This window comes from Marinoscillum sp. (genome assembly GCF_040222955.1).
Classification (GTDB): Bacteria; Bacteroidota; Bacteroidia; order Cytophagales; family Cyclobacteriaceae; genus Marinoscillum.
Genome location: NZ_JAVKCA010000008.1, coordinates 286767 through 344437, shown reverse-complemented (window position 1 = coordinate 344437; position 57671 = coordinate 286767). Strand labels below are relative to the sequence as shown.

General features: G+C 46.9%; 53 protein-coding genes and 1 riboswitch (2 of these 54 cut by a window edge). Of the genes, 21 read left to right on the top strand and 32 right to left on the bottom strand.

The window, feature by feature from the left end:
* The 5 genes from RIH33_RS07400 to RIH33_RS07380 all read right to left on the bottom strand — a co-directional run.
* Nucleotides 1-15, bottom strand: partial view of a hypothetical protein gene (locus RIH33_RS07400; RefSeq protein ID WP_406654502.1) — the start only. Its footprint begins 573 nt before the window's first position; only the first 15 of its 588 coding nucleotides appear in the window; it begins with the start codon at nt 13-15; its stop codon lies beyond the left edge, outside the window.
* A gap of 148 nt (nt 16-163) precedes the next feature.
* Complete coding sequence (locus RIH33_RS07395) at nt 164-784, bottom strand: hypothetical protein (protein WP_406654500.1); 621 nt, start codon at nt 782-784, stop codon at nt 164-166.
* Nucleotides 785-823: 39 nt separating this feature from the next.
* Entirely contained in the window at nt 824-1276 is a 453-nt protein-coding gene (locus RIH33_RS07390) for an N-acetyltransferase family protein (protein WP_406654498.1), read from the bottom strand.
* A gap of 117 nt (nt 1277-1393) precedes the next feature.
* On the bottom strand, nt 1394-3838 hold the full coding sequence (locus RIH33_RS07385; protein ID WP_406654497.1) for a PspC domain-containing protein: 2445 nt from the start codon (nt 3836-3838) through the stop codon (nt 1394-1396).
* 5 nt (nt 3839-3843) lie between these two features.
* A complete protein-coding gene (locus RIH33_RS07380) occupies nt 3844-4185 on the bottom strand; it encodes a PadR family transcriptional regulator (protein ID WP_406654496.1) in 342 nt (113 codons plus the stop codon).
* 240 nt (nt 4186-4425) lie between these two features.
* Here RIH33_RS07380 and RIH33_RS07375 point away from each other — a divergent pair, with 240 nt between their 5' ends.
* Both RIH33_RS07375 and RIH33_RS07370 read left to right on the top strand, forming a co-directional pair.
* Complete coding sequence (locus RIH33_RS07375) at nt 4426-5505, top strand: PorV/PorQ family protein (RefSeq protein ID WP_406654494.1); 1080 nt, start codon at nt 4426-4428, stop codon at nt 5503-5505.
* On the top strand, nt 5492-10489 hold the full coding sequence (locus RIH33_RS07370; RefSeq protein WP_406654492.1) for a C25 family cysteine peptidase: 4998 nt from the start codon (nt 5492-5494) through the stop codon (nt 10487-10489). Before RIH33_RS07375 ends, RIH33_RS07370 begins: the two co-directional genes overlap by 14 nt.
* Nucleotides 10490-10509: 20 nt before the next feature.
* Here the strand turns inward: RIH33_RS07370 and RIH33_RS07365 are convergent, their stop codons facing one another.
* The 3 genes from RIH33_RS07365 to RIH33_RS07355 all read right to left on the bottom strand — a co-directional run bounded on the left by RIH33_RS07365 (nt 10510) and on the right by RIH33_RS07355 (nt 13273).
* Nucleotides 10510-10806 (bottom strand): SCP2 sterol-binding domain-containing protein, encoded by a 297-nt coding sequence (locus tag RIH33_RS07365; RefSeq protein WP_406654491.1) that lies wholly within the window; start codon nt 10804-10806, stop codon nt 10510-10512.
* Between the two features lie 15 nt (nt 10807-10821).
* Nucleotides 10822-11889 (bottom strand): glutaminyl-peptide cyclotransferase, encoded by a 1068-nt coding sequence (locus RIH33_RS07360; protein WP_406654489.1) that lies wholly within the window; start codon nt 11887-11889, stop codon nt 10822-10824.
* Nucleotides 11890-12001: 112 nt separating this feature from the next.
* Entirely contained in the window at nt 12002-13273 is a 1272-nt protein-coding gene (locus RIH33_RS07355) for a cation:proton antiporter (RefSeq protein WP_406654487.1), read from the bottom strand.
* Nucleotides 13274-13519: 246 nt separating this feature from the next.
* Between RIH33_RS07355 and RIH33_RS07350 the strand changes: the two genes are divergently transcribed.
* The 5 genes from RIH33_RS07350 to RIH33_RS07330 all read left to right on the top strand — a co-directional run bounded on the left by RIH33_RS07350 (nt 13520) and on the right by RIH33_RS07330 (nt 16893).
* The gene (locus RIH33_RS07350) at nt 13520-14050 is read left to right on the top strand and encodes a DinB family protein (RefSeq protein WP_406654485.1); all 531 of its coding nucleotides are present in this window, start codon (nt 13520-13522) and stop codon (nt 14048-14050) included.
* 150 nt (nt 14051-14200) lie between these two features.
* Entirely contained in the window at nt 14201-14827 is a 627-nt protein-coding gene (locus tag RIH33_RS07345; RefSeq protein ID WP_406654483.1) for an ABC transporter ATP-binding protein, read from the top strand.
* On the top strand, nt 14824-16059 hold the full coding sequence (locus RIH33_RS07340; RefSeq protein WP_406654482.1) for an ABC transporter permease: 1236 nt from the start codon (nt 14824-14826) through the stop codon (nt 16057-16059). The genes RIH33_RS07345 and RIH33_RS07340 overlap by 4 nt, the downstream gene beginning before the upstream one ends.
* A gap of 2 nt (nt 16060-16061) precedes the next feature.
* Nucleotides 16062-16496: a hypothetical protein gene (locus RIH33_RS07335; protein ID WP_406654480.1), complete on the top strand. Its 435-nt coding sequence runs from the start codon at nt 16062-16064 to the stop codon at nt 16494-16496.
* A gap of 4 nt (nt 16497-16500) precedes the next feature.
* A complete protein-coding gene (locus RIH33_RS07330; RefSeq protein ID WP_406654479.1) occupies nt 16501-16893 on the top strand; it encodes a hypothetical protein in 393 nt (130 codons plus the stop codon).
* On the opposite strand, the gene RIH33_RS07325 is transcribed toward RIH33_RS07330, so the two are convergent.
* From RIH33_RS07325 to RIH33_RS07315, 3 genes are read right to left on the bottom strand one after another with little or no spacing between them, the layout of a single operon-like run.
* The gene (locus tag RIH33_RS07325; RefSeq protein WP_406654477.1) at nt 16890-17360 is read right to left on the bottom strand and encodes a c-type cytochrome; all 471 of its coding nucleotides are present in this window, start codon (nt 17358-17360) and stop codon (nt 16890-16892) included. The genes RIH33_RS07330 and RIH33_RS07325 overlap by 4 nt on opposite strands.
* Nucleotides 17347-18000 (bottom strand): SCO family protein, encoded by a 654-nt coding sequence (locus RIH33_RS07320; protein WP_406654476.1) that lies wholly within the window; start codon nt 17998-18000, stop codon nt 17347-17349. The genes RIH33_RS07325 and RIH33_RS07320 overlap by 14 nt, the downstream gene beginning before the upstream one ends.
* Nucleotides 17997-18536 (bottom strand): CopD family protein, encoded by a 540-nt coding sequence (locus tag RIH33_RS07315; RefSeq protein ID WP_406654474.1) that lies wholly within the window; start codon nt 18534-18536, stop codon nt 17997-17999. Before RIH33_RS07315 ends, RIH33_RS07320 begins: the two co-directional genes overlap by 4 nt.
* A gap of 122 nt (nt 18537-18658) precedes the next feature.
* Here RIH33_RS07315 and RIH33_RS07310 point away from each other — a divergent pair, with 122 nt between their 5' ends.
* On the top strand, nt 18659-19339 hold the full coding sequence (locus tag RIH33_RS07310) for a Crp/Fnr family transcriptional regulator (protein WP_406654472.1): 681 nt from the start codon (nt 18659-18661) through the stop codon (nt 19337-19339).
* A gap of 24 nt (nt 19340-19363) precedes the next feature.
* On the opposite strand, the gene RIH33_RS07305 is transcribed toward RIH33_RS07310, so the two are convergent.
* From RIH33_RS07305 to RIH33_RS07280, 6 genes are read right to left on the bottom strand one after another with little or no spacing between them, the layout of a single operon-like run.
* Complete coding sequence (locus tag RIH33_RS07305; protein ID WP_406654470.1) at nt 19364-20236, bottom strand: hypothetical protein; 873 nt, start codon at nt 20234-20236, stop codon at nt 19364-19366.
* Nucleotides 20220-20855, bottom strand: coding sequence for a TIGR04282 family arsenosugar biosynthesis glycosyltransferase (locus tag RIH33_RS07300; RefSeq protein ID WP_406654468.1), 636 nt, complete (start codon nt 20853-20855; stop codon nt 20220-20222). Before RIH33_RS07300 ends, RIH33_RS07305 begins: the two co-directional genes overlap by 17 nt.
* Entirely contained in the window at nt 20848-21351 is a 504-nt protein-coding gene (locus tag RIH33_RS07295; RefSeq protein WP_406654466.1) for a rhodanese-like domain-containing protein, read from the bottom strand. The genes RIH33_RS07300 and RIH33_RS07295 overlap by 8 nt, the downstream gene beginning before the upstream one ends.
* On the bottom strand, nt 21335-22636 hold the full coding sequence (locus RIH33_RS07290; RefSeq protein ID WP_406654464.1) for a glycosyltransferase 87 family protein: 1302 nt from the start codon (nt 22634-22636) through the stop codon (nt 21335-21337). The genes RIH33_RS07295 and RIH33_RS07290 overlap by 17 nt, the downstream gene beginning before the upstream one ends.
* Complete coding sequence (locus RIH33_RS07285) at nt 22617-24074, bottom strand: cellulose synthase family protein (RefSeq protein ID WP_406654462.1); 1458 nt, start codon at nt 24072-24074, stop codon at nt 22617-22619. The genes RIH33_RS07290 and RIH33_RS07285 overlap by 20 nt, the downstream gene beginning before the upstream one ends.
* Nucleotides 24075-24089: 15 nt before the next feature.
* Entirely contained in the window at nt 24090-24779 is a 690-nt protein-coding gene (locus tag RIH33_RS07280; RefSeq protein ID WP_406654460.1) for a glycosyltransferase family 2 protein, read from the bottom strand.
* A gap of 164 nt (nt 24780-24943) precedes the next feature.
* Between RIH33_RS07280 and RIH33_RS07275 the strand changes: the two genes are divergently transcribed.
* The 3 genes from RIH33_RS07275 to RIH33_RS07265 all read left to right on the top strand — a co-directional run bounded on the left by RIH33_RS07275 (nt 24944) and on the right by RIH33_RS07265 (nt 28018).
* Nucleotides 24944-26032, top strand: a complete 1089-nt coding sequence (locus RIH33_RS07275) for a PQQ-dependent sugar dehydrogenase (protein WP_406654458.1) — start codon at nt 24944-24946, stop codon at nt 26030-26032.
* A gap of 11 nt (nt 26033-26043) precedes the next feature.
* On the top strand, nt 26044-26394 hold the full coding sequence (locus tag RIH33_RS07270; RefSeq protein WP_406654457.1) for an arsenate reductase family protein: 351 nt from the start codon (nt 26044-26046) through the stop codon (nt 26392-26394).
* A gap of 109 nt (nt 26395-26503) precedes the next feature.
* The gene (locus RIH33_RS07265; protein WP_406654455.1) at nt 26504-28018 is read left to right on the top strand and encodes an FMN-binding glutamate synthase family protein; all 1515 of its coding nucleotides are present in this window, start codon (nt 26504-26506) and stop codon (nt 28016-28018) included.
* Nucleotides 28019-28046: 28 nt separating this feature from the next.
* Here the strand turns inward: RIH33_RS07265 and RIH33_RS07260 are convergent, their stop codons facing one another.
* Complete coding sequence (locus RIH33_RS07260; protein WP_406654453.1) at nt 28047-28754, bottom strand: VOC family protein; 708 nt, start codon at nt 28752-28754, stop codon at nt 28047-28049.
* Entirely contained in the window at nt 28751-29260 is a 510-nt protein-coding gene (locus RIH33_RS07255; RefSeq protein ID WP_406654452.1) for an SRPBCC domain-containing protein, read from the bottom strand. The genes RIH33_RS07260 and RIH33_RS07255 overlap by 4 nt, the downstream gene beginning before the upstream one ends.
* A 93-nt stretch (nt 29261-29353) precedes the next feature.
* On the opposite strand from RIH33_RS07255, the gene mltB reads away from it, so the two are divergent.
* The gene (gene mltB, locus RIH33_RS07250) at nt 29354-30361 is read left to right on the top strand and encodes a lytic murein transglycosylase B (RefSeq protein ID WP_406654451.1); all 1008 of its coding nucleotides are present in this window, start codon (nt 29354-29356) and stop codon (nt 30359-30361) included.
* A 23-nt stretch (nt 30362-30384) separates the two neighbouring features.
* On the opposite strand, the gene RIH33_RS07245 is transcribed toward mltB, so the two are convergent.
* On the bottom strand, nt 30385-30774 hold the full coding sequence (locus RIH33_RS07245) for a hypothetical protein (RefSeq protein WP_406654450.1): 390 nt from the start codon (nt 30772-30774) through the stop codon (nt 30385-30387).
* A gap of 84 nt (nt 30775-30858) precedes the next feature.
* Between RIH33_RS07245 and RIH33_RS07240 the strand changes: the two genes are divergently transcribed.
* The 3 genes from RIH33_RS07240 (at nt 30859) to RIH33_RS07230 (ending at nt 35807) form a co-directional block, all read left to right on the top strand.
* A complete protein-coding gene (locus tag RIH33_RS07240) occupies nt 30859-31371 on the top strand; it encodes a D-glycero-alpha-D-manno-heptose-1,7-bisphosphate 7-phosphatase (RefSeq protein WP_406654448.1) in 513 nt (170 codons plus the stop codon).
* A gap of 174 nt (nt 31372-31545) precedes the next feature.
* Complete coding sequence (locus RIH33_RS07235) at nt 31546-34497, top strand: SusC/RagA family TonB-linked outer membrane protein (RefSeq protein WP_406654447.1); 2952 nt, start codon at nt 31546-31548, stop codon at nt 34495-34497.
* Nucleotides 34498-34502: 5 nt separating this feature from the next.
* Nucleotides 34503-35807, top strand: coding sequence for a RagB/SusD family nutrient uptake outer membrane protein (locus RIH33_RS07230; protein ID WP_406654445.1), 1305 nt, complete (start codon nt 34503-34505; stop codon nt 35805-35807).
* Between the two features lie 49 nt (nt 35808-35856).
* Here RIH33_RS07230 and RIH33_RS07225 read toward each other — a convergent pair whose 3' ends face one another.
* From RIH33_RS07225 to RIH33_RS07205, 5 genes are read right to left on the bottom strand one after another with little or no spacing between them, the layout of a single operon-like run.
* The gene (locus tag RIH33_RS07225; RefSeq protein WP_406654443.1) at nt 35857-36345 is read right to left on the bottom strand and encodes a tetratricopeptide repeat protein; all 489 of its coding nucleotides are present in this window, start codon (nt 36343-36345) and stop codon (nt 35857-35859) included.
* Between the two features lie 49 nt (nt 36346-36394).
* The gene (locus RIH33_RS07220; protein ID WP_406654441.1) at nt 36395-36718 is read right to left on the bottom strand and encodes a TfoX/Sxy family protein; all 324 of its coding nucleotides are present in this window, start codon (nt 36716-36718) and stop codon (nt 36395-36397) included.
* An 8-nt stretch (nt 36719-36726) separates the two neighbouring features.
* Nucleotides 36727-37164, bottom strand: a complete 438-nt coding sequence (locus tag RIH33_RS07215) for a GNAT family N-acetyltransferase (RefSeq protein WP_406654440.1) — start codon at nt 37162-37164, stop codon at nt 36727-36729.
* Between the two features lie 19 nt (nt 37165-37183).
* Nucleotides 37184-38737 (bottom strand): 4Fe-4S binding protein, encoded by a 1554-nt coding sequence (locus tag RIH33_RS07210; protein ID WP_406654439.1) that lies wholly within the window; start codon nt 38735-38737, stop codon nt 37184-37186.
* Between the two features lies 1 nt (nt 38738).
* A complete protein-coding gene (locus RIH33_RS07205) occupies nt 38739-40070 on the bottom strand; it encodes an NAD(P)/FAD-dependent oxidoreductase (protein ID WP_406654437.1) in 1332 nt (443 codons plus the stop codon).
* Nucleotides 40071-40215: 145 nt separating this feature from the next.
* On the opposite strand from RIH33_RS07205, the gene RIH33_RS07200 reads away from it, so the two are divergent.
* Entirely contained in the window at nt 40216-40917 is a 702-nt protein-coding gene (locus RIH33_RS07200) for a DUF547 domain-containing protein (protein WP_406654435.1), read from the top strand.
* Between the two features lie 118 nt (nt 40918-41035).
* Here the strand turns inward: RIH33_RS07200 and RIH33_RS07195 are convergent, their stop codons facing one another.
* The 5 genes from RIH33_RS07195 to RIH33_RS07175 all read right to left on the bottom strand — a co-directional run bounded on the left by RIH33_RS07195 (nt 41036) and on the right by RIH33_RS07175 (nt 46371).
* Nucleotides 41036-42316 carry a carboxypeptidase-like regulatory domain-containing protein gene (locus tag RIH33_RS07195; RefSeq protein WP_406654434.1) on the bottom strand — a complete coding sequence of 427 codons (1281 nt, stop codon included), beginning with the start codon at nt 42314-42316 and terminating at the stop codon, nt 41036-41038.
* 80 nt (nt 42317-42396) lie between these two features.
* The gene (locus tag RIH33_RS07190; protein WP_406654432.1) at nt 42397-43119 is read right to left on the bottom strand and encodes a DUF547 domain-containing protein; all 723 of its coding nucleotides are present in this window, start codon (nt 43117-43119) and stop codon (nt 42397-42399) included.
* A 116-nt stretch (nt 43120-43235) separates the two neighbouring features.
* Entirely contained in the window at nt 43236-44243 is a 1008-nt protein-coding gene (locus RIH33_RS07185) for an ABC transporter ATP-binding protein (protein ID WP_406654430.1), read from the bottom strand.
* Entirely contained in the window at nt 44240-45304 is a 1065-nt protein-coding gene (locus RIH33_RS07180; RefSeq protein WP_406654428.1) for an iron chelate uptake ABC transporter family permease subunit, read from the bottom strand. Before RIH33_RS07180 ends, RIH33_RS07185 begins: the two co-directional genes overlap by 4 nt.
* On the bottom strand, nt 45301-46371 hold the full coding sequence (locus tag RIH33_RS07175) for an ABC transporter substrate-binding protein (RefSeq protein ID WP_406654427.1): 1071 nt from the start codon (nt 46369-46371) through the stop codon (nt 45301-45303). Before RIH33_RS07175 ends, RIH33_RS07180 begins: the two co-directional genes overlap by 4 nt.
* A gap of 55 nt (nt 46372-46426) precedes the next feature.
* A riboswitch (cobalamin riboswitch) is annotated at nt 46427-46624 on the top strand.
* Between the two features lie 100 nt (nt 46625-46724).
* On the opposite strand from RIH33_RS07175, the gene RIH33_RS07170 reads away from it, so the two are divergent.
* Nucleotides 46725-48584 (top strand): TonB-dependent receptor, encoded by a 1860-nt coding sequence (locus tag RIH33_RS07170; protein WP_406654426.1) that lies wholly within the window; start codon nt 46725-46727, stop codon nt 48582-48584.
* Nucleotides 48585-48592: 8 nt separating this feature from the next.
* Entirely contained in the window at nt 48593-49630 is a 1038-nt protein-coding gene (locus RIH33_RS07165; protein WP_406654424.1) for a DUF5074 domain-containing protein, read from the top strand.
* Here the strand turns inward: RIH33_RS07165 and meaB are convergent.
* Complete coding sequence (meaB, locus tag RIH33_RS07160) at nt 49623-50606, bottom strand: methylmalonyl Co-A mutase-associated GTPase MeaB (RefSeq protein WP_406654422.1); 984 nt, start codon at nt 50604-50606, stop codon at nt 49623-49625. The two genes, RIH33_RS07165 and meaB, sit on opposite strands and share 8 nt — an antisense overlap.
* 143 nt (nt 50607-50749) lie before the next feature.
* Here meaB and RIH33_RS07155 point away from each other — a divergent pair, with 143 nt between their 5' ends.
* Nucleotides 50750-51997 carry a CHASE2 domain-containing protein gene (locus RIH33_RS07155; protein WP_406654421.1) on the top strand — a complete coding sequence of 416 codons (1248 nt, stop codon included), beginning with the start codon at nt 50750-50752 and terminating at the stop codon, nt 51995-51997.
* Between the two features lie 35 nt (nt 51998-52032).
* Complete coding sequence (locus RIH33_RS07150; RefSeq protein WP_406654420.1) at nt 52033-52959, top strand: hypothetical protein; 927 nt, start codon at nt 52033-52035, stop codon at nt 52957-52959.
* Between the two features lie 76 nt (nt 52960-53035).
* On the opposite strand, the gene scpA is transcribed toward RIH33_RS07150, so the two are convergent.
* Complete coding sequence (scpA, locus tag RIH33_RS07145; RefSeq protein ID WP_406654592.1) at nt 53036-55654, bottom strand: methylmalonyl-CoA mutase; 2619 nt, start codon at nt 55652-55654, stop codon at nt 53036-53038.
* Between the two features lie 679 nt (nt 55655-56333).
* Between scpA and dnaA the strand changes: the two genes are divergently transcribed.
* On the top strand, nt 56334-57671 hold the 5' portion of the coding sequence (gene dnaA, locus RIH33_RS07140; protein ID WP_406654418.1) for a chromosomal replication initiator protein DnaA. The gene runs 69 nt beyond the window's last position; only the first 1338 of its 1407 coding nucleotides appear in the window; its start codon is at nt 56334-56336; its stop codon lies off the right edge, out of view.

Genomic DNA, 57671 nt, shown 5'->3' with positions numbered 1-57671 from the left:
TAGTAAGCTCTTCATTTTATTAGGTGGTTGGACCGCAAATAAAGGCAATAAGAATATGCCGCTGGCTATTCCCCGGGATCAACTTGCGTTTAATTTGAAGAGTGGGAATAATGTAGCGGTGGATAGGAAATCCTTTTTATGGCAACCGGGTCGTTTGCTGGGGTTAAATATTCGCTTCAGCCTGGTCCAGCAGGTATTTATAAGCTGAGAGTTCTTCCACCAGTTGGATTTCAGCCTGAGCCGAATCCTTAAAAATCAGGTACCTGATGAGCACTTCTTCCTGGTCCCATTTCATTTGGAAACGGTTGAGGTGTTCGTTGATTCGTGCTCTGCCATTTGTTTTTAATACAATTTTCTCCGATTTCGAAATGTTCCTTGTGGAATCATTCAGTGCCTTAAATTTGAAGCTTCCATATGACTTCATGAGTTCCTGACTGATGTCACTTTCCAGGTCATATTTCTTCTTGCAGAGCATGCCGTCTATGAAGTAAAGGGTAAGCCGGTTGACCTGAGCGTTCGAGACATAGAGCTCGGGGTTTTCTACGATATAAAACTCGGCCCGGTCACCGAAAAATTTTCCATATAGGTGTTCTTCGGCCACATTGACCTGGTTTTTTGGCGTACCGATCTCCACGGTAATGAGGCTATAGGTAACGGCCTTATCATGATTGGCTTTTTTCCCGAGCTCTGTAAGGCCTTGACGGTGGGGTTCCCTGACGCCTTCTGGCCTGGAACATGAGACAATGAGAATGATGACTGTGATGAGCGTGATGGTGAGTTTCATAGATAAGTGACAGGTGATATTTAAATATACCGTGTTTAACTAAAAGTGTAATTTGAAACCCTCATGGCTGGCTACAAATCCATGACGCTCATAAAATCTGATGGCATCAGGGCGTTTTTTGTCCGAAGTGAGTTGAAGCATTTTAACTCCCCGGATTTTCGATCGACTGATCGCCCATTGGATGATTTTTTCGCCAATTTTTAGTCCTCGTTTGTTCTTTTTCACCCGGACAGACTCTATCATGGATCTGCTACTGCCCAGGTAGTTGAGGTATTGGATAAATGTCATTTGGAAAGTGCCGATGATTTCTCCTGCTTCTTCAACGACCATGAGTTCCTGATTAGTATCCTGATCTATGACCTCAAACGCCTGATAGTAGGCTGGTGGTAGTGGGTCTGCGGGTTGTTCTCTGAGCTGACCCAGCGGGTCATCGGCCAGCAATTGAATGATCGCGGGTAAATCTGTGCGGGTGGCTTGTCTGAAGGAAATCATGGGCTCGGTTTTACTATTGTATGAAAATAGTGATTTAAAAAAATAAAAGCCCCACAGCTAGACATCTGTGGGGCCAAAACAAACCGAAAGACTGTAATTATTCTATTTGTTTTTATTCTAATCTCTGTCTACAGAGCTAATGCCGTCTTCGTCAATTTTCACATTTCGGGTGCCTCTGTACTTTACTTTACTCACTCCGGCGGCATCTATTTCGATTTCCTCACTTCCATTCACTTCAGCTTTGGAGGCGCCAATGGCGCTTACTTCCACCCGCCGTGCTAAGAAATCGAAGGCTTCAAGCCGGGAAGCCCCAACTAAATCAGCATTGAGTTCTTCTGCCTCACCTCTCAGCTCCATGGTGGATGCTCCGGTGAGGGTGAGTTCGAGTCTTCTGGGGTTTACGTTTACATACAAATCGCATGCTCCGGTGAGCTCCATGGTGATTTCATCCTCATCAAAGCCCTTCACTTCACCATCGGTGTCTCCTATTACTTCCAGGTACTGAAGTTTAGGCATGGTGATGAAAATGCCCACTTTATCAGATCGTTTGTCTTTCCACCACTCCCAACTGTCTTCCTTAAACTTCACTTCCAGGCGATCCCCCACTTGGTTGAGGTATACTTCATCCAGATCGTCATCGTCTCCTCGTACGGTCACCTGCCACTCGTCTCCCTGTCTGATATCCACATCGAAGAACGAGGCTATTTTCACTTCATCAAAATCTTCGAAGGGATAGTCTATTTTCTCAGAGCCGGAGTATGAACTGCTTTTTTCGCTTCTGTTCATCTCTTTGTCAAAGCTTTTGGACGATCGGTCAGGGCAGGTAAGGCATTTGATGCCATCCTGCTCAAATACCCAGTCGTTACCTTCCATCTGGTAGGGTCGGTATCCGTTGATGTGAAGTGTATTGATCAGGATTTCCTCCAGGTCTTCTTCCATCCTAAAAGTCTTTCCAAAAGGAATGTAGAAGTAGGCCTTCACATTTTGAAACCTGTAGTTTGCCTCTTCGGGGAAGGTGATTTTGGAATCGAAGTAAAAATCATCTCCTTTTTGTTCCACTTTGTATTCTATAGTCTGCGCGTTCGCCTGGGCATCGCGTTTGTTTTTGCCACGGCTTTCGATATTCAACAATAGCTGGTAGGTGCTGTCCTCATGCCCTCTCAGCCGCAGGTCTACCGCATCAAATGTGTCAAGGCCCAGATCGTTCAGTCGCAAGGTAGGAGTGGCGGCAGTCACAGGATAGGTTTTGTCCACCCTGAGGTCATCTTCAGTAGCAAATTCCTGAGCAAATCTTGGAACGGTAACGGCTGCAAAAATGAGTGCTACTATCCACAGGGTAAACAATGACCAGCCCACATAGGCGTTGGCCACTCTTCTTTTCAAAATAATAACCAGCCCCAGTAAACTCACGGCAAGTGCCGGAATGAACATCACAATGAAGACTGAAGCGATGGACCATCCATCCAGTGATCTTTGAATAAGTTCGATTGGGAAGTCCGATAGATGGACGTAGTTTTCCCAGCCGCCGATACCCAGAATCCCAAATATGGCCACGATGAAACCGATCATTGTAGAAACCCCGATGATGAGCAGGAGTACCCCAAAGGCAATGCGAATGAGTTCCGCGAGAAAGCGAAGTACCGGCCCCAGTACCCGACCGATGCCAGTGATAATCAGAGCGATCAGCCGGAAGGGAAACAACAGGATTTTCACCAATGCATTTTCTTCACCCTCTTTTACATTTAGTCCTTTTTTTACATTTTCTTCAATATTGGAGAGGGTGACAGGTTCTCCCTGCATCTGCATTTTCTCCGTGATGGTTTTGGCTTCAGGTGAAATGATCCACAAGATGATGTAGGCCACTATACCTGCTCCACCAAGAAAGATGGAGAGCACAAATAGAAGCCTGATCACTGTAGTGTCTGTGCCAAAATAGGAAGCGATACCACTGGCAACACCACCCAGTACCCGTTCATCCGAGTTTCTGAAGAGCTTTTTCACTTTCTGATCTTCCTCCAGGGTGTCGTTTGGAGGCAATACGATCCATAAAATGATGTAGGCCAACAAGGTGGCTCCACTGAGTCCGCCAAGGAATACATTGATGAATAGTAGTACGATCAGTAACCTGATCCACAAAGGATCGATACTGAAGTAATGCGCAATCCCGGCAGCCACACCGCCGAGAATTTTTCTTTTGGTATCCCGGTAGAGTCTCTTAGTGGCAGAAGGGGCGGGCTCTTCCGCTTGGGGTTCCTGCTGAGCTGAGGAGGCTTTTGGTTCCTCAGGCTCTGCTTCTATGGTTGCCTCAAAGTCACGGGTTGTTCCCATGGTAGCTATCAGCTCTTCTACATCCTCCAGGTTGACCGTCTGGCGGCCATCCGCAAGTTTGGAAAGAAAGATCTCTGCGATCCGGCTTTCTATGTCGGCAATGATCTCACCACTGTCCTCAAAAGTGGAGAAGTACCTATTGACAGAATCAAGATAATTTTTCAGTTTATCATAGCCATCTTCCTCTATGTGAAAGATGATGCTACCGATGTTTATGCTTACAGTCTTCTTCATGATTTTTATTTTGAGTTCTTGTTCACAGAGATGATTCGTCCTGTGGATGTTACCAGTTCTTCCCAGGTCTGATCCAGGCCGCTTAGAAAAGAGGTGCCTTCTTCAGTGAGGGTATAGTATTTTCGGGGTGGCCCGGAGTTGGACTCCACCCATTTATAATCTACCAGGCCGGCCTTTCTAAGCCGGGTAAGTAGCGGATAGAGGGTGCCTTCCACCACCATGATCTTTGCTGAGGTAAGCTCTTCGAGCATATCAGAGGCGTACACCTCGCCCCTGGCGATGATATGGAGAATGCAAAACTCCAGAATTCCCTTTCGCATCTGTACTTGTGTGTTTTCAATGTTCATTTTCCATGAGTTTATGAGTTTCCCGCGTCACGACTGATAGTGTATACGGAAAGGTACTATGCATGGCCGAGTACCTAGTAAAAAATATTACCTGTTTACGCGATATTCTTTAAAAAAATACATTCCAACTTGAAAAAGTTATATTTCATCGAAATTATCGGTGTTTAACTCTGAGTATTGTCACCTTTGTTTTCAAGAACCTCAAGTCTTCATCTAAATTAGGGGAACAAATAACGGTCAATGGGAAAAGGCGTTTTCGTATTCATTTTTGCTATGCTCTGCGGCATCATTTTACCTGCTCAGGACAACACGCCAAAATACAGCAATGAGTTTATGAACATAGGGGTGGACGCGCGGGCTTTTGGTCTCGGGTTGAGCATGGTGTCGCACACTGCAGATGCCTCATCCGGCTACTGGAATCCGGCCGGACTCTCCAAAATGGCTCCGGACCACCAGTTGGTACTGATGCACTCCGCATACTTTGCCGGCATTTCCAATTACGATTACGGCGCTTTCGCCACCCACCTGGATGACAGCTCTGCGTTGAGTGTATCGGTGATTCGGTTTGCGGTGGACGACATTGCTGATACACGACTTCTTTTTGATGCAAACGGATCGGTAAATTATGATAACATCCGCTTTTTTTCGGCGGCTGATTATGCTTTTTTGATCTCTTACAGCCGACGACTCAGGGTCCTGGGTGGTCTCGATGTAGGAGGTAGTGTTAAAGTCATTCGGCGGATTGTGGGTGATTTTGCCGGATCCTGGGGTTTCGGAATGGATGTGGGCGTACAGAAAACCTGGAAATCATGGAATTTCGGTCTGATGGGGCGTGATCTTTTTGGCACTTTCAACAGCTGGTCCATAGCGGATGAAGAATTGGCTGAAGTGTATGCCCAGACCGGAAACGAACTTTATAGTCGATCGCTGGAGGTAACATTACCCAGGATGATATTGGGTGCCTCCCGAACGCTTAGTTTTCTCGATCAATTTTCATTGATGACCTCTTTGGACCTGGTAACTACCACGGACGGCAAGAGAAATACATTGATCAGGACAGAGTCCTTTTCCGTAGATCCGTCGCTGGGTGTGGAACTGGGCTATAAGCGGCTGGCGTTTCTGAGGGGTGGGATAGGCCAGTTTCAGCACATTAAAGATTTTGATGGCAGTCAGTCCTGGACTTTTCAGCCGAATGTCGGTATCGGGCTTAAAATTCAAGAAGTAGCTATAGACTATGCTTTTACAGATATAGGTGATCAGGCAGCTGGACTTTATTCACATGTTTTTTCAATCAAAGTGGACTTCAATGTGGTGGACTAGACTTCTTTTGTTTGTAGGGTGCCTCTTGTCCGGCCTGGCGGTTAGTGCCCAGACTTTTGGCAACGAATGGATCAATTACGAGCAGAGCTACTACAAAATTAAAATAGCTAAGGACGGAGTGTATAAGGTTACAGCAGATGAGCTGGCCATAGCGGGTGTACCTGTGGGCAATATCGCCGTGAACAGGTATCAGCTCTTTCGCCGTGGGCAAGAGGTGGCCATCTCTACTCAGGATACCAACAATGATGGAAGATTAGATTCCTTTGAGTTTTACGGAAAGAAGAGCGATGGAACAGCGGACACAGAGCTTTATGTATCTCCGGAGGCGCAGCCCCATACCTATTATAATTTATTTTCTGACACGGCTACTTACTTCCTCACCTGGCACCTCACCAATACCAGTGGTAAACGAATGGAGTTTTCCAGTATAAAAGATGCCACGGGCCTCACTGCCGCACCTTACCATTGGGATAATCAGCTTAAACTTCAGGTGGGTACTTATGCCACAGGCCTTCGCTATGGCTCTACCAATGATATACTCTCTGCCAGGTATGATTATGGAGAAGGCTGGACGGGCAGCAATATTTCCAAGAATGCATCCAATAACTTCAATTACACCCTGAGTAATGTGGAGGCGACGGGTGCCAAGCCAGTGCTGCAACTGGTGCTTACCGGGGTGAGTAGTTTTGAGCATGTGGTGGATATTCGTGTGGGTAGAAATACCAATAATTTAAGAACCCTTGCCACTGTGACTTTTGATGCCAGGTATCACAAATACTACAGTGGAGCTCTTGAGTGGAGCGATGTAGGCTCTTCGGGAGAGTTAATGGTGCAGATCACGCCAAAGGGAATCTCAGGTCAGACAGATGTAATAGGGGTGTCGTATGTGAAAGTAGACTATGCCCAGAAATTTAATCATACCGGAGGTGCCAGGACTTTCAGAATCGGGTCAACGGGAGCTCAAAGAGGATATGTGAAGGTACCCACCAGTGCAGCTGCCTCTCTTCGTGTGTTCGATATTACCAATCCTACGGCGCCAAAGTCCCTGGCTACCACCGCATTTTCAGACAGGCTGGAGTTTGTTTTTCCTGACCTTACCATTGATCGGGTACTGCATGTGTTTGAAACCCCAACCTCAGTACCTTCTATATCCAGGGCTACACTGTCACCTCTGCCTGTATCCAGTGCCAACTATCTGATGGTCACTCACCCTAAGCTGGATCAGCTGGTAGATGGTGTGAATCCGGTGACCGCCTATGTAAACTATCGGGAGAGTGCATCCGGAGGAGGTTACGATGTACTGAGGGTAGAGATTATGGAGCTTTTTGATCAGTTTAACTATGGGGATCCTTCCCCATTGGCCATCAGGAATTTTGTGGGGTACGCCCTCAATGTCGGAGCTCCACATCATCTTTTTCTGATAGGAAAGGGAACCACTGTTAACCACAAGTACTATCGCAATAACCCACAAACGACTACTCTGACTCACTATGTGCCTACTTTTGGTTATCCGGGTTCTGATCTCCTCTTCAGTGTGGATACGCAGGCAGGAAACCTGGCCCCCCAGGTGGCTACGGGGCGTTTGAATGCCCTGAATAGTGCGGATGTGAAAGCCTACCTGGATAAGATTATGGAAATGGAAGCTGTACCCTATGACCAGTTGTGGAGGAAGAACCTCATTCACCTGAGCGGGGGGCAGACCGCTGGCGAACTGAGATCTTTTGAAAACTACATCCTCAATTTCAAGTCCATAGCCGAGCGGGATTTTTTGGGCGGAAAAGCATCCAATATTAACAAAAACAGCACCGATGCCGTCAAGGTCATCAATGTGGCTCAGGAAGTCAATCAGGGGGTGAGTCTGATTACTTTCTTCGGGCACTCCAGTAGTATCGTTACGGACATAGAGATAGGCAGGGCCTCCAACCCTGCTGATGGGTATAACAACAAAGGAAAATACCCGGTGATCCTGGTGAATGGCTGCAATGCCGGAGAGATTTTTACAACGAGCCTCACCTTTGGTGAAGATTGGATCAGCACACCGAATGCCGGAGCTCTGGCCGTGATGGCCAATTCAGATTTTGCGCTTTCCTCCAGTCTCAAGCGGTGGTCTGATCTTTTCTATCAATTGGCTTTTGCCACTGACGAGACCTTTGGGCGGTCGCTCGGAGAACTTACAAAGCTGGTTTCTGAAAGGTTTTTGGAAATTTACGGCACGGGAGGCACCGAGCAGTCCCAGGTGTACCAAACGGTGCTCCAGGGAGATCCTGCGGTGAAAGTGTTTGGTGCACAGTCACCGGACTACGAAATCCAGACATTGGAGACTTATGCATCCGCATTTGGCCGGGAGCGGGTACTCTCCAATGCGGATAGTTTTCAGATCAATATCCCGGTGAGAAATTATGGACGCTCTGTTACTGATTCCCTGAAGATTACTATTCAGAGGACTTTCCCCAACGGTACTCAGGAGACTGTGAGTCGTCACTTCGAAAGGGTGCTGAGACAGGATACCCTCAGTTTTACCCTCTACAACGAGCTGGAAAGCGCTAATGAAGGCACGAATACTTTTCTTATTCAGCTGGATCCGGACAATGATGTGACCGAACTCAATGAAGGGAATAACACCTCCAATTTTGAGCTGTTTATTCCGAAGGGAAATACGATTCCGCTTTACCCCATCGACTATTCGATTGTGTCTGAGCCTGTTACCCGATTGCTTTGGCAGTCGGCCAATCAGCTGGAGCAAAATCGGGTGTACACCCTGATGGTGGATACCACTGCTACCTATAATAGTGCTTTTTTGAAAAGTGAGTCTTTGGAAGGAGGATTGCTGATGAGCTATCCGCTGGATCTGACTTCAGCACCTGACAGTACCACCGTTTACTGGCGAACGAGGTTTGCAGAAGCACGCGATAATGAAGATACCTCATGGGTGGAGGCATCTTTTACGCTGGTACAGGGCGCTGCAGAGGGGTGGTCCCAGGTGGGTGCTTACCAGTTTGAGAAAGATCCACTTCATGGAGTTAGTTATGATGTAAAAAGCAAAAAACTAAGTTTTCAGGAGACAAAAACGGATATCCAAATCAATACGCACGGGGTAGATAGTCCCAATGAATATGTCGATTATCAGGTGATCGTGGACGGAATCAACCTGTTGCTTACCGACAATGCCGCTGACCCTACCTGCAAAAGACTGAACGCCATCAATGCCGTGGTATTTGACAAAGAGTCTGCTCAACCCTACCGTCCATTTGGCTTCCTGGGTACGGATGTTTATAATGACCTGGTTTGCGGACGTTTACCTCAAATGATCCATAATTTTAATGAAAGTCAGGTGCTGGGCAGTACCCGATACCTCGACAGCATCGTTTCCGTGATTGACAATGGAGACGTGGTGTTGCTCTTCTCTTTTGACCATGTGGCGTTTTCCAAGTGGGATGCACAGATCAAATCCTCCCTGAACAATATAGGAATTGCCAATGCCACCATTGAAGGGTTGACGGACGGGCAGCCCGTCATCTTTTTAGGTAGGAAAGGAGACCCCATTGGGAGTGCCATCGTGGTGACCTCAGACGGGAGTGCCGTGCCTTTGAAATCCCAGGCGATAGAGTTGGTTGGGCTGGTGACTGGAAAATTCACCTCGGGAAACCTTAGCTCCACTTTGATAGGGCCGGCTAAAAAATGGCAGAGCTTTCATTATGAGGTAGATGGGGAGCCAAATGATAGCTGGCAGTTCAATGTGACCGGGGTATCGCCCACAGGTCAGAAGGATTTGATCTTTTCGGGAAGCAGGTCTACGGAGATAGATGTCTCTGCATTGGATGCCGAACTGTACCCCTATATGACTCTTAATTTTGCATTTGCGGATGATGCCGACCAAACCCCACCTAACCTCAGAAGCTGGGGGGTCAACTATGAGTATCCGGCAGAAGGAATTCTGGTGCCTGAGGATTATGTGATTGAAGAAGTGCCTGAGGGTGCGGGTTTCAGCCGAAGCTATTTGTTTACCAATATATCCAATGCTGAATTTACAGATTCATTGGAGGTGCAGGTGGCTGTAACCAATGTGACCAGCGGAAATCGGGAGACTGAAAATTACAGGGTGGCAGCACCAGCACCTGGAGACACCACCCGGATAGCAGTGGCTAAGACTACACGAGGCAGAACAGGCTATAATAACGTTCTGGTGAGCGTGCAGGCTGCGGAAACGGAGCTTTACACAGTTAATAACATGGTAAATCAGCTAAATGCGCTGCTGGTGACCGAGGATGAGATCAATCCCGTGCTTGATGTGACCTTTGATGGGGGGTATATTTTGGATGGGGATATTGTGTCACCTACCCCGAGTATTTTGATTCGATTCAAAGACGACAATGAATTTTTGTATAAGGATGATACCTCTGGAATCACGATTGAGTTGAAGTCACCCTGCGAGACCTGCGATTATGAGCGGGTGAGCTTTGCTAACCCCAAGGTTTCTTATACCCCGGCCACAGAGACAGAAGATTTTGAAATCAACTATATGCCAGGCCCGCTTGAGGATGGAATCTATGCCCTTAGGGTACAGGGGACGGATGAGAGTGGAAATAAATCTGGTGAATATCCTTACGAAATCTCGTTTGAGGTGATCAATGAGTCTACCATCACCCATTTCTACCCTTACCCGAACCCTTTTTCTACACAGACCAGATTTGTGTTTACCCTTACAGGGAGTACTATGCCTGACCGCATCAAAATTCAAATTATGACCGTGACGGGTCGGGTGGTGCGTGAAATTACGCAGGACGAAATAGGGCCATTAAGAATTGGAAATAATATCACCCAATACGCATGGGATGGACGTGATGAATATGGTGATCGTCTGGCCAACGGGGTTTACCTCTATAAGGTGTTCATACGCCAGAATGGGGAGCAGATAGAGCATAGGAATACCAATGCCGACCGGGCTTTTAAGAATGGTTTTGGGAAACTCTATATTTTGAGGTAGGCTGTTTTCTGATTACCCCATCAAAACAATGAAGCCAGCTTCATGGCTACCCCTTTATCGCCATCAATTTTCATTTTTCCACCCATAAAGGCCATCATCGGATTCAGATTTCCGTGCATCATTTTATCAAAATTCTCCAGAGATAGCTTGATGGTGCAGGCGGCATTGAGCTCCTCATTGGATACCAGGGTAGGGCTTACCGTGTCATCCAGGTGAATGAGTCCCTCTTCAAATTTAAAGTTGATTTTGGCTTTTACTTTTCCTCCATTGTTGGCGGCCAGTTTTTTCACTTTCTCGGTGGCTTCAGATAGGGTCATGTTGTATGGTTAAAATTAGTTCTTCGGCTTAAAGGTAACTTCAAAAAGTTTAGGCCATAGCTTACCGGTCACATATATCCCGCCCGTAGCGGCGTGATAGGCGATGCCATTCAGCGCATCGATCTCCCGGTTATCAAACTGACTGGACAGGCCCGACATATCAATGTTGCGAAGCACTTTGCCTGTTTTTGGATCAACCACCACAATGAGGTCTTCCATCCAGACATTGGCATAGATCAGGCCGTCAATAATTTCCAGCTCATTGAGGTTCACTATTTTTTCATCATGTGTATAGACTTCAAGGCGTCCGGTTTCCGAAAAGTCTCTCGGGTCGAGGAGATGAAGAACCTCAGTGCCATCACTTACCACCAGGGTGTTGTCAAGGGTGGTAACTCCCCAGCCTTCGTGCGTGTAATGAAAAGTGTTGGTCTGCTCAAGCGCCCTGTTGTATACAAATCCGACCTGAGAAGTCCAGGTGAGTTGTATGATCTGGTCATTCCAAACGGTACTTCCTTCGCCAAAATATTGAGTCGGTAGGTTCACGGTCTGGTATTTTTGAGCAGTGAGAAGGTTCGTTTTACTCAGTCTGGAGAGTCCTTCACGTCCGGTACTTTCCACCAGTGTGTCATCCAGAAAAAACAGACCCTGTATGTAGGCTTCAGGGTCATGAGGAAGCTCCCGAATCACTTCATATGTATATTCCTCGGGTTGAATGTCAGAAAAAAATCGAATTTTTGGATAATGGGTCTCGGTAGTTCCATTGGCATACACAGTTACCCGAAGTTTTTGCGCACCTGTTTTCGCCTGGCTGGCCGTCCATTGAAAGCTTGGTTCCTGATAGGTTTTTGTTTGTCCTTCGTAATCCAGTACGATGGAGTCAATCTTTTCCTTTGACTGAATGGAAAAATCCACTGCGTCACCCAGGACGTATTCTGAATTGACTTTGGGTGTCACTAGTTTGCTGTGCTTTTTGATTCGCGGGGAGCCATGGCTAGCTTCGGCGTTCTCCTTCTCTCCACTGCAGGAAAACAGGCTTGCGAGGATCGCCAGGGTAAATGCTATGAATGTGTGGGTCGTTTTCATGAGCCGGTAAAATTAGTATAATTACCCAATAAATCAGGAAGGCAGTGGCGTCTAGGGGATCAAACGAACCTGAAGGTTTTTGGATACTGGTGGCCAGCTGGTGTGGTTATGATTAGTGTCCGTGGACTTTGCGCTCTTTCTTTTCTGTGAAGTTCATCTTCATCAGGAGAGGAACAGTGAGGCCCTGGTAGAGCACGGAGCAGGCCACCACGATGTAGGTCATGGTGACGATAATGTCTTTCCCATGGAAATCCGACAATGAAAGCGAGAGTGCAATGGGCAGACCTCCCCTAAGGGCACCCCAGGTCAGCACCGGGATAGTGCTGGGCGAAAATGATCGTTTGACTGACATCAGCTTGATAGGGATATATACACTGACCCACCTTCCCAGAAGTACAATATTGACCGCAAAAAAGCCTGCAGAAAAATAATCCAGTCTCCGTGGAATCACGAGCATTTCCAGCCCAATGAGTACGAAGAGCATTGCGGCCAGCGACTCTTCCATGAGGTTCCAAAACTTAAAAACATAATCGCCTGCTGCGCTCGTTACGTGCTCGCCACGCCCTTCATTGCCTATGACCAGCCCCATCACCACTGCCGCTTGCTTGGATGACACGTGTATGAAATCTGCCAGAAATGAACCTGCCATGACTATGGCTAGTGTGATGAGAATTTCTACCTCAACGGCATCATTGTCTACATATTTCAGTAGTCTGTAGCCCAGATAACCCAGGAAAAGCCCGATAAAGATTCCCCCGCCAATATCTGCACCAATGATGTAAGCCGTTTCAAATACCGAGAGGGCATGATCCTCGCCTGCATGGGCAATGTCCAGCAAGGTCAGTGCCAGTACCACTGCTATGCCGTCATTGAAAAGGGACTCTCCGGCAATCTTGATTTCCAACTCTTTGTCAAGGTTGAATCTCTTGATGGTTTTGGTCACTGCTATGGGATCGGTAGGGGAGATTAACGCTCCGAAAACCAGGCAGTAGAGGTAATGTAACTCGATGCCCACAAACCCAAGCATATAATAGATCAGGGTTCCAATGACAAAGGTGGATATTAAAACACCCGTGGTAGCCAGTATCAATACCGGAGTACGTTCCTTGGATAGCTTTTTGAAATCAATGTTTAAGGCGCCTGAGAACAGCATGAAGGAGAGCACCACATGGTACAGTACTTCCGCATAATCATACTCTTCGAGCTCCACAGCACCAATCTGAAGACTGGGAAAAATGAGCCCTACAAGCAAAATGATCACTGATAGCGCGATCGCCATAATCATAAGCCCTATGGAAGACGGTAATTTTAGAAAGTAGGTATTGACAAATATGAAAAGCCCGGCAAGAAATATAAAAAGGGCAATAATATCAAATACGTGCATAAGTGTTGCCGATTAATCGTTTAGGCGTTTTGTACCGCAAAGTTATTTTATTATTCGTCATATTACATAGGATCAACAGGCTACAATTGACCCTGCTCGCGATTTATGTTGAGCAACGGCTTTGGGTGGTTTATCGACATTCCGCACGAAAGTCATGCCGAAGATACTTTTTTTTGCCATTTATTGCAAGATTAGCCCGATTGGAAAGGGGTATTGGTTTGGTCTGTTTTGTATAATTTGCGGCTTATGAATAGGAAAGTTCAAGTTCATTACGATCGGCTACAAGCGGGGAAAGAAGCGATTTTTCGTCAGCTTCATTCCCATACTCAGGATCAACTCCGGTGGAAGCCGGTGGATCATCAATGGTCGGTTTTGCAGGTGCTGGATCATCTGCATTTTGCGGAAAGTGGATCCCTTAATTATTGCAAGAAAAAACTACTCGCAGGGGATCAAATGCCGGCGGCTTCACTATTTAATTCAGTGAGGATGGAAGTGTATAATGTCATTCTTTATTCCCGGATCAAGATAAAAGCACCCTCAGTAGTGATCAGTCCATCAGAGGAGCGGACTTTGGATGAAATGAAATCCCTATTTGACCAAACAAGTGATGACCTGAAGGTGTTTCTGGATGAGTACCCTGATGAGTTTCTGAATAGGGGCATCTATAAGCATCCCATGGCCGGGCGAATCACTTTACCCGCGATGGTGAAGTTTTTCAATGCACACCTGATTCATCATCGGCACCAGATCAACCGGCTGCTTCATCAGCAGGCTTGATGCTTTTCTTAAGTCTGGCTTTGAAGGAATGATAGAGGAAAAGTACGATGGCAACGGGAAAGAGTAGTAAGGTCATATCAGCTGGTCTTTGAGAATACTTACTCAACATAATGAAAATTTTACAAAATATTATCAAAATAGTCATATTAATTGTTAGTCACTAAAAACTTAAAATTTGCCTATGACGAGGAGGCCCTGCTCAGTTTTCCAGACTGGGAGGTTGCTGCCGGTGATCATGCGTTGATCCTGGGCCCGTCTGGATGTGGAAAAACCACCTTGCTTCATCTGCTGTCCGGGCTTTTGCGGCCTACTTCAGGCTCGGTGGTCATAGAGGGCACGCACCTGGAAACATTGTCTTCTTCAGCATTGGATAGATACCGAGGCCAGCACATTGGGTTCGTTTTTCAGAAGCCACATCTCATAGGGGCGCTCACGGTAGAGGAAAACATTCGTTTGGCTACTTTTTTTGGCCACAAACCCAAGCGGAATAAGGAGATCGGTCAGGTGCTGGAGGATCTGCAGATTCATGATCTTGCTCACCGAAAAGTCTTTGAGGTGAGTCAGGGGCAGGCTCAGCGCGTGGCTATTGCCAGGTCAGTCATCAACCAACCCGCGGTGATTTTCGGCGATGAGCCCACTGCCAGCCTGGATGATGAAAGTTGTACTGCGGTGATCCGTTTGCTGAAGAGTCAGGCTGAAGCCTGCAAAGCCACGCTCATCATTGCCACACATGACCATCGGGTAAAAAGTGAGTTTCCAAATCAGTTGACATTATGAATATCCCATACCTAAGTCTACGGAGCATTCTGGCGAAGCCTCTGAGTAGTTTCCTGAGCTGGCTATTGCTGGCATTTGGGGTGACTGTGGTGGTACTTATTCTGCTGGTTTCCAGGGAGCTCGAAAATGAGATTTCTAAAAACACCAAAGGAGTAGACCTGGTGATAGGCGCCAAAGGAAGTCCGCTTCAATTGATTTTGGCTAACATCTTTCACGTGGATTTTCCTACCGGGAATATCAATCTGATGGAAGCGGCTGAGGTGAGCCATAGCAGGTATATCAGCGAGGTAATTCCGCTTTCTTTGGGTGATAGTTATGCGGGCTACCGGATAGTAGGCACCACAGATGCTTATGCTGCTCTCTACGGAGCAGAACTGAGCGCGGGGGGATGGTTTGAGCATCCTATGCAGGTGGTTGTTGGGGCTCTGGTGGCTGAAAAGCTAAAGCTGCAATTGGGAGATACTTTCGAAAGTCAGCATGGACTTTCCGAAGATGGAGAAGCCCATGAGAGTGAGCCATTCGTGGTGGCGGGTGTTATGTCACCTTCCAACACTGTGCTGGACAAACTGATTCTGACAGGGGTGGCGAGCATATGGCAAGTACATGACCATGAAGAAGAGCATGAATCCCACGAGAAGGATTCTCTTATCACCATTGATCATTGGGGCCTCACAGTGACCCGGGAGCAGTATGAGGAGGAGCAGATCACGTCACTCCTGGTGAAGTATCGGTCTCCTATGGGAGCGGTGATGCTTCCACGGGCCATCAATGGAGAAAGTAGCATGCAGGCTGCGTCACCCGCATTTGAAGCTGCCAGGTTATTCAATATTATTGGGGTGGGCATTCAGGTATTGAATATTTTAGGTGTTATGATTATCGCCATATCAGCAATCAGCGTGTTCATTGCTTTACTAAATTCCCTGAAAGATCGAAAATACGATATTGCCATTATGCGGTCCATGGGGGCCACACGCAGGCAGATCTTGCTCCACATATTATTTGAGGGATTGATGATTACTTTTGTGGGCGCGATTTCGGGATTGCTCATTGCTCATGGGGTGTTGTATGCTATGGCATCATCATTGGAGGGGATTAACCCCCGCACTTTTTATTTCATCAATGAGGAATGGATTGTGCTCTTTGGGTGTTTAATCATTGGCCTTTTGGCCGCTGTGATTCCGGCGGTGCTGGCCTATAAAACAGATATTTCAGAAACATTAGCAAAAGGATAAATATGCGTTTATTAATAAGCAGTTTGATGATCATTTTGGGCACCTGGGCGATGGCACAGGGTACTTCGGCTGAGAACTGGAAAACCCTCAGCAAGATCGAATACGAAAAATCAAAAGACGAATACGGCGAAATATATGTCCCAAAATTTGGCCCGGACATCAAAAGCATCGAAGGAAAAGAAATAGAACTTTCCGGCTATATCATACCATTCGAGGGGATGTTTGAGCCTGACCACCTGATCATTTCCTCTGTACCCGTGGCCTCCTGTTTTTTCTGTGGGGGTGCTGGTCCGGAGTCTGTGGCCGAAATCTACCTGGACGAGACCGTAAAGTACACGGCTAAAAAGGTGACCATCACCGGTAAACTGAAATTGAATGATTCTGATGTGGATCAGTTGATGTACATCCTGGAAGGAGCCAAACTACAACCCAATTAATCTTATGAAAAGAATATTGATGATATGTCTGGTGGTATTGGGGGCGTGTGCCCAAACAAAAAAAACGGACACCAAAGCGCTGAAAGATCAGGTAATGGAAGTACATGATGCGGTAATGCCCAAAATGGGAGAGCTCAGGATGACCGAGAAGCAACTGCTGGCCGTGGCAGACTCTCTGGCAGAAGATACCGTGGCTGCTACTCGCTATCGGGAGCTGGCTGTGGCTGTGAGCTCAGCCAATAAATCCATGATGAACTGGATGCACGGATTTGATCCCGATTTTGCCGGATCCGAAGAAGAAGTGAAGACCTACCTCGAAGGCCAGCTGAAGGAAATAGAGGAGGTAAAACGACTCATGCTAAGCTCACTTGAGGAGGGTCAAAAGGCCTTAAACTAGTTTTCTGAATCCTCACAGTTTTTTAGCCACTGGGTGACATCTCTGGTGGCGGAGATACCTGCTTTATTCCCCCAGGAATTGCTGATGTAAGTGATTATTTCCGCAATTTCAATCGGTGTGAGATTGGTATTGGCTGGCATCATTTGATTGTAGCTGACACCATTGACCATTATTTCTCCGGTTTTTCCATTCTTGATGAGGCAGGCCGCCTCTTTCAGGTCTGCCATTAAATAATCGGAACCTGCCAGCGGAGGGTATAATTTGGCCAGTCCGGTACCGTCTGCCTGATGACAATTGGAGCAATAGGTCTGGTAGAGACTCTTGCCCTGCACCATGTATTGAGTGAGGCGGATTTCGGTACGCCGATCCATTGGCTCTTCATCCGCAGTTTGCTTATTAGGTGAGGAGCCACAGGAGGAAACCAGGATTGTCAGAATGAGGAATATTGGTCGTTTAAAGTTTTGCATCTGTCTTTTTGGTAGTCAGTCGGGCAATGTCTAGAATGAGGATATCTACCTGCTCCGGCACCGTGCCATCATATACACCCCGGATTCTTCTTTTCTGATCAATCAATAAAAAGGCGCCACTGTGGATGAATCCTCCAGGAGCACTATCGTCCTCATTAGCCACTACCATGTAGCTTTTTTCACCAATCTCATAAATCTCGTCTTTATCGCCGGTCACAAAATGCCAGGTATCTGAGGTCACGCCCAGTCGCTCAGCAAAATCATGAAGCAGCGCCACTGTATCATACTCCGGATCAATAGAGTGCGAGAGGATGGCCACCTCAGGATGGTCTTTATAGGCTTCATATACCCGGAGCATTTGCTGTTTCATTACCGGGCATATGGTGGGGCAGGAGGTGAAAAAGAAATCCGCCACATACACCTTACCAGAAAATGTTTCGTTGCTGACGAGGTTACTATCCTGATTCACAAACTGGAAATCAGCAATGGTATGGTAAGTGGTGTCATAGACTGTTTCGCCATTGACTACTTTTTCATTGACCTCTGATCTGCCCAGAATGGGCAGTTCGTACGTTGATTTCACCTCTCCACATGCAGAGAGGATCAGCAGAAACAGGAATGATCGGTTGAACTTGTTCATTTTGATTGTTCTCTTATTCTCTTATAAAGCTTGATGGCCAGCATGAGCGCAACGGCAAAGGCGAAAATACCAATGGTGCCCCATATCCAGCTTATTTGATTTTTTACTACAATGAGAAAAACGATAGCCACAAGAAACAATGTGGCCACTTCGTTCCAGATTCTTAATTGATTGGAGGTGTATTTAGTTTCTCCTTTTTGCAATTTTTTGTAGAGGTAGTGGCACGCGAAATGATAGAGGTACAAAAAGAAGACAAAAGAGAGCTTGATGTGCATGAAAGGTTGCTGAAGCCAGCCTGGCTGCAAGAGGAGGAGCCACGAGCCAAAGACCAGCGTAAGGATGGCTGATGGCCAGGTAATGCCGAGCCAGAGCCTGCGTGCCATAATGGCCAACTGATCGCTCAGTATGGTTTTTTCAGGGTCGGGTTTGAGCTGCGCCTCGGTCTGGTAAATGAAAAGCCTCACAATATAAAATAAGCCTGCAAACCAGGTAACAATGAAGATGATATGAAGCGCTTTTACATTTAAATAGTCCATCAATGAGACATTTTGAGTATTTATGTTGTTAGACTTACGTTGCGGCAAAAGTTGCACAAAAATGTAACTCCGTGGCACACTTAACAAACTTTTATCTATTCCTAACTATTTGAATTTGAAATATGAGTGATCAATCTAAGCTCTGGTATTTTGAAGACGTGGATTTATTTGAAATACTGTGTCCTGCCAAGACACCCAGTATGGAGGAGAAGCACAGCCCCAATGTTTTCAAGAAGGATGAATTTATCTATTTCCCGGATCAGCCTTCGCTGAACATTTACATGATAGCCTCGGGCAGGATAAAGATTGGTAGTTACCTTCAGGACGGAAAGGAGATTGTAAAGGCCATCCTCACCAAAGGAGAAGTCTTTGGCGAACTGGCATTAGCAGGGGAGGATCGCAGGGCAGACTTTGCTCAGGCCATGGATGATGACACGCGGGTGTGCCCGATGACCATAGAGGACCTCAAGGAATTGATGAAGGACAATCAGGACCTAAGCCTGAAAATTTTCAAGATACTTGGGTTCAGGTTGCGTAAAATGGAACGCCGGATAGAGTCGTTGGTCTTCAAGGATGCCCGGTCGCGCATCGTGGACTTTCTGAAGGAAATGGCCGAGGAGAAAGGGCAGAAAGTGGGCTTTGAAATGATGATCAAAAATCACCTTACGCACAAGGATATCGCCAGCCTCACAGGGACCTCCCGGCAGACGGTCACAACCGTGATGAATGAACTTAGAGAAGAAAATGTCATCAATTTTGACCGAAGGAGAATCCTGATCCGGGATATGGCCAGGCTGGTTTAGTGTGCTTCTACAATCAGGAGAGGGTCACTCATAGTCCCAGTAAGCATCTCTTTCCAGGCGTTTGATGGATAATTTGCGCCCATCGGCAGCCTCCATGCGCAGTAAGTAGTTTGGGTAATTTCCATTGATCCAAAAGGAAAGATCCGGACCTTCAGTCCTGCTGACGTTCACCTTCCAGGGGTCAGATACCAGGGTCGAATCAATGTCGCTCAGGTCATCAGGATTAGCTTTGGTGACTGATATGGTTGCTTTTTCTGCTTCGGGCATGTTTGCGCGGCTGCTGACTTGCATGGGGTAGAGAAGGATGCCAAAAGAAAGCCCTTCATCAAAGTTTAATGTTCGGAGCGTATAGCTTAGCTGGTCTTCAAACCATGGCCCTTTTCTGAGTTTATCCGTGCCGTTGCCCTGACCATCCCAATAGCTCATGTACTGGTATCGGTACTTGTTTCCATCCTCCACAAAGGACTTGGCCGTATTGCCACACCATTCCTGGGAGGTGTTGGTGAGTTTATGCACGAGGCCCGCATCATCTCTTTTCAGAAAAACGGATGTGAGATAATGATACGGATACTTCATGGTAGGAATCCGACAAAACTTATTGATTTTCATGACCTCATATAAGTCATTGCGGTCATAAGTGTCCGTTTTTACCTGATGCTCCTTATTGAAGGTCTCCTTCACCAGCACATAGGTATACTCAAACGATCTTGGCTGGCCGTAAACCACCCGCTCCGCATTGTAAGTGGCCACCTCAGCCTTTCCATCGTCCCAAAGGGCATTTTTAGCCCAGTCTTTTTGCAGGTATTGGTCTGCAGGTGATGAAGTACCCTGAGAACAGGAGGTAGATACACCACCAGCAAATACAAGGATTAAAAAGAGCTTAAAGGTCTTCATCATCCGGGTCTACAAATTCAAATTCTATATCAGAATCTTTGAGATCCTGAAAGGTATCAATGTCATTCAGTTCCGGGAGAAGATGGAAGCTGGCATTCATTTCCCCGATCTCCGTCAGCACATCCATCATCACTTTGTCATGGCTGTATTTTTTGTCATGAAAAAGCTGCGGGTAGAGCTTGTTCATCCCGATCAGGTAGTACCCGCCATCCGTGGCTGGCCCAATCACAATATCATTTTCGTCGAGCTGATCAAATGCCTCTTCTATATGTGAGCCTTTCAGTTCGAAACAGTCAGACCCGATGATCACCACTTTTTTAAATTTTTTATCAAACCCATGTTTGAAGGCATTCATCATCCGATCTCCCAGATCAGGGCCTTTTTGCACAAAGAGTTTATATTTTTCTGTGTCCCAGGTGTCCTCTATTTCCACATACTCCGAATAAAACACGGCTTTGGAATACCCCAGCTCCTGGGTTACCTCAAAGGTGTGTTCTACCAGGTATTTGTAGACATCCAGTGCCCCATCTATCCCTATATCCTTGGCCAGACGGGTTTTTACCGCTCCGGGGATCAGGTTCTTCACAAAAATGATCAGTAGGTTTTCGCTCTCGTCACTCATATACTTTTATGCCATTATAAAGCCACTGCGACCAGTTTCTGTTGTACGTATGCACACTGTCAGTGGGTAGATTATTTTTATTGTATATCGTATTTCCCTTGTTTTTCCAGTTGAAAATGCCCCCATACAGGTTGCTCACATGCTGGTAGCCCGCAGCCTGCAGCGCTTCCCCGATCCGCTCGCTGCGGTAACCCACAGAGCAGTATACTACCACTTCGGCATCTTTGGGGATCTCCTGCACCATGGAGATTTTAAAGTTATCAAAATCTATCAAACGAGCACCTGCAATATGGCTTATGCCGAATTCTTCGGGTGTTCGGGTGTCCAGAACGTAGACTTTTTCTTTTGCCAGTAGGTCTTTCAGATTATTAGCCTGTATCACCGGCACCGTATACCGGTACAGGCTTTCCATCTTTTCGTCAAAGGTCTTTTGTCCACAAGCAGGAAGCCAGATGCAGCTAAACAGAAAGAAAAAAATCCTATGTACTTTTCTCATGAGATCGGATGAGTTCTATGGCAAAGGTGCTCAGCACTACTCCATATTCCAAAACAATCCAGAGGGTGGATAGTTCGAATCCGGCCTCCTGATAACCAAAGTAGGTGACAAAAATCATCAGTGACCAGACGATGGGATAGTAAAAGCCTGAAAGCAACCCCAGGGCGATCAGTGGTAAAATATACCAGGGATGCACGGTGGTAGCCAGCAGGAGATATAGGGAAAGGGAGAAAAGCATGGTTTTAGACAGCGGCCATTTTCTTCTTTGACCATTCAGGGCCAATCCCAGCACCCCCAGTAGAGTCAGAACCGAGAGGGTAGGCCCCAGGGTCCCAATGATGTTGTATCCCCGGAACCAAAACCCTGCTTCTCTGAGGAGAAAATAGACACTGGCGTTGAATTCAAATTTCTGAAAGTAAAGTCCCAGGCTGGACTGCATACCCGAAAGAAGAGCTGAATTAACAAACGGGATGAGGCTGATGCTGACAACCAGACCAGCCACTATTGTCACAGTTGCTCCTTCTTTGAGCCACTTTTTCATAAGTATGGCTGGCAGGAAGATGAGGGGTAGTAGCTTGGTGGCTGCTGCCAACCCAAATCCAATACCGCTGCTGATCGTGCGGTTTTTTTCAAGAGTGTATAGACCAAGCAAAATGAAAAAGACCACCAGACCTTCAAAGTGGATGTTACCGGTGGCTTCTAGAATCAGCAAAGGGTTAAGGAAAAACCAGCCAATGACTGAATGGTTTTTTTGGTGGGAGAGCAGTTGGCGTAAAAAGTAAACACTCCCCAGATCTGCCATCAAAAAAAAGCATCTTAATAGATTGGCCTGAGTCAGCCAGGTGGTACCAATGGTGGTGCTGATCCAGAAAAGCAGCTGATTGAGCGGAGGATATACCGAGTAATAAGGTTGAGAATTTAGCTGATCGTACAACTTCTGATCCACACCTGGAATTCCCAGGGAGAGGTATTCGGCAGGCAAGCCGGCATAAGGAGAAAAACCTTCACGAAGGAGAGCCCCATCCCAAATAAAGCGGTAAAGGTCATCTGAGAGCGAGGGAAGTCCCAGGAAAAGTATGAGCCTGGCCGTAACACCTATGGCCAGTAAGTGAGTGAGTTTAATTTCGCTTTTACAAAGCCAGATGTAGGCAAAGAAGGCAGAGAAATAAGCAAACAGCAGCATCCAGCCATGGTGCCGGGGGATGAGGAGGCCGGTAGCAGAAATACCCGCAAAAAAGATAAAACCAGCCGCAAATACAGCTGTTTTATCCTGTTTTGGCATCATTGAGTGGATTGATCGAAAGAAAAAACACAGCGCCAAATCCCAGCGCCAGCATGGTGTGAAACAGCATCAGCCCAAAGTCCTGCATTTGGATACCTGTCACCACACCAAAAACAAAATACAATGCCAGCAGGCCTTCCATAATCGTGAGTGGGGCGATTCCCTTAGTTAGGTAGCTGTTTCCTTTCCAACTGTCTTTCCGGGAGGTGATGTTGAACTTCGGGGTTCGGATAAAAGGTGATTTGATCCCCAGGTAGCCCTCCGTTACTGCGATGGCATTGTGCAAAGCCATTCCCATGGAAAAAATGAGAAAAAGTGGGAAATGAACCAGGTAATATTTCAGTGAAAAATCAGGAGTAGAGGCCCGGGCGGAGACCCAATAGAAGATAGTCATCCCGATAAAACCTACAATAAATACTCCTGCCAGGTTAAAAATGATTTCGAACTCCGGCTGTGCGCCCTTCAGGTAAAGCATGGGGATGGACAGGACAGCCGCAATCAGCAAAAACAGAAAGACAGAGCTGTTGAACAGATGCATCAGCGCATGCAGCTTCACATGAAATGACTGGCCAGACTTCCAGATATGCACGCAATTTTTTCTGGCGGTTTCTGCCGCCCCTTTGTTCCAGCGATACTGCTGTGATTTGATGGCTGTAACGAGTACCGGTAATTCTGCAGGGCTGGTGACCCCTTCCAGGTACTCAAATTTCCATCCCTTTAACTGTGCCCGATAGCTGAGGTCCAGGTCTTCAGTGAGTGTGTCGTGCTGCCAACCACCAGCGTCCTCAATGCAGGCCTTTCGCCAGATGCCGGCAGTGCCATTGAAGTTCATGAACTTGCCCGAAGCATTTCGGGCGCTTTGTTCCACGGTGAAATGTGCGTTCAGCCCGAAAGCCTGCATACGTGTGAGGATGCTATAGTCTTGATTGATGTGCCCCCAGCGGGTTTGTACCATCCCAATGTCTTCTCTGAAAGCTGGGAGTGTTTTTTTGAGAAAGTCCGGGTGGGGTAGAAAATCTGCATCAAATATGGCGATGTATTCACCCCCGGCTTTCTGTAGGCCATATTGCAGGGCTCCTGCTTTAAACCCAACGCGCTCAGGGCGAATAATGTGTCGGATGTCTATCCCTTTAGCGGTCCATTCACCTATTTTGTTCATCACCAGGTCACTTGTTTCATCGGTGGAATCATCCAGTACCTGAATCTCCAATTTGTCTTTAGGATAATCAAGCGCACACACACAGTCGATCAGTCGATCGATCACATATTTTTCATTATACACAGGCAGCTGCACAGTCACCATAGGGAAGTGTGTCAGTGCTTCGTAGGCAGGTCTTTTTTTCGTCTTTCGATAAAGAAGGGCAAGATATAGCTGCTCCAGGCTGAAAAGGCTAATAATCAGCAGTGCAAAAGAATATCCAAAAATTACGATCCACTCCATGTACTCAAAATCCGCTTACAAGTGCCTAAAAATGGTAAATATAATCTTATAACCAGCCATGATGGTGCCCTTTACCGTGCCGGAGACTTTCGAAACTCCAATGCGCTGGCGATAGTTCACCGGTACATCCAGAGTTCTGAGTTTGAGTTTGGCGGCCTTTAGCTGCATTTCTACCGTCCAGCCGTAGTTGGTGTCTTTCATTCCTATGGCCATGAGGCTGCTGTATCGCACCGCTCTGAAGGGACCCAGGTCGGTATATTTCACCCCATAAAACCACCTGATGAGGGTGGTAGCCAGCCAGTTTCCAAATATTTGTTGTGGGGTCATCGACCCCCTTTCCTTCTGTCCTAAGGCACGTGACCCGATCACCAGATCAGCTTCTCCCGAGAGGATGGGCTTCACCAGATCCGGCAACTGTGCCGGATAGTCGGAGTGATCTCCATCCAAAAAAACGACAATCTCTGGTTGAGTGGTACTGTTGGCTATGTGTTCCATTCCTTTCAGGCAGGCCTGCCCATACCCGCGTCGAGCCTCTCTCAGGGCCGTGGCACCGCTCCGCTCCGCTTGTGCAAAGGTGTCATCGCTGGATCCATTGTCCACCACGATGATCTCTGTCACCCAGTCTTTTGGAATTTCATTCACTACCAGTCCTACGGCATTTTGCTCATTAAAAGCGGGGATGATCACCCGGATGTCGTTTTTCAAGCCTTTGTGTTTTGCTTCCCAAATTTAGTGTATGTATCCTCCATGGAGGTGTCCCATCTCTGACAATTGGGGAGAATCTGATGGATAGATAAAATTACCTGTTGGTAAACGAAACAATGAATTACTGATTAGGTTTAAAACCCTAAACCAAACCCTTTTTTCGGATGAAGAATTTGATGTCCTCCCTTTTCCTCTGTTTGACACTTTACGGGTGGTCACAGTCTGCCAATGAATTTTCATTTGGCACCGAGGTGGTGATTAGTGAGATCAATATTCCCTGGGGGATGGACTGGCTACCCAATGGGGATATGCTGGTGACCGACATCTCCGGCACTTTATATAGGTGGAATGGCGCCAAACTACAAGCCATCAGTGGCACCCCTGAGGTGGTAGTAGCAGGGCAGGGTGGCTTATTAGATGTGAGAGTGCATCCGGATTTTACTCAAAACGGATGGGTTTATCTGTCTTATTCTAAACCCATGGGTGGCAACCTGGCTACCACAGCTGTGATGCGGAGCAAACTACAGGGCAATGCATTGGTAGAGTCAGCTGAAGTATTTCGGGCGGAGCCCGCTTCGGACACCCGTCACCATTATGGATCGCGAATTGTCTTTGACCAGGCGGGCTATATGTATGTCTCGGTGGGTGATCGGGGCAATAGGGATGAGAATCCTCAAAAGCTAAACAACCACTGTGGCAAGATTCACCGAGTGAATGATGACGGCAGTGTGCCCAGAGACAATCCATTTGCAGGAAACCCCATTGCCATGCAGACCATATATACCTATGGGCATAGAAACCCTCAGGGACTGGCTGTAAACCCCGAAACCGGAGAAGTGTGGGAGCACGAACACGGACCCAAAGGGGGAGACGAAGTGAATGTCCTTAAGCCAAAGAAGAACTATGGCTGGCCGGTGATTTCTTACGGCATCAACTACAATGGTACCAAATTCACAGAGATCACGTCCAAAGACGGCATGGAGCAGCCTGAGGTATACTGGGTACCTTCCATTGCCCCTAGTGGGATGGACTTTGTGACCTCCGATAAATACGGAAAGCTCAGGGGGGACCTGTTGGTTGGCTCTTTGAAGTTTGGCTACCTGCACAGGTGTGATGTGGAGGACAATAAGATAGTGAAGGAAGAAAAATACCTGGAGGGCATTGGCCGGGTGAGAAGTGTGAGGCAGGGGCCCGATGGGTTTGTGTACCTCGGTGTAGAAGGAAAAGGTGTTTTGAGATTATTACCAGATTGAAATTTTTGACTATGAAAAAAGTGTACTACCTGTCCACGTGCTCTACCTGCACACGGATCATGAAGGAGCTGGGCATTGGCGAGGAGTTTGATGCGCAGGACATTAAAAAAGACCCCTTTACAGAAAGCCAAATTGAGGAAATGCAGGCTTTGGCCGGTTCGTATGAAGTACTGTTCTCCAGGGTGGCTATGAAATACAAGGCCTGGGGTCTCAAAGACAAGAACCTGACAGAGGAGGATTATAAGCGTTACATTTTAGAAGAATACACTTTTTTGAAGCGCCCCGTTTTTATAATTGAGGATCAGATTTTCATTGGCAACAGCAAGAAAAATGTAGAGCTGGTGAGGGATGCTATTGGCTAAAAGGTGCGCTTTCTGTCTTATATCTAACTTTTCTTGTATAAGTAGGTGTCAAAGTGGATGAACTGTCAAACTAGATTCGTACATTCAGTGAATCTTTTTTAGACAACATATGAGACACACTTTTTATTTCGTTACACCCCTCATTCTGATAGCAGTTGGTCTGATGGGTTACTATTATAGCCCCGGCTGGTTTTGGAGCTATACTGTATTAATTCCCCTGGCATTCATCGGCTTTCATAACCGGATACAGAGGAATCATACCATACTCAGGAATTTTCCCCTGCTGGGTTATTTCAGGTACTTCTTTGAGATGATTTCTCCGGAGATACAACAGTATTTTATCGAGCGAAGTACAGACGGCAAACCTTACAGCCGGAATCACCGGGCGCTGGTTTATCGCCGGGCTAAGAATGTGAATGATACCCATCCATTTGGTACGCAAATGGATATTAACAATGATCACTATGAAGCCCTGCGGCATTCTATCTATGCTACACCACCGGTTAAGGAATTTCCCCGGGTGACCATAGGCAGCAGTAAGTGTGGGCAGCCCTATAGCGCGTCTATTCTCAACATCTCTGCCATGAGCTTTGGGGCTTTGAGTAAGAATGCCATCCGAGCCCTGAATGGTGGGGCTAAAAAAGGAGGTTTCTACCACAATACAGGTGAAGGAGGAGTCTCGGACTATCACCTGGCTGAAGGTGGAGATCTTGTGTGGCAAATAGGTACAGGCTATTTTGGATGTAGGACACCCGAGGGGGATTTTAGCCCTGAGCTTTTTGCAGAAAAAGCGGCCAATCCTGTGGTGAAAATGATTGAGCTGAAAATCTCGCAGGGTGCAAAGCCCGGGCATGGGGGTGTGCTTCCGGCCATCAAAAACAATGAAGAAATAGCGAGAATCAGGGGTGTGGAGCCACACACAATGATTATCTCTCCTCCCGGACACAAGAATGTCCGCGGGCCAGAGGATTTACTTTACTTTATTCAGAAGCTGAGAGAATTATCCAAAGGGAAACCCGTAGGCTTCAAGCTCTGCATTGGTCGCACGGAAGAGTTTATTGCGCTGGTGCAGAAGATGAAGGCCCTGGAAATCTGGCCTGATTTTATTACCGTAGATGGGGCCGAGGGGGGTACAGGTGCTGCTCCGCTTGAGTTTTCAGATTCTGTAGGGCTGCCGCTGGAGCCGGCCCTCATATTTGTACACAGCACCCTACTAAAGTATGGCTTGCGTGACGAAGTGAAGGTGATCGCCAGTGGCAAAGTCCTCACGGCTTTTTCTATTTTACGTATGAAAGCATTGGGCGCTGATATCTGTAATTCGGCCCGTGCCTTTATGTTTAGCCTGGGATGTATCCAGGCACTTCGCTGCAATAGCAACGATTGTCCCACAGGGGTGGCTACGCAAAATGCCATGCTCACCAAAGGCTTGGTGGTGACTGATAAAATTGACCGGGTTTACTATTTTCATCACAATACTATCCATGCAGTATTGGAGTTACTGGGCGCCTGTGGCCTGTCCCACACGGAGGAGATTACCATAGATATGTTTGTGAAAGGAGACGAGATGGTGGCCCTTACCAATCGCTATTTCCCTGATTCCGTATTAAACAGGGTGGATGAATAAAACATCAGTAACCTTTGAGCCGATTGGCTCAAAGGTTACTGATAATACTGTTACCGTCTTTATCTTCTTCGAAAGGTGTACCAATACCCCCGACTTCCAGCTGATGAAATCCTGGCCCAAGTGTGCGAGGAGAAACGCGATCATTGTTTTCGATGATCTCAATAGCAAAGTCCTCCCCCTCCAGTAGTCGGATGTAGATTTTCTTTTCACGAAGGTCGAGGTTATGAGTCCTCATGACCGGAAACCTCATTTGGTACCACTTTTCAGCTTCTCCGATGGAAGGTGTGAGCAAGGCCAGGAAATAAGGTTGTAGGCCGCTTTGGCTTTTGTTTTCAAAAAACTGGAGTCTGTTACCATCCGGATCTTTGACTACAAATGACCGCCGGGAAAGATTGTGGTCTCTGAAAATGTCACCTACGAATTCGACTTTTCCCTGTTGGAGGGACTCAAAGAGGTCATCAAACTCATCTGTTTGAAAGCCAACTTTGAAAAAGCCATGCCGGTAATCCGGGGCATCGGGCAGGAGCTCTTCCGGACTTTTGAAATGGATGGTGAAATCATCCCGATAAAGGGACTGCTTCTGTATGGGCTCAAATCCGAGGTGCTGCGTGTACCATTCATGCAAAACCTCAGGCTGGAGCGTATGAATCACCATAGATCGGAACTGTATCTCCTGAGTCTCACCGCAAGAGAAAAGCGAAATGAACAATATGGTAATGATCAGGCCCCGCATCATAGGTTTACAAAATCAGAGAAATCACCTCGTCCCATCATGTCAGGCTCAGTATGATGCAGAAGTACGCCATGTTCGAGGTAGGCCTTCAGGTTGGCCAGCCAAAAAGTCCAGCCGGTACCACACCCATAGTAGACATTCATCTTACTTCTATCGTCTGTGGGGATGTGGTGCTGTGTGAGCGTTACGAGGGTTGTGCCCTTACTTTCTTCCAGATCGATGGTTACCTGTGCCCCGGAAAAGGAAAATGCCAGGTGGGTCCTACCATTAGCCTCGTTAATGATGCCTGATTCACCATCGGGCCAGTTATGCCAGTACCATAGGTAGGTGTCTCCGGCCTGCGTGTGCTCTTCACGGGCACGTTTCACCTCCCGATGGTCTGTGTATTCACAGCTTCGGAGAAACCACGTTTCCATTCCTTTACTTGTGGCCCAATGCCAGTAGATTTTTCCGGAAGGGGCGTTGATGTAAATTTTCCGCCTGAAAGTACTCCACGTTTGATCAGCCATGACATAATTTACTAAAATCCTGAAATATCGACACCATCCTGCGTTATTCAATAACTTATTGGGGTTTTTTATTGTCTTGTAAACAAACCACCTTTGAGGTGGAAAAAAGTGATGAAAATGGGTGTATTTAAGAAGATGATTGGTTTTGTGCTGTTGGGAATGACGGTAAGTTTATCAGGTTTCGGACAGGTAAATCAGGTTAAGGTGGCGGAGTTTGCCAGAAGTTTTTCGGACCGGAATGACATGAGTTTGGAAGAAGTCACCGTGATCCTGAACAATGCCAGGTACCAGGAGAGCATCATTCAAAAAATGGAAAAGCCTGCGGAGGGCACCATGACCTGGGCGCGATACAGAAAGATTTTCATGACTGAAGATCGGATAGCTGCCGGGGTAGAGTTTTGGAGAGCGAATAAGGAAGTGATCCACGAGGTGAGCACCAGGAGCGGCGTGGCACCGGAAATTATTGTTGGGATCATCGGGGTAGAGACCTTTTACGGTCAGCGGCAAGGGAGCTACCGGGTATTGGATGCGCTTTATACGCTGGCCTTTGGTTTTCCCAAAAGATCATCGTTTTTCACTGCGGAGCTTGAGAAATTCCTGCTGCTCGTGGAGGAGGAAAACCTGAATATGTACGAGATCAAGGGGTCTTATGCCGGGGCCATGGGCTTTGCGCAGTTTATGCCCAGCAGTTATCAGGCATATGCTAAGAGCTATGATGAAGGAGGCTCCAGGAATCTGATGCAGGCGGATGATGCCATTGCCAGTGTGGCTAACTACCTGAAGGAGCATCGATGGAAAGAAGGCGATCCGGTGGCCATGCCCATCACCAACTTGATCAACCCGACTAAGCTGACGCCTGGAGTAAAGCCCAATAACACCTTGCGCTATTACAGTGACAATGGCTACATGCCCTCAGGCAATTTGTCACCCTCTACCATGGCAGCGTTGATCGAACTGGAGCAGGAAAATGGAATGGAGTATTGGTTTGGTTTCAATAACTTCTACGTGATCACCCGGTACAACCACAGCGAACTATATGCCATGGCGGTGTTTCAGCTGGCCGAGGCGGTCAAGGCCGAGTATGATTCAGTAAAGCAATAAATGTTGCTGGGTTATGATGCCCCTTATTTCACCAGATAAGGTAGCATAAGCTCCCGCATCTCTTCGCGGCTTACGTCCTTATTTTTGATGAGAAAGGCCACCACGTCCTGATTAAAGCCAAGTCTGGTAGCCATCTGACGTGCAAAGTATTCTTCGGATGAGGTGACCATGTCATCCGCTATGACCACCAGGATGCAGTCCATCATGAAGTCCATCTTGTCGATGAGGGTCATGGGGGCCAGGCTCTCTGCAGTGGCCGGGGAGTTAAATATTTCAGCCAGTTCTTCCTCAGTTGCTCCGTATTTCTGACTGATTTTCCGGATCACCTCCTTTTCAGCGTCGGCAAAATCTTCGTCTACCATGGCTATTTTCACCAGAATACTCAGCTGCTTTTTCTTTTGAAAATCTAACATATCTGTATTTTACGAAAAAAAGATGATTCCTGCACGTGTCATCTCATAGATTTGCCCGGAGTTTGTGCCTGAAACAATCACAAAATGAACAAATGTGTTTTTTTGGATCGCGATGGAGTGATCAATAAGGATTATGTGGATTATGCGTATACGCTGGATCGGTTTACCATCCTGAATGGGGTACCCGAGGCTGTTACCCTGCTGAAGGAAGCGGGGTATGTGCTGGTAGTTGTTACCAACCAATCAGGGATCGCCAAAGGAGTCTACACCCGTGCGCAAATGCAGGAGTGTCATGACTTTATGCAAGCTGAACTGAACCATCAGATAGATAAAATCTATTATGCGCCCGGGCATGAAACCTACTCAGAGTCTTTAATGCGGAAGCCCAATACCCTGATGTTTGAGCGGGCTGTGGCCAGGTTCGAGATAGACGTTTCACAGTCATGGATGGTGGGCGACAAAAAACGAGACCTGATCCCTGCCATTAAGATGGGTTTGAAAACCATTCAGGTGGATGGTCATGACGATCAAATGGCCGATTTTGTCGAGCCGGATCTCCTGGCCGCGGCCAGGAGAATACTGAGAGAAAACGGTTAGTATTTGTTCATTGCCAGCTCGACCACTTCTCTTAATTGCTATTTTCACAAAATAATCATCTGTTATTATACCGTAAATGCAAATAATGTAATTAATTGATCTTTTTGGTGAGTGATTAACAATTTTCTATACTAGAAAATCAGTATATTATTCCGAACCAAAAATGAACAATTTATGAAACAACACTACTCTAAATGTCTTTTGACATTTCTAGCATTATTCTGCCTGAATGTGGCAATTGCTCAGGAAATAGACGTGAGCGGAACCATTATGGGAGGTGAAAACGGTGAACCACTACCCGGTGCCACCGTGATGGTAAAGGGAACTACCAACGGAACCATCACAGATTTTGATGGGAAATTCAAACTTAAAGCTCCGGCAGGTGCCAGATTGTTGGTAACCTCCATCGGATTCAAACCCGCAGAGGTGGATGCATCACCAAATGTGACCCTCACCCTGGAAGAGGATGTTACACGCCTTAACGAGGTGGTGGTGTCCGGCCTTGCATCTACCGTGAAGCGAGGAAACCTGGCCAACTCTGTGGCCTCCATTTCTGCCAAGGAGCTCACAACAATGAGTAATCAGTCCACCATGGATGGAGCACTCTATGGTAAGTTTAAGGGAGCCAATATTGTCTCCAACTCGGGAGCACCTGGTGGAGGTATATCCATCAAACTGCGGGGACTTACTTCTATCAACGGATCCAATGAGCCTCTTTACATCATTGATGGGGTTTATCTGGATAACTCGTCCATTTCAGCAGGGTTGAACGTGGTTTCTGCCGCCGCTGGCGGGGGTAGTCAGTCCAATCAGGACAATCCCTCTAACCGTATCGCAGACATAGATCCTGAAGACATTGCCTCAATAGAGATATTGAAGGGAGCCAGTGCTGCGGCGATATATGGCTCACGGGCGTCTGGCGGTGTGGTGATCATTACTACCAAGCGTGGAGAGCGTGGAGAGACCGAGGTGACACTTTCCCAAACTGTAGGAGTCACCCAAATCCTCAATCCGCTGGGCACCCGCAAATGGGATGCGGCTAAAGTAGAAGCGGCATTTGGTGCCGATGAAGTGGCCAATTTTCAAAGTGCCCAGGCTGCCGGCAATCTTCATGACTATGAAGATGAATTGTATGGCAATAAGGGCTTTTTGTCCACCTCCAGGGTGACTGCCACAGGGGGCAGTGATAAGACTAAGTTTTTTCTGGGAATCACCCGAAAGGATGACGAAGGAATTGTAAAGAATACCGGCTATGAGAAAACGTCTTTCAGACTCAACCTTGACCAGAAGATAGCTTCATGGCTGGACGTGAAAGCGTCTACCAACTACATCCATTCTTCTGCCGACAGAGGTTTTTTCAATAATGACAACTCCGGAAACACCATGGGAATTGCCTTTGTGGCTACTCCTGCGTGGGCGCAGTTAGAAAAGGGGAGCAATGGACTGTATCCAAACAATCCCTATGCAGCCTCTAACTTCTTGCAGACCCGGGACCTCATCACCAACAACGAAACGGTCAATCGATTTCTGGTAGGGGGAACTGTAGTGGCCAGGCTGATCACACAGGATAAGCAGTCGCTGCGTCTGAATGTGAATGGAGGGATTGATCAATACACCCTCTCCACAACGGCCATTTTCCCTAATACCCTTCAGTTTCAGAAAGATGGAAACGGTCTGAATGGTGTGAGTGTACAGGGAAATACTGTCACCCAAAACTCAAATGCATCCATCTTTTTGATTCATGACTTTTTCCCGGGTTCATCAGGTCTTTCCTTTACATCTCAGGCTGGTATCACGTTCATTGACTTTGATCAGAACAACATCATCGCCACCGCCTCTGATATGAACGGTACACAGACCAACCTGGATCAGTCCGGTTCAGTGAGTGTTGCTCAAAATCGAATCATCCAGAAGGATAGGGGGTTCTTCATCCAGGAGGAGGTCAATTTCAACGACATGGTGATCGCTACGGCAGGTGTACGTGGGGATAAATCTTCCAATAATGGGGATGTGAATAAGCTCTACTATTACCCAAAAGGGGCCATAGCCATTAACCTTCACAATTTTGATTTTTGGAATGTGAACTTCCTGGAGCAGACCAAACTAAGAGCTGCTTATGGTGAAGCCGGAAATTTTGCTGTGTTTGGAGATAAATTCTCAGCATTGAATGCCGTAAACATAGATGGTTCCGGAGGGTTGATCATCAGCAACCTGAAAGGTAACAGGGAAATTGCCCCTGAAAGACAGTCAGAATTTGAGACAGGAGTTGACTTTGGTCTGCTAAATGGTAAAATATCCATAGATGCTACCTACTACATCAAAAAAGTGGATGACCTGCTCTTGCGTGCGCAGATTCCATCATCTACCGGTCAAACCACAGCGGTGGTCAATGCTGCCACCATGGAAAACCGAGGTGTGGAGATAGGGCTGAATATGAACCTGATCCGGAGAGAAGATTTCTCATGGTCCAGCACCACATCTTTTTGGAAAAACACCTCTGAAGTGACCAGGCTGGATATCCCCTCCTATACGGTAGGTGGTTTTGCGGATTTTCTTGGTCAGTTTAGGATCAAGGAAGGTCACAGCCCAACAGAGATTATCGGGGTAGGTGCCAATCCGGATGAAGATGGTTTAGTGGTCTTTGGTGACCAGCAACCGGATTTTCAAATGTCTTTTCTAAACCAGCTGAATTATGGTCCTTTTGAGCTTTCTATGCTCTGGCATTGGAAGCAGGGCGGAGAAAATATCAATCTGACTGCTTTGCTCTCCGATCTAAGCGGTACGAGCCCTGATTTTGACAAAATTGATCTTGATCCGGAGGGTGAGCTTGGAAATGGAGACTATCGTTTGAGTCAGCTTGGTGCCAATACAGCACCCTATATAGAAAATGCCAGCTACGTGAGGCTACGTGAAATTGCGCTGTATTACAAATTGCCGGTGCTGCAGGACTATGCGAAATCTGTGAAGATAGGTGCCTCGGCGAATAATCTGCTCAACTTCTTTGAGTACAGAAGCTATGATCCGGAAGTTTCTAATTTCGGCGGTCAGGGTCTGTCTTCCGGCGTGGAGGTCACCCCTTTCCCCTCTTCCAAAAGGTACAATTTTCACCTAATTGTTAAATTCTGAGAATCATGAAAAATTTTAAATATATACTACTAGCCCTGCTATTCACCAGTGTGTTTTCTTGTGAAATAGAGGAGATATCAGATCCAAACAATCCTAGTCTGGTGGATATAGAAGCCGATGCCACCAAGTCCGACATCCTTTTGCTGATCACCGGCACGGAGGAGTTGATGCGATCAGAGATTGGCTTTTATTATGATGTATTGGGCATTTTAGGTAGGGAGTATTACTTCTTTACCAACTCTGATCCACGCTACACAGGTGAGCTCCTGGGAAAAGGCGATGCTGTGCTGGATGATGCCGGATTTTATGGCACCAGACCGTATGCAGGCCGGTATAAGGTGATCAGAAATGCCAATATTCTCATGACAGCCCTGGAGAATACCAGCGAAACGTTGACCGAAGCGGAGCGCAATGGGATCAAAGGATTTGCCAGAACTTGTCAGGCATACTCGTATTTGCTCGCGCTCAACCTGCAATATCAGGGAGGCATTCGGATAGATGTAGCTGATGCGGAAAACCTGGGAGCTTTTGTAGGCTACGATGCGGCCCTGGCTGATATTGCCTCATTGCTCGATCAGGCTTATACCGATTTGAACGGCGCAGGGGATGAATTTATGTTTTCACTGTCCAGTGGATTTGCCGGATTTGATGATCCCGCTACTTTCGGTGAGTTTAACCGGGCCATCAGAGCCAGAGTAGCGCTCTATGCCGGCGATGAGGCCGGTGCGCTGGATGCTTTAGGGGACTCTTTTATGGATTTGAATGGTAATCTTGATATGGGTCCCAGACACTACTATTCGGTGGTGGGAACAGAAGAGATCAACCCCATTTTCCGCACACCTGATCAAAGTGAAGCTTTGATAGCCCACCCATCTTTTGTTACGGACATCAGAACAGGAGATGCCAGAATGTCTAAAGTGACTGAGCGCACTGAGACTGCAGTACTTGATGGGCTGAGTGGTGACTATGATGTGACAGTATATCCATCCAATGCTTCACCGATTCCAATCATACGCAATGAAGAATTGATCCTGATCTACGCAGAAGCTAACATTGGGACTGATAATATCGAAGCGATAGATGCTCTGGAGGTCATTCGTGATGCGCATGGACTTGGTGTATACACCGGAGGGTTTACGGATGCTAATGTTCGTGACGAACTACTGTACAATCGCCGCTATTCTTTATTTGGAGAAGCACACCGCTGGATAGATTTGCGCAGATATGACCTGCTTCAGACCCTGCCCAAGGATCGGGCGGGTGATGATGTGTGGACTCAGCTGCCGAGGCCTGTAAGTGAGAAAGAATAGTATAAATGAAGTTGAGAAAAGGGGGCGTTCAGGTAGGACGCCCCTTTTTTTATTCACAGATCATATATTCCGTGTATCCAATCCCCAGTTCTTTGGCTTTTTCCCAGTCTCGCGCTGCACCTTCTCGGTTTTCCAGCATGCACTTGGCGGTGCCACGGCTCACGTAGGCCTCTGCAAAATTTGGCTTTAGTGCCAGCGTTTTATCAAACTCTTCGATGGCCTTTTGGGCATTTTGATCTGACAAAAAGATGTATCCCTTTTCATAATAGGCATCTGCATAGTCAGGGTTGAGGCTAGTGGCTATGTCCAGATCGTTGATGGCGGATTTTTTCTCACCCAGCAATGACCTGCATACTCCACGCAGGTAATAGATTTCAGCATTATCCGGCTCATAAGCAGCGGCTTTGTTAAAGTCCAGAATGGCGCCTTTATAATCTTCCTCCAGGTACTTGTCATACCCGGCATTGAGGTATTCTTCAGGGTCCTGGGCCATGGAGAAATGTGTGAGAAAAAGTAAACCGATCGTCAGAGCTTTCATAGTGTCAAAGTTACCGAACGATACCAGATGCAGAAGGTTAGCCTTGCGCCTATTTTTTGGCTTTATGTGCTACTTTGATTGACTTTTGGGCCCATTGGGTCAACGCCTGACTGTCTTCAAACACCGCTAAAGGCACAGTCCAGTATGGAAGGCCCTTACCATTGCCCATAGTGAAGGGCTTCATGCCGGTATTCTCAAAATCGGCCAGATTACTCTCGTCCACTTTGAGTCGAAACACCCCACCGCCGATCATGGCGAACATTTTGTCCTGATGAAAGAAGCCAATGCCCCCAAACATCCGTTTGTGGCTGATTTCGGGGATTCCTGAGAGCTGATCTAAAATAAAATGGAGGTCTGATTCACTGTATGCCATGGGTCCTGTTAGTTTAAATGCTTTTCCATGATCACCAATTCCAGATTTTGAATTCGGATCACCTCTCCGTTCATGAGCCGATACCCCAGCTTCTCATAAAATGGCTGCAAATGCTTATGCGGCCTCAGGAATACGCGGTTGGCTTTTTTTGATAGGGCAATGGCTTCCAGGTTTTCAATGATCATGCGACCTATCCCCAGGCCCCGGTAGGGTTTGATAACGGCAATGCGAGCCAGTTGCCAGCCGGAGTGGGGTACCCTTGTGAGCCGCCCTGTCCCGATCAGTTCTTTGTCTGCGTAGGCCAGCAGATGAATGCTGGTGTCATCATCTGCATCATGATCCAGGTGAGACGGAATGCCCTGTTCTTTTACAAAAACCTCTGACCGAATTTTCAGTGCCCGGTCGAGATCATCCTTCTCATCTGCTATGACCATTCTGAGCTTCATACTTAAAGATACAAAGCTTTTAGCTTTTGAGTTTCAGGCTGTTGTTGCCTATCAAAATGGGTTCATTGAATCGGCCGTCCTCATCTCTGTTTTCCAGGTTCAGCACTCCTCTGGGACATACCGACGAACAGACCCCACAGCCAACACAACTGGAGCGCACGATGTTTTGTCCCCGCTGGGCATACCAGCGCACGTCTATGCCCATCTCGCAGTAAGTGGAGCAATTGCCACAAGAGATGCACTGGCCTCCGTTGGTGGTGATTCGGAACCTGGATTTGAAGCGCTGTACCAGGCCGAGATAGGCGGCCAATGGACAGCCAAACCGACACCAGACCCGATTGCCCATGATGGGGTAGAAGCCCGTGCCGATCACTCCTGAAAAGATGGAGCCAATGGCAAATCCATAGGGCTTTCTGAGAAAAGTATAGGTATCCAGCCCCAGAAGGGTATTGGAGCCAGTAATAAAAGTATACAGAACACCAATGGTCATGATGACTGCAAACACCAGTACGCCATGCACCAGCCAGCGTTCTATTTTCCAGGCTTTGAGCGATTTGTCAGAGAGCTGTCGAAAGGAGTCGCCCGCTGTTTCTGCCAGCCCCCCACAGCCGCATACCCAGGAGCAGTACCACCGCTTTCCGAAGAAGAATACGAAAACCGGGACACCGATCACAAATAGGGTGATTCCCCAGGCAAACATGAAAATACCCAATCCGCCGGCTGATGTGAGGGTATTGATGTGCCAGGCATCAAAGAAGTCATAGTCCAGTGGCCACATGTTTTTGAAGTCAAAATAAGGCTGATTGAGGCGGACCAAAATTTCGGGCAGCAGAAATGCGATGGCCAACTGAAAAAACATGACCGAACAGGTCCTGACAATCTGGTATTTGCTGTGGCGGTATTTGATGATCATACGTACGCCCATTACCAGCACGGCGAAAGTGTACAGAAAACCATAGAGAAACCACTGGCTTGACTCCCCTGCGGGATTGATCAACTTCTGTATGGGATCTACCAGAATGATCCAGTTGGTGACATAGGCAGGGTAAAAGTAAAGCGCGATGTAAAACAGGATCAATAAGGACCCAATGAGTATACCCATCCAGCCCCTGTTATTGAGTGCATGGTGAAAAATACCATTGTTTTTAATGCCCGCCGGGCCCGCCAGACTGACCTGGGGGAGGATAAACATCAAGGCACCCAGGAGACCTGCTCCGAAGATTAACGTGAGCAACAGGGATGTATTGGTGATAATGAGGCCGGATGTGGAGGCCCTGGTGAGCGCACCGGCATAGTCATCGTAAATGATTTCATCCCATTGTTGCTGGGCTCGCTTTTCTTCATTCACTGCATTGATGGCTCCATTGATGGCATTCACAAAGGGAATGCTGAAGGAATATGTTTTACCAAAGAGGGGCTCAAACTCGGACTTTAGTAAGGACTGGTGTTCTGGTTTTACTTTTTCGGTAAAGGTGTCTTCTGATAGCTGATAAGAAGACATAAAAAAGAGCGCCAGGAAGAGTCCAAACGAAAAAAAGAAAAGAATGAGGCCTGTATATCGGATTGCTTTCATTTTAACTTAAGATTTTTTCTAAAAATGACTTCTTCCTTACGCTCACTTCCAGGTCAGGAAACGCTGCATTGAATTTTCGCTGAATATCCCCTTCCCAATGGGTTGAGAACTCGGGATCAAAATTGGCTTTGGGTAGATTTTCAATGACATACCGGATGGATTTCCCTTTACTGATCCAGTCATCCCAAACCTCGTGTCGGTTTCTGATACCAAAAATATTCACACCTTTCACGACTAGGGTGGAGGTGTCAAAAATGACCTTGATGCATTTCTTTTTATCCCCTGCTTCCCAGTAGAAAGCCGTACAATCAGCGGGGCACTCCGGTGGTACTACCCCATAGTTTTGATATTCTATATCAAAAAACTTGGCGGAATTGAACCATACCCCGGGCTGATAGCTGGTACGGGTTCCGGTGATCGTCTGAGCTACTGTTTCTCCCATCATTCTTCCGGCATACCACACCGCTTCTATGGCCCTGCGATGGGGGAGTGGGCGCTTTAGCTGTGCACAGTCGCCAATGGCATACACGTTGGGGAGGTTGGTCTGCAGAAACTCATCCACCAAAATTCCCCTGTCGGTATGGAGCGGAGAGTCTTTGAAAAGACCAATGTTTGGGCTCACCCCCACCGTGAGGCCCACAAACTGGCACTCAATGACCGCTCCGGATTTGGTTTTTACAGCCTTTACTCTGCCCTCATCGTCACCCAGTATCTCTTCCAGTTCTGTTTCGGATCTCAGGTCGATTCCCTGTTCTGCCAGGTGATGGTCTATCAGTGTTGCTTCTTCCGGCGGCAGCATATTGTCCCAAAAGTGTTTTTCACGAATCAGGTAGGTAACAGGGATGTGCCGGGAGTGGAGCATTTCAGCCATTTCTACTCCGATGAGCCCACCTCCCAGAATCACAGCGTGCTTGATCCCTTGAGTATTTTCCTCCATCAGTTCCAGGTCCTGCATGCTGTAAAGTCCCTGCACACCTTTTAGGTCCTGACCTGGCCATCCAAATTTGTTAGAAATACTACCAGTGGCAATCAAGAGCTGATCGTAAGTCATGGATTCGTTTGAGTCGAAATGAAGGCTTTTTTGCTCAAAATCGATACTCGTAACCCAGGCCTTTTTAAGGTCAATCTTGTTTTTGACCCAAAACCAGTCCTCATAGGGTTTGGTATGCTCATACTTCATGTGCCCCATGTAGATGTACATAAGGGCCGTACGGCTGAAGAAGTGATCCGTTTCGCCGCTGATCACGGTGATGCGATCATCGCCATGTTTTCGGATGTGGCGTGCCGCCGTAATGCCGGCTATGCCATTCCCAAGAATTACGATATGCTGCATAGTTGAGTGTGTTGCTGTCTAAAAGTACGCTGTATGGTTGATGCGCGGATGTATCTGCTCATAATTAGCCGGACTATGTCAATTTGTTGACAATTAACTCTGAACAAGTGATATGATATCTCGTATTGAAGATAAAACATTCGCAATGAGATACTTCCTGATAATGACTATTTGTATGATTTTTTTTGATGCCCCGGCGCAGAGTTTCTTTGATCGGGCAGATTCCTTTTTCTCTCAATATGTGGATGATGGGAGCGTGAACTATGCGATGATCAGAAAGGAACCCAGAACACTCAATGCCCTGGTGAAGGAAATCGCGGAACTGGATTTGACCAATAAGCGAGTGACGGCTGATTATCTGAAATCATTTTATATCAATGCCTACAATATACTGGTGATCAAGCAGGTGGTAGACCGGTACCCGATTGATGGCCCGCTAAAGGTGCCAGGTTTTTTTGATGGGATCAGGCATACGGTGATGGGACAGGAAATGACCCTGGATGAGCTGGAGAAAGGTACGCTCTACAAGCAGTTTCCTGATCCGCGACTGCATTTTGTTTTGGTGTGCGCAGCTAAGGGTTGTCCACCCCTGGTGAGTTATAGCTATAAGCCGACGGGACTGGATAAGCTGTTAACTGCCAGAACCAGAGAGGTTTTGAACTTAGATTGGTTTATTCGGGTTAATAATGGAAAGGTACAGGTCTCGAAGATTTTCGAGTGGTACAAGGGAGATTTTGAGAAGGATGCCGGAAGTGTGAAGGCATTTATTAACCAATACAGGAAACCAGCAATAGAAGAGAATATGAAGCTCGGATCATATGAATATGACTGGGCATTGAATGAGTAATAAGGAAATTGGTGGGTTACTGATAAATAAGGTTAGGTTAGGTTTTAAAATCCCATCAATAAAGAAGCCCCGCACGGATCAGCGGGGCTTTAATTTTTTGGCATTTGGTTCATTTCTACTACATTCTGGTGAAAGCTTCATCAGCCAGCCGATTAAAATCAGCCCATCGGGCATTGTCATCATTAAAAATCTGCTCTTCGGGGTTTTTCTTAGGGTCGAGTCGTTTGGACACCGGAATCTGCTCTTCAGCATTTTCCCGAATGTCACTTACCTTGAGTACCTGCTCTATCTCAAAAAGAGACTTTTCGTTTTTCTCAAAAAAATGAATTTTGGTGAGTTCCAGGTCCACGTCGATGTGGAAGTACTCTGGGTACCATGCGCCATTGAGGTATTGATAGCGGAGCGTTTTGGTGATATTGGGGTTGCTTACCGTGAGACCAAAGGCCAGCAGTACTGGCTCTATAGCGAAGGGAATTACAAACTTGCCTGTGTAATCAATAGAGGCAAACGCGTCTGACTCCAGATCGATATAGATTCGCCCTTTGGTTTTGAGGTGATCCACGATTCCCCTGGATTGGAAACTGATGACCAGCAATTCCCGACCCTGATAGGTTACCGGATCATCAAACTGGTATTTAAACTTTTTGAAATTAGCGCTGTCCAAAAAAGGCTCCAGTTTTTTGCTCAGGTCCATGGAGAGGATTTCATCCGGCCCACTAAACGTGCCTTCAATGATTCCAATGCCACTTTCGTCACCTGCTTCTAATTCCTCACCTTTTTTCTCAGCCCTGCGCTTTCTGCGGTCATCTTTTTTATCAAAAGTGGATTTCATGAATTGGACCTCCTGAGGGTTTTCAGCAGTTTCATAGAGAACCAGCTGATATTGGTTGGGAATGGTGTCCTGATATGATGTGTAGTAGGATTTGAATACCCCTTCTGTAAATGCCAGATATCCTCCGTTTTCGAGAAATTTTTCACGGTAGTAGGACATGGAATAAAATGGTTCTTTGGGCAATGTTTTGCTCATGCTTTTGACCACCCGTCTGATGTAGTCCTCCGGGGAGAGTGGTCGAAAGACGAGTTCTGCCAGGGTGACGGTGGTTGGGCTCAGCAGGATCGTTTTTGGCTCTTCATCGGTGCTGAGGGGGGTGATCAATACCGAAGCATAGCCCATGTAGCTGATTTGAACAGCCTTACCCACGCAGGAGGCCGGAATATTGAGCTCAAAGTACCCGTCTTTATTGGAGACTGTGCCGATGTATGAACCCGCAAAATTAATGGTGGCAAATGGCAATGGCTCCCTGGTTTCAGCATCTTTTACCAGTCCTTTAACCATCTGGCCATTGGCTTCCAGCAGTGTAAAGAGCACCAGGGTCCACAGTGCGGTCAATTTTTTCATAGTCAGGAGAATTTTACTTCTGCTCTATGATGCACAAATCGGGCCCTTGGTTTCAGAAGTCAGAAAATAATTTTCTTAAGCTAATATCGGAAGGCGTTTTTCGAGTCATTCAGTGACCAGTCATAATCGTAGGTGGCTATGTCATGATTGTCGGGTATCTGGATGATCCTGTACTTGTTGATAAATGCCTTCACGCTTCCGGCATCATTGACAAAGTCAGGTAAGTACCAATCGAATACCTTGGAGACCAGCGTCCGGTCTTTGTAAATACGCACATACCAGCTGATATTCAGCACCTCCCGGGTTTTGGCTTCTATCTGGGCCTCAAGCGAGTCAGGCACATAAGCATAATCAGCGATGGGGGGACATCCGATGGCCGCACACACCAGCACAAAGTGAAGTCTGGGATCAGGGAAGGCAGCAAAAAGTATTTCTTTTTCAAGTTCGTCCAGCGTGACATTCCTTCCGGCTACCCGATAAGTTTTCTGATTGAAAAAACCTGAAATGGTCATTGGACCCTCTGTGGGGTAATTCTCCACTATCTGTTTGATCACCAGCAGGTTATAGGCATTGGTGTAAAAAGCCTTTTGTTCATCCAGTGTTTTACCGGCAATCCGGTAATTCCCGATTTGTCGTACCAGTCCATCAAGGGGAACCGGGTTGTTTTTCAGGCTGTCATAATGGATCAGGCCAGAGGATATGTAACCCTCAAAAAAGGCCTGGGCATCACTGAAAAAATCCTTTTGCTGAGCCAGTAAGCCTGAAGAAAATAAAAGGAGAGCGGAGGCGATTAAGGTTTTCATATTTTATATTAAGAAATAATTCCCGTAAAAACTAGGGAAGAAACCATCCTAAAGACAGTTTTCAGGCCAAATACCGGGGCATTTGTCCTGGGAGTTACCTTCCGGGGGACTTACGATTATAAACGGGAACCTGGATTGGCAGCCTGTCTGAAATAGGCGAGTAATTCCCCGATGGTAGTGCAATGCTTACTGCTTTCCGGGGTGCGAATGATCCATTCTTTTTTGGAACATGAAACGGTCGTTTCTGCAGATTCGGAAACTTTGATACCGTTTCTTCTCAGTGCCTGAGAAGTCCAGAATAGCACGGCCTCTGGCCCTTCCAGCTTTACGGAGGTTCCATTTTCGGGCGTGCCAATATTGATGGAGCCATGGATCATGTCATAACCATAATCCTGTAAGTAGAGGGTTTTTTCCAAAGTTCCATCCAATATAAGGTCCTCCGGCGTTCCTTGCTGGACGGGTTCGTTGAAATTAAACAACCACAACCTGTCGGAAAGCTGGGTACTGATCTGCATATCGTGTGTGGAGATCAAAATGCCCTTTCCCTTTTGCGCAATGCTGCGGAGCAGAGTCATCACCTCTATCTTATTGTACAGGTCCAGGTGGGCGGCAGGTTCATCCAGAATGATCAGGTCAGTTTCCTGTGCCAGGGCTCGTGCAATCATCACTTTTTGTAGCTGACCATCACTGAGTTCATACAGCTTTTTGTCAGCGAGGTAATTGATGTGGGTTTCATTAATGGCCCAGTCGATGGCTTTTTTGTCTTTATCACTAAGCACACCCATCCAGTTGGAGTATGGGTGACGGCCTATGGCAATCAGCTCCAGCACAGAAATGTTGTGGGAGTACGGCTTTTCAGTCAGGACAATGCTCAATCTCCTGGCGAGTTCATTGGCGTTCAGGTGCTCCAGTGGATCATGGTGATAATAAACCTCACCACTCAGTCTGGGGATAAGCCCTGAAATGGTCTTGACGAAGGTGGTTTTGCCTACGCCATTTTGGCCCATGAGGGAGATGATTTCTCCCGGGTTGATGCTTAAGTTCACGTCTTTTTGCAACACCTTCGGAGACGTTGCTTTTTGTGTGTAACCTATAGACAATGACCGGGTTTCCAGCAGGCTCATGATTGGTAGGCGTAATTGAGGTTTTTCTTTCTCAGCAAAATGTAAATCACAAATGGTGCGCCGAACAGTGCCGTCACGGCATTGATCGGGAGGGTAGCTTCCATGCCCGGAAGCTGCGCTATAAAGTCAAAGATCAGCATGAGGGCTGACCCGAAGAGAATGATCAGCGGGGTGAGCAGCAGGTGATTGGAGGTGTTGAAAAGCATGCGCGTGAGATGAGGCAGGGCCACACCAAAGAATGCAATAGGCCCACAGAAAGCGGTGACTGTTCCCGCTAGAATGGCCGTATTGATGATAATGAGCAATCGAATTTTTTTGATGTTAAGGCCAAGACTTACTGCATAATTTTCTCCCAGCAAAAGGGTATTTAAAGGTTTGGAAAGCAGCACCGAACCGATGAGTCCTATGAGGATTACCGGGATGAAAACATAAAGTTCACTCCAGCTCAGACTACCCAGACTACCGAATGACCAGATGACATAAGCCTGGATGTTTTCTGCCTGGCTAAAAAACTGTAATATGCTTACGAGTGCCCCAGCTGCCGCACCAAACATCAAACCAATAATCAGGAGTGTGATGCTGTCTTTGAGTCGGGTAGCCGCCAAAGAGATGATGAGTAAAACCAGAAAGGAACCTGCTCCTGCAGAGGCCACCAGTAGCCAGCTGCGACCTATCCCGGAAAGCTCCAGAAATCCCCCCAAATAGAATCCCAGAAAGATGGCTATGGCTACTCCCAGGCCAGCACCCGAGCTGATTCCGAGAATGTAAGGACCGGCCAGCGGGTTACGGAAGAGAGTTTGCATCTGAAGGCCACTCACTCCAAGGGCACTTCCCACCAATACGGCCGTAATGGCTTTTGGCAACCTGAAGTTACTCAAAATCATGTCCCAGGAGGGCTGACCGGAGTTGCCGCTGGTTATAAAACTAAGGAGATTGGATAGTGGGATGGTGACGGATCCCAGAGCCACGTTCACCAGAAAACAAAGCACCAAAGCTACCGCCAGACCAATGAGTACTTTGGTCCATTTTTTTTGGGAGGCCTCCAGGAATTGAGTGATCATGGTAGTTTTTGGAAATAGTAGGTGTCATAATCCGGGAGTAGTTCCGGATGTAAAATAAAAATCAAGTCTGCCAGTACCCTGTCTGGTCGTGTGTAGGCAGATTCAAAGAAATCATATCCGCCAGTAGGCCCCAGTCGCTTATTGTAATTGTACACCCGGTCTTCTTTAAATGCTCCGAAATGCGTGTATCTGGTGTCCTGACCGGCGAGTTCACTTTTGGTGTTGAAGGTGCTGGTGCCTATCCAGAAGTCCGCTTCACCGGCTTTTTCGAATACCGATTCAAAGCTTATTTCCAGCCACCCGCTGGTGGAATCATTTTCCCAGAGGTACTGCCCGCCTGCATCCTGGTAGAACTCGGCAGCCCAGTTTTGACCACCAGGCAAAAACCAGGTGTCCCCATACATCACACCACTGACTATGGTGGGCTTATTTTCTACGGTAGCCGCCAGGGTCTTCAAGGAATCATATCGCTGGACCACGCTGGTGAAAATGGAATCGGCCTCTTTTTCCTTGTCAAAAAAGGCTCCGAAAAACTTGAGCCACTCGGCCCTCCCCAGCGAAGAAGTTTCGAGGAAATCGGCATTGTAAATGACAGGAATTCCCGACTCTTCTATTTTGTCCAGGATAGTAGACTCGCTACCCATGTCAAAAGCAAATACCGCATCCGGTGCCAGTGAAATCAAAAGCTCCAGGTTCATGCTGCCGTCAGGCCCCAGGTCCGTGATTTTACCTTCATCCACCAGTTTCCTGATGACTGGAGAGCTGATGTACTGGGTACTGGGAAAACCAACAATCCGATCTTCCACACCCAACATTTCCAGGTAAGCGAGGTGTGTGGTGGAGGTGACCACTACCCGCTGTGGTGGGGTATCTGGTGAATAAGAGATGGGAGCAACTGCCCCTGGCCACGGCTCTTTCACGATGATGTCATCTTTCTCTACTGTGAATTTTTCAGCAAATTTTACCTGAGTAGACAGGGCTCGTCCATTGGCTCGTCCCTTTTCTTTCGGAGGTGTGCAGCCAGCCATGATGAGTATCGCCAGAAAAATGAAGCGTGATCTTTTCATGTGTCCAAAATTGATTAAAAAAAATCAGACCGTCGGGAATTAGCAGAGAGATACTATATTTGCCCCCGATTGTGGTTTCTGAATGCACTGCGTGCATCAGGATTAAAAGGGAATCCCGTGAGAAACGGGAGCTGTCCCCGCAACTGTAATTCCATTCAAAGGCTTGTCACATCTTGCCACTGTTCCAATTTTGGGATGGGAAGGCGACAAGTCAGGAAGAGCCAGGAGACCTGCCAGATCATGTTTAATAGTTCCAAGCTTCGGTGGAAAGCAGAGAAATTTGATAGCCTTTTGGTTTACCATACTTCTTGTACTTTTTCCGATGGCTTTGAATTGAATTTGAAATTTAATTCATGGTCTCGAGAATATTCATGTATGTACTTACCGGTACCATTTCCCTATGGGCAATGGCCCAGGAGGATACTTTGTACCTGGAGGAGCTGCCAGTCTATGGGGATTCCTTCCAGCGGTTCACCACGGGCACGGGGTATCGGAGCATCTCCCTCACCAATAGTTCTTCCTCTTTGGAGGAAGCTCTGTCTGAGGAGAATTCCATTTACTTCAAATCTTATGGAAACCAGCAGCTGTCCAGTATTTCCTTCAGAGGTACCTCGGCGAGTCAGACCAGTGTGCTTTGGCATGGCATTCCTGCCAATTATCCCACTCTGGGACAAATGGATTTTTCTCAATGGCCAGCCTGGTTAATGGGGCGGGTGGCGCTTCAGCCGGGTAGTGGCGGAGCACTCTATGGGCCGGGAGCCATCGGTGGGACAGTCCTTATTGATTCAGAGTTGAAGCTGGCAGATGGTCCTTTGGTAGAAGCAAAAAGTAGTGTTGGGAGCTTCGGATACCTCTTTACAGGCATCAAAAGTGCCTATGGTCAGGGCCAATGGAGGGGTGCTACAAAAATATTTCGAAGCTTTCTGAAAAATGACTTTCCCTATGAATACGCGGGAAAGCAGGTACGTCAAAAGAACGCTTCCGTGCTCAACTATGGGGTGCAGCAGCAACTTAGCTATCGGGTCAGGTCCAACCAGAAAATGACCCTTGACGCACAGTACACTCGCAACGACAGGGAGGTTCAGCCCTCCAAAGTGAGCCCAAACCTGGAAGACGAACTGAAAACCGGAAATGTGAGACTGGCAGCGGGCTATCAATTGGAACTTCCCAAGGGTAGCCTTACCAGTACTTTGGCTTTTCTTCAAAATGATCAGGAGTATAACCAGAATGATCGCACTATATCCAACCAGTATTCGGCTTTGGTGGCTTATTGGGGTGAGCTTTCAGAGGTGTTGTCTGTCCGCTTGGGGGGTAATGCCAATTTTTTTACTGCTACCTCCAACAACTATGTCAACGATTTCGTGGACCAGCAAACATCGATTTTTGCTTCTCTTCAGGTCAATCCCTCCGACTGGTGGTCGGGCACTGTGAATGCCAGGCAGTCTTTTTATGAGAATAATCGTCCCTTTACGCCCTCATTTAGTCAGAAATTTTCAGTCTTAAGTACAGAGAAAAACGAGGTATTTATGACCAACCAGCTTTCATGGGGGTTTCGCTATCCTACGCTCAACGATCTCCACTGGTCGCCCGGCGGTAATCCGGATTTGAAGCCTGAGGAAAGTTTTAACCTGGAAGGTGGCTTGGATTGGAAGTATCGTCAGTCGGCATTTTCTTCCAGACTTCATTTAACCGCATTCAAAACCTGGTCCGATAACTGGATTATCTGGTTGCCGGATGGATCTGGTATCTGGTCGCCGCGCAACTTCCGCACGGTAGAAATAACCGGTATGGAGCTTAGCTGGGAGGTAAGTGGTAAGTGGGGTGGACTCCTTCATGAGTTTCGCTCGGCCTATTCTTACACCCAGTCTCAAAATAAAGCAGGAGCCAATCAAGGCAAGCAACTGCCCTATACACCACTGCACAATGCTCACTTGTCCTTGAAGACAAGCTCAGATAACGGGTGGTATGGGAAAGCTGCGGCTGATTTTACCGGAAGAAGATTTACCACGCTGGATAATACTGAAATGCAGTCTGTGGATGAATACCTGCTGATGGATGTTTTTGTTGGTAGACGATTTTCAGTGTCAGATGCATTTGATCTGGAGTTAAGTGTGGCCATCAAGAACGTATTCGATAACTCTTATGAGAACCTTATCAACCGGGCAATGCCCGGAAGAAATTATCAATTCAACCTTTTAATCAAATACAATTGAAAACAACCATGAAAAATTATTTGAAGTGCCTACTGTTGATGTTGCCTTTTATTTTGGCGTCATGTGAAGAGGATACCGAACCCCAACAGGTCGGTCAGTTTGATGCCGGAATTTTCGTCTCCAACGAAGGAAATTATGGGGAAGGGGACGGCTCACTTTCGTTTATCAGCTCAGCAGGGGTGGTTTCCAACAATCTATTCTCTGCTGTCAATGGTAAGGCGCTGGGAGATGTGGTGCAGTCACTTCATGTTGGCGCCGGTCAACTCTTTGCGGTAGTCAATAATAGCAATAAGATAGAAGCCATGACTTTGGACAGTTTGAAGTCTACTTACACCATCACGGATGTTTCCCTGCCCAGATACATGGTTTCACACGATGGCGTGGGCTTTGTTTCTGAGTGGGTAAGTTTCAGCGACCCAGGCAGAGTGACTCTTTTCGATCTGGAAACGGGAGCTATTGATAAGTCCATTACTACTGATTTTGGAGCCGAGGGGCTGATTATCTCGGAAGGGAAGCTTTTTGTTTCCAATAATTTCACCACCACAGTGAGCGTAATAGACCTGGCCTCTGAAGAGGTGGTGGCTTCCATTCAGGTGGGCAACAGCCCGGCTGGAATGGTGCTGGACGCCGATGGGGATGTGTGGGTAGTCTGTTCTGGTGGATATGATGCCAACTATGCACCTCTCAATGACGGGAAATTGGTAGAGCTAAATCCTGCTTCTTTTGAAGTGAAAACGGAAACCGATTTGAATGCCAATTTATCGGGAAAAATAGCGGTTGCTCCATCTGGGCGAACCATTTATTACCTCATGGGTAACAAGGTCTATTCCTTGTCCACGGATGCTCCGGAAGGTGGACAAGTGTGGGTAGACGAAGCGTCGGCAGTGTCATTTTACGGATTAGGCGTGGATCAGTCCGGAAATGTATATACGGCCGATGCCAAGGGGTTTGCGGAAAATGGAGAGGTGTTTGTGTATAGCCCTGCCGGTGCATTTCAAACCAAATACAATGTGGGCAGGGGACCCAATGGTTTTGCTTTCAACTAAACAGTGAATTTACTGCGTGGCGGACACCTAGTTCGCCCGCAGCTACTTTTTTCGTAACCTGGGTGATTTTGTCTTTCATTGCAGGGTCTCCGAAAAAATCAGTTTCCAACCTCGCGCGAATGAGCTCGTGCAGCCATTTTACATTTTGGGCTTCCCGTTGCTTGGTTATAAACCCACGCTCACTCAATGAAGACATATAGGTTTCTATAGTCGTCCAAATCTCCGGTATGCCCTCATTTTTTATCGCGGAACAGGTCTTTACAGGTACCACCCAGCCAGACTCGTGTGGAGGAAAAAGATGAAGGGCATTTTCATAAGCTTTTCTGGCCTGATTGGCGGGCTTGAGATTGTTTCCATCTGCCTTATTGATCACCAGCGCATCAGCCATTTCCATAATTCCGCGTTTGATGCCCTGCAGCTCATCTCCACCGCCTGCGATCATCAGGAGTAGAAAAAAATCCACCATGTCCCTTACAGCAGTTTCTGACTGCCCGACACCCACAGTTTCTATCAGGATTACGTCAAACCCCGCCGCCTCACAGAGCAGGATCGATTCGCGGGTTTTCTGAGCCACTCCTCCTAATGAAGTGCCTGCCGGTGAAGGGCGGATGAAAGCGTTGCTGTTTTGAGAAAGGTGAGTCATTCTGGTTTTGTCTCCCAGTATGCTTCCCTTCGTCAAAGAACTGCTCGGATCAATGGATAGAACAGCCAGCTTTTTCCCCAGAGTGGTCAAGTGCGTCCCAAAAGATTCAATAAAAGTGCTTTTCCCAACACCCGGCACTCCGGTGATCCCAATACGCACACTTTTACCGGTTTTATGCATGAGCGAATCCAGGAGTTTCATGGCTAACTGCTGATCTGAGGCCAGTTTGCTTTCCAATATGGTAATGGCCCGGCTCAGAACCATCCGATCAGATTGGTCGATTCCCCGGGTAAGTTCGTCTAAGGAAGGTCGCTTAGTTGATCGATCTTTCATTAATTAGTTTAGGATTAGTTGAAAAATTGATTAATTTCAATAAAAAATTACATTTTACTTATATTACATTTGATGTGTGACTTAATGCATATTACTTGCGGGTAAAGTAAAATCTTTTTTAATCACCCGCTAAAAACAAAGTCATGTTTAGAAAATTCTGGCTGGATGTAATTTTTGGTACTGCTTTCATCTTTGGTATGATGGGAGTATTTCAAAGTTTCACCGCATTTAAGGTCTTTGACGTATTTGACCCTATTGGGCAGGCATTTGGAGATATGGAGTTTACAGATATTGTATTCTCGCAACTCAGAGATGATCCTGTGGGAGATGATCGGATAGTTCTCGTCAACCTCAGTAACCTGCAGCGAGGCGAAATTGGCATGATGCTTCAGATCATCAGCCAGTATAACCCGGCGGTTATTGGTATTGACTCCTTTTTTTATACACCTAAGGAAGACACTTTAGGCGACATGATGCTGATGGAAGGCATGGCAAGTGTGGAACACCTTGTGCTGGCCTCCAAGCTACTGCCCGATCCTGTTGATCCTGCTAAGGATACAATTGAATACTCCTGGGAGTTGTTCAATTCATTTGCGGAACGAACTGCTTTCGTAAATCTGGTGACGGATGCGGAAGTTCAGGAAGATTTGAAAATGTGCCGCGAGTTTTACCCAAAGTTTGATATTGGCGGTGAGCAGCAGATTGCTTTTGCTGTGCAGTTGGCCAGTTATCTGGATTCTGCCGCAGCAGCGGAGTTTTTAACTCGCAATAATGAGACTGAGGTTATTAACTACCGCGGAAACGTGCTGGATTACGGCGCCACCAAGTTTGGTAATAAGTATTTTGCCTTGGACGTTCCTGATGTTTTTGGGGAGAACTTTGTGCCGGACATGATAGAAGGAAAGATCGTGATGTTCTGCTTTTTGGGAAAACACCTGGGAGACAGAGAGTCTTTTGAAGATAAGTTTTATACTCCGTTAAATCAGAAATATATAGGCAGGGCATTCCCTGATATGTATGGAGGGGTAGTTCACGCCAACATCATATCCATGATTTTGAACAGGGACTACATCAACTCCATGAGCGAGAATATGGGGTATGTTTTTGCCATATTAATTTGCTTTTTGAATGTGGCACTGTTTTCGCTCGTTTATAAGAAAATACCTAAGTGGTATGATGGGATTACGAAGCTGTTCCAGTTATTGGAAATTGGAGTGTTGGTATTTGGGGTCATTTACATTTTGGAGCTATACAGTTTCAAAGCTGACATTGCTGTGGGGATGGTTGCAGTAGCTCTGGCAGGAGACGCGCTGGAGGTTTATTATGGTGTTGTGAAAAATTCATTCACCAAAGAAGGACGAAAATCATTATTTAAAGTCGATAAATTATAACTTTGCTGTATAACTTCAATAAACGCTATATGATTATGAGAAAGTTTATTTCTTATGCTTTTGTGGTTGCAATGATACTCTCTTGTGGTTCTGTGAGTGCACAGGATTACGCATTTAGAGTACTTGCAAACAAAGGCACAAACCAAGTAAAAAAAGCAGGAGCTGGCCAGGCTGAGGTCCTGAAAACAGGCGCAAAACTGAATTCTGGGGATGAAATTATCGCATCCGATGATGCATATATTGGTTTAATGCACAAATCGGGGAAGACCACCGAAATAAGGGGTGCAGGGACTAAGAAAGTTTCTGAATTGGAAAAGAACATCAGCACCGGTAGTAGCAGTATTGCCAGCAGATATGCCAGTTTTGTGATGAATAAGATGAATGAGGAGGAGACCACCAACAACAGGGCACGACTCAATGCAACTGGGGCGGTGTCCCGTGCTACAGGTTCTGCGGCCATTAATGTGATGGCTCCGAGTCAGGCCGATCTTTTGGGTGATGTGGCTATTCTGAGATGGGATGCTCCAGAAGGATTTTCTGAGGACGATTCTTACGTGGTGAAAATAGAGAACATCTTCAATGAGGAGATCTACTCTGAAGAGACTCAGAAGACGTCAGTGTCTCTTGATTTCTCTGACGAAGCACTGGCTTACGACATGGGACTCTATCTGGTGAAAATCTACAAGAAAGGTGATGACGAGATCGCTTCAGGAGAAGTAGGAATTAAGAAAGTAAAATCAGGTGACAAAGTAGAGGTGCAGGAAAATCTTGCCAATCTGAAGAGCGAGGTTTCTGAAGATTCTCCTTTGAATAAAATCATCTATGCCTCTTTTTATGAGGAGAATGGTTTAATCCTGGATGCTTTGACGAAATATGAAGAGGCCATCAAAATGTCTCCGGACATTGATGATTTTCAGGAGCTTTATCAGAACTTCCTGATCACCAATGGTCTGGCAGAATGATTTAATTTCTCTTTTAGACAAACAAAAAAAGGGCTGAATCCGAGATTCAGCCCTTTTTTTGTTCTTTTCTGTTCCGTCAATTCAAAATCTTTTCAAGAATATCGGTGGCAGCCCTGGCAATGACCGTTCCTGGACCAAAGATGAACGAAACGCCACGCGCTCTTAGGTATTCATGATCGTTTTCAGGGATAATCCCTCCGGCAATCACCAGAATGTCACTTCTGCCAATTTTCCGGAGTTCTTCGACCAGCTGAGGTACCAATGTTTTGTGTCCACCAGCCAGTGACGAAGCCCCTACCATGTGAACGTCATTTTCTGCGGCTTGCCTGGCCACTTCTTCAGGAGTCTGGAAGAGTGGGCCTATGTCCACGTCAAAGCCCAGATCGGCGAACGCCGTGGCGATTACCTTGGCACCCCGGTCGTGCCCATCCTGTCCCATTTTGGCGACAAGAATCCTGGGCCTTCTGCCTTCCACTTCGTCAAACTGATCTGCAAGTTTTCTGGCCTGAAGGAAGTCCGGATTTTGTTTGATCTCTGAAGAATACACCCCTGAAATGGTTTGGTTTGTTGCCTGGTACCTGCCGAAAACCTCTTCCATGGCGATGGAAATTTCACCTAAAGTAGCCCGTTCTCTGGCAGCGTCTACGGCTAAAGCTAATAAATTACCCTGATTCGTTTTGGCACAAATGGCCAAAGCTTCCAGCGCGTCTTCTACTTTCTGATAATTCCGCCTGGCTTTGACAGATTTCAAACGGTCAATCTGTGATCTTCTTACCGCATCGTTATCCACCTCAAGGAGCTCTATGACAGTCTTTTCGTCAGTAGTGTATCTGTTTACTCCTACAATCACTTCTCGTCCCGCATCTATTCTGGCCTGTTTTCGGGCGGCTGCTTCCTCAATTTTCATTTTGGGAAACCCCTCTTCGATCGCTCTGGCCATTCCGCCCATTTCTTCTACTTCCTGTATGATGGCCCATGCCTCACGAATCAATTCATCGGTGAGTTTTTCTACCACTTCCGAACCTCCCCAGGGGTCTACTACCTGAGTGATGTTAATATCGTTTTGCAGGTACTTCTGTGTTTCCCGGGCGATGGCCGCTGAGTAGTCCGTAGGGAGAGCAATGGCTTCATCCAGGGCATTGGTGTGAAGTGACTGGGTGTGCCCAAAAGCCGCAGCAAGAGCCTCTATGGCTGTTCTCCCTACATTGTTGAAGGGATCCTGAGCTGTGAGGCTGTACCCGGAAGTTTGGCTGTGGGTTCTTAGAGCCATTGATTTGGGATCTTTGGGGTCAAACTGCTTCACCAGCTTGGCCCAGAGAATCCTTCCTGCTCTCATCTTGGCAATTTCATTGAAGAAGTTCATGCCGATGCCCCAAAAAAAGGAAAGCCTGGGAGCAAGGGAGTCAATAGGAATACCAGCCTCCAGGCCCTTACGGATGTATTCCAGTCCATCTGCCAGAGTAAAGGCGAGCTCCAGTGCTGCTGTAGCTCCTGCTTCGTGCATGTGATAGCCACTGATGCTGATGGAATTGAAGCGGGGCATATTTTGAGAGGTGTACCGAAAGATATCTGCGATGATGCGCATGGACGGTGCCGGAGGGTAGATGTAAGTGTTGCGCACCATAAACTCCTTGAGGATGTCGTTTTGGATGGTTCCGGTAAGTTGAGCGGGCTTCACGCCCTGTTCCTCTGCGGCTACTATGTAGAATGCCATAATCGGAATCACAGCTCCGTTCATGGTCATGGAGACGGACATTTCATCCAATGGGATCTGATCAAACAGAATCTTCATATCCTCCACCGTGTCAATGGCCACGCCGGCTTTGCCTACATCACCAGCCACTCTTGGGTGGTCACTGTCATAGCCGCGGTGAGTAGCCAGATCAAAAGCGATAGAAAGCCCCTTTTGACCAGCTGCGAGGTTTCTCCTGTAAAACGCATTTGACGCCTCGGCAGTAGAAAATCCCGCATATTGACGAATGGTCCAGGGCCGAACTGCGTACATGGTGGCGTAGGGCCCACGTAGAAAAGGCGGGACACCGGCACCAAATCCGATGTGTTCGGGCACCCCGGCAGCAGCTGCTTTTTCGGTTTTAATCAGTTCATCAAAGGGGATGTTTTGAAAATTTTCCTTTACCTCTTTCCAAAGAACGCGGGCCAGGCGGTCAGTGAGGTGGTCAATGAAGTAAGAGCCATTGGCCGCAGTTTGTATTTCTTCCAGTTTGGATTCATGTCTGATCAGATTGCCGATGTTTCTGCTGATTCTGTGTGATGCACCAGCGGCCCATTCGGGTTTCCCGGGATGAAATGAAATGCTATCTGCCCCGGCAATAATGGCAGCAAGCCCCTGTGTAGTTTGCTTTAGCAGGTGATCGCCCTCGTTTTGTCCTGGCAAGGGGAAGGCGTGTATGGGCAGAGAAAAGTCCTTGACTCCCAGTCTTTCAGCACTTGCCTGGATAAGAAGTTTCAGTGCCCTTATGCGAGCGATTTCATGAAAAAAATCCGGGCCGATGGATATTGCCACCTGGAGATTTTCCAAATAGGCTTTGGGATCAGCACTGGATAATTCAGTGAGTACCGAACGGAGCAGGGAAACAGAACTCCCAATAATCGCAGGGTCATTCGCTGTAGTGGTCAGCAAGTGATCTTTAAAGTCGGGAGCTGTGCTCCGCACCCCGTGTCCGAAGCCTTTCATCCCCGGAACGCTCAGTGTAAGTATTTCCTCCGAGTGATTGATAAAAGCAATAGAACAATGATCTGTGAGAATGCCGTCCAGAAGTAAATTCAGGTCCGGAAGTTGGGTGACCTCAAAAAGCACGCCCTCACACCCGGCCAGCAGTGCTGCTTTCGCTTGAGAATTAGCTTCTTTTTCACTGACCACTTGGATGTGCTCATATTGAATCCAGCGCTTCCCCTCAGAATTATTGTGTACATTGAAAGTTCGTAGATATCCGAGTCCTTTGGAAGTGGATGGATCATAATACGCTGCCAGTGGTAGATCATGCTCTGATTGCCAGGTGAGCGTTTGGTTGGGGTCTTTACCTTTTAGGAGGCTGGTGGCTTCTGCAAACCAGTCTTCATAGCTGGTTTTATTAAATTCAGTGAAGATGGAGCTGTGTTTATTCATGGGTTTTCAAAGTTACTTTTTATAACTTTGAAATAGTAGTCGGAGAGAAATAGTTAAAAATAATTGGTTTGCATTTTTTAAAGAAAATTTCTTTCAAAGAGGGGAATTCTGTTAGTATTCAAGGATTCTAAAAAGTCAAGGGCTAATGTCATTTTTTTCTTAAAAATTTTATCCGCAATTTTGATGTCCCTCTTTTTTCGGGGAGTCTCTTTTTGGGTCTAATTTCCAAATAAAATATAAATCGCCGATGCATGTAGAAACATGGGAAAAATGCCTCCTGTTTATTAAGGAGCGCATTCCTGCTCAGAGTTTTTCCACATGGTTCGAACCTATTACTCCATTGAGTATGAATAATCAGGTTTTGACCATCCAAGTGCCCAGTCAGTTTTTTTATGAGTGGTTGGAGGAAAACTATGTGCACTTGCTTAAACAGGCGATTAAGTCGGAAATTGGAGAAGGCGGCAGATTGGAATATTCTGTTGTGGTGGATCGTGGAGACGAGCAGACCAAGCCGGTAACGGTAAATGTCTCCGGTGCGAGTAACAGTCAAAATAAAAACCGGGTGAATGGATATGATGCCTATAAAAATCCGGATTTTCATCAAGAGTTAAAGCGCAATTCCAACCTCAACCCTTCTTATAGATTCGAGAATTTTATTGAAGGTGACTGTAACCGACTGGCCAGATCAGCAGGCTATGCGGTAGCTCAGAAACCGGGGATCACTTCATTCAATCCGCTGATGTTTTATGGCGGGGTGGGACTTGGTAAAACACATTTGGTGCAGGCCATAGGGAATGAGGTTATCAGTGCAGACAATTCCAAGAAAATCATCTATGTGGCGTCTGAGAAGTTCACCAATCAATTCATAGAAGCACTTAAGAATAACAACCTTCAGGACTTCATCAACTACTACAAGGAAGTGGATGTGCTCATTCTGGATGATGTGCAGTTTTTGAAGGAAAAGGAAAAGACGCAGGAAATTTTCTTTCATATTTTCAATCACCTGCATCAGAGTGGCAAACAGATTATCATGACTTCTGACTGTGCGCCAAAAGACCTTAAGGGGCTGCAGGAACGTCTGGTTTCAAGGTTCAAATGGGGGCTTACTGCGGATCTGCAGGCTCCTGATTTTGAGACCAGGATGGCCATCATTCAGACCAAAATGCAGGCTGATGGGATCGATATTCCTGAGCAGGTCATAGAATATATTGCCTATACCGTAGATACTAACATTAGGGAGCTGGAAGGGGTGGTGATTTCTCTGATCGCTCATGCATCGCTCACCAAGAAAGAAATGGACCTGGAGTTGGCCAAGCAGATTCTGAAGAACATAGTCACTGATATAGATTCTGAGGTGGGCATAGATTACATACAGAAGACCGTTTCTGACTACTTCAATGTGGCTCAGGACGATCTGAAAGCCAAAACAAGGAAAAAGGAGATTGTGATTGCACGTCAGGTAGCGATGTATTTCTCCAAGGATTACACCAATCACTCTCTGAAGTCAATTGGATATCATTTTGGAGGTCGGGATCACTCTACGGTTATTCACGCCGTACAGTCTGTCAACGACATGATTGACACC

Excerpts from the sequence above, each read along its gene's own strand:
- RIH33_RS07270 (WP_406654457.1), top strand. The coding sequence starts at position 26,044 with ATGAAAAAAGTGTACTACCTGTCCACGTGCTCTACCTGCACACGGATC.
- RIH33_RS07325 (WP_406654477.1), bottom strand. The coding sequence starts at position 17,360 with ATGCAAAACTTTAAACGACCAATATTCCTCATTCTGACAATCCTGGTT.
- RIH33_RS07260 (WP_406654453.1), bottom strand. The coding sequence starts at position 28,754 with ATGATGCGGGGCCTGATCATTACCATATTGTTCATTTCGCTTTTCTCT.
- RIH33_RS07300 (WP_406654468.1), bottom strand. The coding sequence starts at position 20,855 with ATGAGTGACGAGAGCGAAAACCTACTGATCATTTTTGTGAAGAACCTG.
- RIH33_RS07255 (WP_406654452.1), bottom strand. The coding sequence starts at position 29,260 with ATGGCTGATCAAACGTGGAGTACTTTCAGGCGGAAAATTTACATCAAC.
- RIH33_RS07320 (WP_406654476.1), bottom strand. The coding sequence starts at position 18,000 with ATGAACAAGTTCAACCGATCATTCCTGTTTCTGCTGATCCTCTCTGCA.
- RIH33_RS07355 (WP_406654487.1), bottom strand. The coding sequence starts at position 13,273 with ATGCACGTATTTGATATTATTGCCCTTTTTATATTTCTTGCCGGGCTT.
- RIH33_RS07190 (WP_406654432.1), bottom strand. The coding sequence starts at position 43,119 with ATGAAAACCTTAATCGCCTCCGCTCTCCTTTTATTTTCTTCAGGCTTA.
- RIH33_RS07220 (WP_406654441.1), bottom strand. The coding sequence starts at position 36,718 with ATGGCATACAGTGAATCAGACCTCCATTTTATTTTAGATCAGCTCTCA.
- RIH33_RS07310 (WP_406654472.1), top strand. The coding sequence starts at position 18,659 with ATGAGTGATCAATCTAAGCTCTGGTATTTTGAAGACGTGGATTTATTT.
- RIH33_RS07155 (WP_406654421.1), top strand. The coding sequence starts at position 50,750 with ATGTTTAGAAAATTCTGGCTGGATGTAATTTTTGGTACTGCTTTCATC.
- RIH33_RS07285 (WP_406654462.1), bottom strand. The coding sequence starts at position 24,074 with ATGGAGTGGATCGTAATTTTTGGATATTCTTTTGCACTGCTGATTATT.
- RIH33_RS07240 (WP_406654448.1), top strand. The coding sequence starts at position 30,859 with ATGAACAAATGTGTTTTTTTGGATCGCGATGGAGTGATCAATAAGGAT.
- RIH33_RS07340 (WP_406654482.1), top strand. The coding sequence starts at position 14,824 with ATGAATATCCCATACCTAAGTCTACGGAGCATTCTGGCGAAGCCTCTG.
- scpA (WP_406654592.1), bottom strand. The coding sequence starts at position 55,654 with ATGAAAGGCTTCGGACACGGGGTGCGGAGCACAGCTCCCGACTTTAAA.
- RIH33_RS07215 (WP_406654440.1), bottom strand. The coding sequence starts at position 37,164 with ATGAAGCTCAGAATGGTCATAGCAGATGAGAAGGATGATCTCGACCGG.
- RIH33_RS07230 (WP_406654445.1), top strand. The coding sequence starts at position 34,503 with ATGAAAAATTTTAAATATATACTACTAGCCCTGCTATTCACCAGTGTG.
- RIH33_RS07295 (WP_406654466.1), bottom strand. The coding sequence starts at position 21,351 with ATGAGAAAAGTACATAGGATTTTTTTCTTTCTGTTTAGCTGCATCTGG.
- RIH33_RS07350 (WP_406654485.1), top strand. The coding sequence starts at position 13,520 with ATGAATAGGAAAGTTCAAGTTCATTACGATCGGCTACAAGCGGGGAAA.
- RIH33_RS07150 (WP_406654420.1), top strand. The coding sequence starts at position 52,033 with ATGAGAAAGTTTATTTCTTATGCTTTTGTGGTTGCAATGATACTCTCT.
- RIH33_RS07305 (WP_406654470.1), bottom strand. The coding sequence starts at position 20,236 with ATGATGAAGACCTTTAAGCTCTTTTTAATCCTTGTATTTGCTGGTGGT.
- RIH33_RS07390 (WP_406654498.1), bottom strand. The coding sequence starts at position 1,276 with ATGATTTCCTTCAGACAAGCCACCCGCACAGATTTACCCGCGATCATT.
- RIH33_RS07290 (WP_406654464.1), bottom strand. The coding sequence starts at position 22,636 with ATGATGCCAAAACAGGATAAAACAGCTGTATTTGCGGCTGGTTTTATC.
- RIH33_RS07235 (WP_406654447.1), top strand. The coding sequence starts at position 31,546 with ATGAAACAACACTACTCTAAATGTCTTTTGACATTTCTAGCATTATTC.
- RIH33_RS07335 (WP_406654480.1), top strand. The coding sequence starts at position 16,062 with ATGCGTTTATTAATAAGCAGTTTGATGATCATTTTGGGCACCTGGGCG.
- RIH33_RS07275 (WP_406654458.1), top strand. The coding sequence starts at position 24,944 with ATGAAGAATTTGATGTCCTCCCTTTTCCTCTGTTTGACACTTTACGGG.
- RIH33_RS07330 (WP_406654479.1), top strand. The coding sequence starts at position 16,501 with ATGAAAAGAATATTGATGATATGTCTGGTGGTATTGGGGGCGTGTGCC.
- RIH33_RS07165 (WP_406654424.1), top strand. The coding sequence starts at position 48,593 with ATGAAAAATTATTTGAAGTGCCTACTGTTGATGTTGCCTTTTATTTTG.
- RIH33_RS07210 (WP_406654439.1), bottom strand. The coding sequence starts at position 38,737 with ATGAAAGCAATCCGATATACAGGCCTCATTCTTTTCTTTTTTTCGTTT.
- RIH33_RS07370 (WP_406654492.1), top strand. The coding sequence starts at position 5,492 with ATGTGGTGGACTAGACTTCTTTTGTTTGTAGGGTGCCTCTTGTCCGGC.
- RIH33_RS07385 (WP_406654497.1), bottom strand. The coding sequence starts at position 3,838 with ATGAAGAAGACTGTAAGCATAAACATCGGTAGCATCATCTTTCACATA.
- RIH33_RS07205 (WP_406654437.1), bottom strand. The coding sequence starts at position 40,070 with ATGCAGCATATCGTAATTCTTGGGAATGGCATAGCCGGCATTACGGCG.
- RIH33_RS07380 (WP_406654496.1), bottom strand. The coding sequence starts at position 4,185 with ATGAACATTGAAAACACACAAGTACAGATGCGAAAGGGAATTCTGGAG.
- RIH33_RS07315 (WP_406654474.1), bottom strand. The coding sequence starts at position 18,536 with ATGGACTATTTAAATGTAAAAGCGCTTCATATCATCTTCATTGTTACC.
- RIH33_RS07360 (WP_406654489.1), bottom strand. The coding sequence starts at position 11,889 with ATGAAAACGACCCACACATTCATAGCATTTACCCTGGCGATCCTCGCA.
- RIH33_RS07185 (WP_406654430.1), bottom strand. The coding sequence starts at position 44,243 with ATGAGCCTGCTGGAAACCCGGTCATTGTCTATAGGTTACACACAAAAA.
- RIH33_RS07175 (WP_406654427.1), bottom strand. The coding sequence starts at position 46,371 with ATGAAAAGATCACGCTTCATTTTTCTGGCGATACTCATCATGGCTGGC.
- meaB (WP_406654422.1), bottom strand. The coding sequence starts at position 50,606 with ATGAAAGATCGATCAACTAAGCGACCTTCCTTAGACGAACTTACCCGG.
- RIH33_RS07180 (WP_406654428.1), bottom strand. The coding sequence starts at position 45,304 with ATGATCACTCAATTCCTGGAGGCCTCCCAAAAAAAATGGACCAAAGTA.
- RIH33_RS07395 (WP_406654500.1), bottom strand. The coding sequence starts at position 784 with ATGAAACTCACCATCACGCTCATCACAGTCATCATTCTCATTGTCTCA.
- RIH33_RS07245 (WP_406654450.1), bottom strand. The coding sequence starts at position 30,774 with ATGTTAGATTTTCAAAAGAAAAAGCAGCTGAGTATTCTGGTGAAAATA.
- RIH33_RS07375 (WP_406654494.1), top strand. The coding sequence starts at position 4,426 with ATGGGAAAAGGCGTTTTCGTATTCATTTTTGCTATGCTCTGCGGCATC.
- RIH33_RS07200 (WP_406654435.1), top strand. The coding sequence starts at position 40,216 with ATGAGATACTTCCTGATAATGACTATTTGTATGATTTTTTTTGATGCC.
- RIH33_RS07225 (WP_406654443.1), bottom strand. The coding sequence starts at position 36,345 with ATGAAAGCTCTGACGATCGGTTTACTTTTTCTCACACATTTCTCCATG.
- RIH33_RS07170 (WP_406654426.1), top strand. The coding sequence starts at position 46,725 with ATGGTCTCGAGAATATTCATGTATGTACTTACCGGTACCATTTCCCTA.
- RIH33_RS07365 (WP_406654491.1), bottom strand. The coding sequence starts at position 10,806 with ATGACCCTATCTGAAGCCACCGAGAAAGTGAAAAAACTGGCCGCCAAC.
- RIH33_RS07195 (WP_406654434.1), bottom strand. The coding sequence starts at position 42,316 with ATGAAAAAATTGACCGCACTGTGGACCCTGGTGCTCTTTACACTGCTG.
- RIH33_RS07265 (WP_406654455.1), top strand. The coding sequence starts at position 26,504 with ATGAGACACACTTTTTATTTCGTTACACCCCTCATTCTGATAGCAGTT.